Raw genomic sequence first — 57,671 nt, 5'->3', positions numbered from 1 at the left:
TGCAAAGGATATAATAATACATCCTTCATGATAGCCTCCTAATTACTTTCCATTAAATTTATTCATCGATAAATCTATATCTTCTTTAATAATACAATCTATAGCTTTAATAGCTTTTTCTAGACCGTCCTTTAAATCTCCTTCTTCTTCCTTACTAAATCTAGAAAGAACAAAACTTGCTAAATCCCTACCTGGTTCTGGCTTAGACACACCAACTCTAACTCTTGGAAAATCTGTTGTTCCTAAACACTTAACAATAGATCTCATTCCATTATGAGTCCCACCACTACCTTTTTTTCTTATTCTTATTTTACCAACATCTAAATCTATATCATCATATATCACTAAAATGTTACTAGTTTCTACTTTGTAAAAATTATATATCTCAGCTAAGGATTCTCCACTAAGATTCATATAAGTTACAGGCTTTACAAGAACAACCTTCTCTGTCCCCACTCTTCCTTCTCCTATTAAAGCTTTATGCTTCGTTTTAGTTACACTTATACCATATTCATCTGCTAAAATATCTATTACATTAAATCCTACGTTATGTCTTGTATTCTCATATTGTTTACCTGGATTTCCCAGACCTACTATTATATACATTTTTATCCTCCTTTATAGATTTCTGCTTAGAATGTCAAAATATAAATTAATTATATCTTTTTGTGTTAATATTATTAAAATTGTTGCTAAAGATATAAATGGTGTAAAAGGAATTGATGATTTTATAGATTTTTTCTTTCCTAAAAGTATATACCCTCCATAAATACTAGCTAACATAAATGATAAAAATATCATATATAAGCTATATTCTTGACCAAGTACAAAAGCACAAAGTCCATAAAAGCCTATATCACCATCTCCCAATGATTTTGTTGATTTTGCCAAAATATATGATAAGGTAATGCCTATAAATAATCCTTTTATATTACTCATTGAACCTCTAGTTAGCTGATTGTCCAATAAAAAAATAACACTCTGCATAATTATACCACTAAGTATTGTTATATCATATACATAAGTTGTTCTCAAATCAATTATTGAAACCATTGTCAAAAAAGGAATTAATGCCATATAACTTATGCTTTGTATGGTTAACTCATACTTAGTATATATTAAAATAGGTATTATCATGTTTGGTAAAAATATTAATATTTTGTTGGTTAGATTTTTATCCATACAATTATCTAGTCTGTAGATTATTTTCTCTGAAATATAGGATAAAATCATAAAAATTATTATTGTTGTTAAATATATCATAGTTTTATTTTTAAAATAATAGTATGGTCTTATTTCCCCAATATTTATAATTATTAAATACTACTTCATATAATATTTTTCCTTTTATTTTAGAAATATTTAATATTATAATTTTTTATCATTAAATTTATACAATTTAATTCATCGGGATTAAAAAATTATACATTTAGTCTTGAAAATATGTCCCAAATGTCTAGTATCTATCCCCTACTAACCTACTAGCATATTCATAGTCTGTACATCTACTAAGCACACTCTGTCTTGATATTTTACCTTGTCTATATAAGTTAACTAGTTCTTGATCCATCGTTTGCATTCCGTATTTACTTCCTGTTTGTATAATATTTTGAATTTGATAAGTTTTATTTTCTCTTATTAAATTTCTTATAGCTGGATTTGACACCATAACTTCTAAAGCCACTACTCTATTTCTTCCATCTATAGTCTGCAATAACTGTTGAGAAATAACACCTTCACATACAGTGGATAATTGCGTTCTAACCTGGTGTTGTTGCTCTGATGGAAACATATCTACTATTCTATCTATTGTTTTGGCTGCCCCAATCGTATGAAGTGTAGAAAACACTAAATGGCCTGTTTCTGCCGCTGTTAACGCTATAGAAATAGTTTCTAGATCTCTCATTTCTCCCACAAGAATAACATCTGGATCTTGACGAAGTATTGCTCTTAGAGCAGAGTTAAAACTTTCAGTATCTTGTCCTATCTCCCTTTGATTTATTAAGCTTTTCTTGTGTTGATGAACGTATTCTATCGGATCCTCTAAAGTTATAATATGTCTTTGTTGGTTTTTATTTATTATGTCTATAAGACTTGCAAGTGTTGTACTTTTACCGCTTCCTGTTGGTCCTGTAACTAATACTAAACCTTTATGCTTTTCTGTAAACGTTTTAAGTATATTAGGTAATCCAAGAGTCTCGAAGGGAGGAATTTGAGAGGTAATAGCCCTTATTGCAATAGCATAATTTCCCTTTTGCTTATATGCATTTACCCTAAATCTTTCTCCACTTTCTACAGCTACAGAAAAATCACATTCACCATATTTTTCAATTTTTTCAAAATTTTTATCTCCAGCAATTTCTCTTGTCATCTCTTCTGTGTCATGATTTGTTAATATGTTTTCTGTTAATTTTTTAAATCTTCCTTTTACTCTAACTACTGGCATACTGCCTACTGTAATATGTATATCTGACGCTTCAATTTCTATTGATATTCTTAATATATCAAATATATTCATAACCTACTCCTTGTAATTATTTAAATCACTATGTTTATTCCTCCAGGCTCTATGAATTAAGTCGTATAATTAAATTAATTACCAGAACTATATAATTTAATACTCAATTTTCAATCTTTTAATTTCGCATCGTAATCATAAATTTAAATAAAAAAAGAGATATCAATCTATAGATTAATATCTCTTGCATATAAATTACTAATTAGAATAAAACACTTACAGATTCATTAGAGAATATTTTCTTAATAGCTTCTCCAAACATTTCTGCTACTGTTAATACTTTTATTTTATCATTTTCTTTTTCTTTAGGAAGTTTTATAGTATCAAGAACTATTAACTCACTAATTGCAGAGTTTTCTATTCTTTCTATAGCTGGTCCAGATAATACTGCATGAGTACAACCAGCATATATATTTTTAGCTCCAAATTCCTTAAGTGCATTAGCTGCATTTGTTATAGTTCCGGCTGTATCTATCATGTCGTCTAACATGATAACATTTTTACCTTTTACATCCCCTATAAGATTCATTACTTCACAAACATTAGCTTTAGGTCTTCTTTTGTCTATTATCGCTATTGGAACTTCTCCCTCTAACTGATTAGCAAATTTTCTAGATCTAGTAACACTTCCTAGATCCGGTGAAACTACAACTAAATCTTCTATATTTTTCTCATTAAAGTAGCTAGCTAATAAGCTTCCTCCTAATAAATGGTCTAGTGGGATATCGAAGTATCCTTGTATTTGAGAAGCATGTAAGTCCATAGTTAAAACTCTATCTGCTCCTGCTGCTGTTATTAAGTTTGCCACTAATTTAGCTGTGATTGGATCTCTTGCCTTAGCTTTTCTGTCTTGTCTTGCATATCCGTAGTATGGTATAACTGCTGTTACTCTTCCTGCAGATGCTCTTCTTAATGCATCTATCATTATTAATAATTCCATTAAGTTGTTGTTAACTGGGTTGTTAGTAGATTGAACTACGAATACATCGCAACCTCTAACTGTTTCATTGATGTTTACGCTTATTTCTCCATCGCTAAATGTTGTTACTTGGCAATCAGCAACCTTTACTCCTATATATTCTGCGATTTTTTCAGCTAACTCCTTATTCGAATTACCTGCAATAATTTTAATCTCGCTTCCGCTAGTATTCATTACTTATCCTCCTGAAAATTATATAAATATTATTAGGTGTTTTCCTAAAATAATAATTAGCTATTTATTCTCATCTCTTTTTTCTTTTTGGACCACCCAACCTTCTTTTATAACCTGTCTTTGTCTAGCAATAGCTAAAGATCCTTCAGGTACATCATCAGTTATAGTAGACCCTGTTGCAATATATCCTTTTTCTTCAACTGTAACTGGTGCAATCAGGTTCGAATTAGAACCTATGAACGCTCCATCTTTTACTATTGATTTAAATTTATTTTTTCCATCGTAATTTACAAATACTACCCCACATCCTATGTTAACATCTTTACCCACATGGGCATCTCCTATGTATGACAGATGTGATGCTTTTGAGTTATCTTCTATTGTTGCATTTTTAACTTCTACAAAGTCACCTATTTTAACATGGTTTCCTATGTTGCTTTTTGGTCTTAAATATGCATAAGGACCAACTGTAGTATTTTCTCCTACAGTAGAATCTATTATTGTAGAGTTTTTAATCTCTGTGTTATTCCCTATAGTTGAGTTTGTTATAGAAGTATTCATTCCTATAATACACTCATTACCTATTTTAGTTCTACCATGAAGCATAGCTCCTGGATATACTATTGTATCTTGTCCTATTTCCACATCTGTTTCTATATAAGTAGATGCTGTATCTATTATAGTAACTCCATTTAATAAGTGGAATTCATTTATTCTTTTTCTCATAAGAGTTTCTGCCTTAGATAATTCTAGTCTAGAGTTTACACCCATTAATTCCTCAATTGTAGAACCATTGAATGCTCCAACTTTAAATCCTTTATCTCTTAATATTTTTATTGTGTCAGTTAAGTAATACTCTCCTTGAGCATTGTTGTTATCAAGTAAGTCTAGGGATTCTCTTAGCATCTTGCCTTTGAAACAGTAAATTCCAGAGTTAATTTCATTCACTGCTAATTCCTCAGCATTTCCATCTTTTTGCTCAACGATTTTTAGTAAATCACCATTTTCATCTCTTATTACTCTTCCATATCCAGTTGGGTTTTCAACTTTTGTAGTTAAAACTGTAGCTGTATATTCATTTTCTATATGGTAATCAAATAATTTTTTTAGGGTTTCTTCTTTTATAAGAGGTGTGTCTCCACATAAAATAACTATTGTGTCTTCATCATTTATGTATTCTTTTGCCATTTTAACAGCATGACCTGTTCCTAGTTGCTCTGTTTGCATTGCAATCATAGTATCTTCTGGTAATATATTTTTTACGACTTCTGATTCATGACCTAATATTGCTACTACGTCTTTAACACCAGATTTTTTTGATACATCTATAATATGGTTAACCATTTCTTTTCCGCACACTTTATGAACAACTTTTGGATATTTTGACTTCATTCTTGTACCTTTTCCAGCAGCAAGAATTATGGCTTTAAAGTTCATATTTTCACTCCATTTCAATAAAGTTTTTTATAATTGTTACTATTATGGTGTATTATTTGTTGAATAGTATATAATTCAATCGTATTATTGTCATTTATAATATAGCATTTTTTTTATAAAATTACTAGGTTTTTGTATTTCTTTGTATTATCTTAGTATGCACAAAAATAGCAGCAACTATAATTTAGTAGCTACTGCTATTTATTATTTTATTATTTTATTATTTTATAACTACTTTTTGGAACTTTTTCTTTCCACGTTTTATAACCATACCATCACCATTTAAATCATCTTTTGTAAACGTAGCTTTGAAGTCATCAACTTTTTCACCATCTACAGTTACTCCTCCTTGTTCCACATTACGTCTACCTTCTGATCTAGTTGGAGCTAATCCACTTTTAACTAATAATGATATTATATCTATTTTTCCATCAGTTAAATCAGCATCAGTTAATTCTGTTGTAGGCATGTTATCATGTGCTGTTCCTGAGAATAAGGCTCTTGCACTTTCTTGTGATTTTGTAGCTTCTTCTTCACCATGAATTAATTTAGTTAATTCAAATGCTAAAACTTCTTTAGCTTGGTTTATTTTATTATCTTCCCATTTTTCCATAGCTTCTATTTCTTCTAATGGTAAGAATGTTAACATACGCATACATTTGAATACATCAGCATCCCCAACATTTCTCCAGTATTGGTAGAACTCAAATGGAGAAGTTTTGTTTGGATCTAGCCATACTGCACCATTAGCTGTTTTACCCATTTTATTTCCTTCTGAGTTAAGAAGTAAAGTTATAGTTAATGCATAAGCATTTTCTCCTAATTTACGTCTTATTAATTCTGTACCTGCAAGCATATTACTCCATTGGTCATTTCCACCTAATTGCATCTGACATCCGTATTTTTCGTATAAATGATAGAAGTCAAATGCTTGCATTATCATGTAGTTAAATTCTAAGAAACTAAGTCCTCTTTCCATTCTGCTTTTGTAGCATTCAAAGCTAAGCATTCTATTAACACTGAAATGAGTTCCAACTTCTCTTAATAATTCTACATAATTTAAATCTAATAACCAATCTGCATTGTTAACTAATAAAGCTTTGTCTTCACCAAATTCTATAAATTTACTCATTTGTTTTTTGAAGCATTCACAGTTGTAATTAATTTGTTCTGGAGTCATCATTTTTCTCATATCAGTTCTTCCAGATGGGTCCCCTACCATTGTAGTCCCTCCACCAACAAGTGCTATTGGTTTATTTCCTGCCATCTGTAATCTTTTCATTAAGCATAAGGCCATAAAGTGTCCTACATGCAAACTGTCTGCAGTTGCATCAAATCCTATATAGAATACTGCTTTACCTGCATTTATAAGTTCTTTTAATTCTTCTTCATCTGTTACTTGAGCAACTAATCCTCTAGCAACTAATTCATCGTAAGTCGTCATTGACATAGTCTTCTTCTCCTTTATAATTATATTTTAAAAATCAATTTTATAATTTGTTATAATAAAAAAAGCCCTCGTCCTTAAAAAGGACGAGAGCATATCTCGCGTTACCACCTTCATTTATAAACAGTTCACACTGTTTAACTCAGCTAGTATCTAAATAAATACTATGACACTATAACGTGCGTCAAATTCGTCACAGCCTACTCAAAATTTTTTCGGTGTGAAGCTCAAAGATGTATTCATAATTAATTGTATATGCACCTCTCATCAACCGGTAACTTTCTGTTTATCTTTATTAATTATTACTTGTTCTTATCATTGCCTTTATATAAAACTAATTTTCATATTTATATCTTATGATATAATCATAATTTTATTTCATGTTTTTGTCAACATTTCTTCAAATCTAATAATATTTTTTATTTTCTATCATTTTTATTTAGATACTTTTATTATTAACTATAAAATAAAAATAATACATTATTATCTTAATAATTCTATATTTTCCATTAAAAAAGAGCCGATTAAGTCGACTCGTTTATTTATTGCAAATTTTTAAAATATTCCCACTTTATTTAATTATTCTGCAGCAACTTCCAATTGAGCTAATGCTTCTTCATATGCTTTTAAAACTGCATCCTCTAAAACTTGTCTCATTTCTGCATTTATTGGATGAGCGATATCTCTAAAGTTACCTTCTCCAACTTTTCTACTCGGCATAGCTATGAATAGTCCATTTTGACCTTCGATAACTTTTATATCGTGCACTACGAATAAATTATCAAAAGTTATTGAAACTATACATTTCATTTTCCCCTCATCAGTAATTTTTCTTACTCTTACGTCAGTTATGTTCATACCTCAATATCCCCCTTTGTGATTTTGACAAAATACAATTTACCCAATATAATTATAAACTGTTTGGTAAATAATTCTATACTTTTTAACAAATTCCTTTAATTTTTCAGAGTTTTTTTTATTTTTTATCCATAAAAATAATTATACAGTTTGAATTAGTTAGAATTACTCATCAATTTCATCATCAGTCACATTATCTAAAGTATCATCCACAACGTCTTCCGTTCTATATTCATCTTTAAAAGTTTTTAAATTCGGCTTAACAACTATTTCATTTTCTTTTGTATCTATTTCTATTAAAGATATATAATCTTCAACTAATTTATTCTCTGGTGTAGATGTTGTTATGAATACACCCGTTCCTATTACTTCTGCACCGAATTCATTCATAAGTTGAGTCATACCTTTTATTGTTCCTCCACCTCTCATAAAATCATCTATAAGAATAACTTTACTTCCTGGCTTGATAGCTTTTCTTGGTAAACTCATACTTTCTACTTTCGAATTATCTCCTGTAACATAAGTCATGCTTAATGTTGGCCCTTCAGATACCTTTATATCTTTTCTTATTATAACTAATGGTAAATTCATAGCTTTTGCAGTCATAAGAGCCATTGGTATTCCTTTTGTTTCCATAGTCACTACATAATCTGCTTCAGAGTAATCTATGTTTGAAGCAAATATCTTTCCTATTTTAGCTACAACTGTCGGATCATATATTAAATCTATTAGATATAGAAATCTTCCTGATAAAATTCTATCTTGCGAACTTATTTTTTCACATAACTCCATTAGGAAGTTTTGATTTTCTTGTATTGATGTTTTAGGTATGTATTTTACTCCACCAGCCGCTCCAGAAATTGTTATAACTTTACCTAATTGTAGTTTTTCGAATACATTTTTTACAACTAATAAATCTTCACTAATTGTAGACTTGGCAGCGTTAAATGTTTCTGTAAAATAGCTTAATGTATAAATTTTATTTGGGTTGTCAGATAATATCTTGACTATAGCACCAATTCTTTCCGTTCTCTTAAACTTCATTGTTTCAGTAACCTCCTACAATTACAACATTTATGGTATAAAGTAAATAATGCATAAGATTTTATTATATGATATAATATTAGTTATGTTTCATATATTATGGAAAAATAAATAAACTATAATATATGAATTAGTATATGCATATGATACTTAAAATATTGAACATTATTTAATTATACCACAAAAATTGTTCTTATTCATAGAAATAAATTAAATGAAAGGTGGTTTTATTATTATGAAGATACACTTCATCGGCATAGGCGGAATAAGTATGAGTGCTTTAGCTGAAATATGCCTTAATAAGGGCTACGAAGTTTCAGGCTCAGACATGAGCAAATCTTCAATGACAGATAAACTTCAATCACAAGGTGCAAAAATTTATATTGGCCAAAAAAAAGAAAACATTGTTGATGGATTAGACATGGTGGTTTACACTGCTGCTATACACACAGACAATGAAGAGCTTATGGCTGCAAAAGACAAAAATATACTGACAATAAATAGAGCTGCATTTTTAGGCCAAATAATGAGAGAGTATAAAAATTCAATAGCAGTTTCAGGTACTCATGGAAAAACTACTACTACCTCTATGTTATCAACTATATTTGGTTCAACTAACTTAGATCCAACAATCTTAGTTGGTGGTAACTTAAAGTCAATTGGTGGTAATGTAAAAATAGGTAACTCTCAAAACTTCATAACAGAAGCTTGCGAGTATACAGATAGTTTTTTAAACTTTAATCCTAAAATAGCAATCGTTTTAAATATAGAGGAAGATCATCTTGATTATTTTTCTGGAATAGAAGAAATTAAGGCTTCATTTAATAAATTCGGAAAATTACTACCTAAAGATGGTCACTTTGTAATAAATGGTGATAGCCCTAATACGGATGGAATATTACATGATGTTAAGGCTAATATAATCAAGTATGGTAAAGAAGCTTCAAATGACGTTATCATAAAAAATATTCATTTTAATGATAATGGATTTGGATCATTTGATTTAACTTACTTTGGAGAAGATTTAGGAACATTCCAATTATCAGTTCCCGGTGTACACAACATTTACAATGCTGCTTCTGCTATAATAGTTTCTTTAGTTTCTGGAATAAATGCAGAAGATGTGAAAAATAGCATTATAAAGTACACAGGTGTTGGAAGAAGATTTGAAGTTAAAGGTACTTATAACGATGCCTTAATCGTTGATGATTATGCTCATCACCCAACAGAATTAAAAGCAACTTTAGCTGCTGCTAAAAAACTTAAAAAATCTACTTTATGGTGTGTATTCCAACCTCATACTTATAGTAGAACAAAATCCCTTTTCAATGAATTTGGAGAAGCATTCTACTCTGCAGATAAAGTTATAATAACTGATATTTATGCTGCTAGGGAAGATGATCCAGGAGATATTCATTCTAAAGACTTAGTTGAAAAACTATATCACAATAATGTGGATGCTATATATATCAACAAATTCGAAAATATTGTTGATTATCTAAAAACTCATATGCAACCTAACGATTTACTAATAACTGCTGGTGCAGGTCCTGTTTATCGTGTAGGTGAATTATTACTTGAAGAAATTAAATAACAATAAAAAAAGTAGAAAATTTGAATCATCAAATTTTCTACTTTTTTTATTGTTATTTAGATAATTGAAAAACCTCATCCTTAATGTAATCATATAAAGCTGTATGAACTTCGTAATAGGAGTTTAATTCTTTAGATTCTATTTTCACATAGTTAGCTCCCATAACTTCAACCTTGGCTTCATAATTATCTGCTTTGATTTCAATTACAAAATTATAATCACTTCGTTCTTTACTTTTCTCGGGTTGTACTTTACCAACCACTCTCTTCGCAGCCATTGTATTTGCTAAGTCATCATATTTCCACTTGCTTAAGTTCTTTGTTGTGTCTTTATAAGTTATCTTAACTTCTTTCCATGTTTTATATTGCTTTATAAAGTCAAAAGATGTATAGATGCTCTTATCCAATATTTTTTTAAATTCGTCCTTAGATGCTACAGGAATTTTATAATACTCTTCTTCATTGACTGTATAAATTCTTATTACATCTAAATTTGTTGAAAACTTTAGTCCGTCATCTGAATATCCTTCATAAGTAGACTCATAAGATGCTGGTTTTCTTATTTTGCTAATATCCTCAAAAGAGTATCTTAACTCTTCTAATAATTGCTCATCAACTCTAACATCTGATACAGTACCATCAGATAAATATATCTTGTCTTTTTCCTCTAATTGTTTAAGTAAAGATCTATTATCTTCAGGCTCTTCTATTTTCACTGCATTATCTTTACTACTATTGTCTTTATTAGAGAAAAGAGTAAACGATATAATATATACACCAAAAAATAGTATAATAGCTGCAACTAAGAACACTGATTTTTTTATTTTTCTTCTTCTAGCCATGTCTTACCCCCGGTTAAATGTTTTATATAACTATTATATAACGTTTTGTTGTTAATTTTAAGATTAATTTATTTTAAATAGTTCTTTTCCTTACAGCTCAATTACTATTTTATGTGTATTATATCATATAAACCGTTTATTTTATTTAACTATTCGTCTTGCTTTACAATCAACAAAACATAACCAGTAACCTAAAGAATTATTTCTATTATCGCATGCTTGATATCTTGTAAATCCTGTATTTCCCTTATCTGGTTGTTCATTTTTTCTTCCTGGTACTGCATAAATATAATATTGTCTCTTATTATATTCATCATATTGTACTCCAAATAAGTAGTGTCTATATTTATAAGACTGCATTACAGCATCGCTGTACATTGTATAGTTTAAAGAATTTACGTAACCTAAATATGGCATTGTATAACCACATAAAGTTGTTGGATTGATTTCTATTTTCCACCATCTAGTACTATCAATATAATCTGCTACAAAAGGTTTTACTTCTCTAAAATATTTTAACCCTTTTTTAATTTGTCTTGGCATTAATAATGTACCAGCTATTTTAGTTGGCTCTGTTTTTGTTTTTACTGTTTCATAAGCATTTTTTGTGTATTGCTTTTCTAAAACAGATTTGGCTTTGTTTATTTTCTTTTCAATATAGTCATCATCTCTACTTTTAGTGTTTTTCTTTTCTGACACTTTTGATTGTATATTAGTATGAACTTCCTCATATTCCTCATCCTCTACTTCTTCGTATTCATATCCATCTTCTTCAATTTCTTCATAAATAACTTCCTCATACTCATATTCATTATCTCTCATTTCATCTTCTTCAATATATTCTATTTCTTCATATTCCTCGTATTCCTCATACTCGTCATCATCTACTTCTTCTTCTACATCTATATCTTCATAATCAATAGGTTCGTCATCAATAACGTCATCCACCTCAACATATTCTACTTCTTCGTACTCATACTCGTCATCATCTACTTCTTCAAACTCATATTGTGGAGGAAATAATACTTCTTCAAAGTTTTCTATTTTGCTCCCCTTAAAACCTATAAGTGGAACTGCTCTATCTTGTATAACTGCTATTCCTTTTATGTCTATATCCTCATCACCCATATCCAGGCTAAACTCACCTTTTCCTTGACTATTAACATTAAAGTTCCCTAAATCTATGGTTTCGTAGTCACTTCTTATCGCTACTACTGAATAACCTTCACTTACATTTTTCAGATTTTCAGCATACAAAGCTATAACTGATTTCTCATCAGTGACTTCAATTTTTGCAAAAGCCTTTGGCGATACCTTATCTTTAAATCTATAGTTCATGTCTTTAGCTTCTAGCATAATATAATCTCTTTTAAACTTTCTTTTGGTAGCCATCAGTTTCTCACCCCTTAACATAATCTCTCAAGAAATTATATGTAATAACTTATTTATTAAGTACTACCAATATGCCTTAAAATTTTCAATGTAAAAAGTAGAACTAATATTTTATTGATAAAATATTAGTTCTAGTTCAATGTCATATAATTTGTATTATTTAGCTATGTTCTTATAAGCCTTAACTGCACATATTAAAAGAGGAATTGTTAGCCCTATTCCTACGCCTGCCATCATATATAATATTAGTTTTATTAATTCTAAGTCTCCAGAATCATAAGTTAATATATCTTTTATATATATCCATTAGAGATATATCTGTAAACTATAATAATACATATTTATTTTTGTATTAAAAAAGCTAGTCCTAAGACTAGCTTTAATTAACTTATTTATTTTCATTATGAATTCTATTTACTTCATTTGATAATGAAGCAAACTCTTCTATTGATAAAGTTTCCCCTCTTCTTTTTTCATCTATATTGGCTTCTTGTAGAGCTTGTTTTATTTGGTCCTTACTTAAGAATCCAAGTCCACTTAGTGAATTAAGAAGAGTTTTTCTTCTTTGACCAAATGATGCTTTAACAGTTTTGAAAAATACATCTTCATTATCTACATGATATATTTGTTCTTCTCTTACATGAAGTCCTATAACTGTTGAATCAACATTTGGTTGTGGCATGAACATATGTCTCGGAGCTTTTGCAACTATTTCTGTATCACAGTAATATTGAACTGCTACTGATAATGCACCGTAATCCTTAGTGTTAGGCTTAGCATTCATTCTATCAGCAACTTCTTTTTGAACCATAACAACTATATCAGTTACTGGTATATCTTCTTCTAAAAACTTCATAACTATTGGTGTAGTTATGTAGTATGGAAGGTTAGCTATTAATTTTACCGGCCCTCCATTTAATTTTTCTTTTACTAGTTCTTGTACATCAACTTTTAATATATCTTGGTTGATTACTTCTATATTAGGAAAATTAGATAAAGTTTCTTTTAATATTGGTATTAAAGTTTTGTCTATTTCTATTGCAACAACTTTCTCTGCATTTTTTCCCATTTCTTTCGTAAGTGTTCCGATTCCTGGTCCTACTTCTATTACATAATCTCCTTCTTTAACTCTTGCTCCTGCAATAATTTTATCGATTACATTTGTATCTATTAAGAAGTTTTGTCCCAATGATTTTGAGAACTTAAAATTATGTTTTTGAACAACTTCTTTTGTGGCCTGATGTGATGATAATCTATCCATGTTCGTCTCCTTATAAACTTTCTATTGCTTTATTAAATTCTTCTCTTGAAACTCCGTAGTTATTTAATCTATTTAAGAATTGCTTTGCATTTCCGTATCCAATTCCCAGTATCTGGCCTACAGTGTCTCTTCTATAAGAGGCATCTTCATTACCTATAAGTCCGTTTGTTACTAAATCTACTTGTGAAAATTCAGTTCTTTTTTCTATGCTTTCAGTTCTAACCTTATTTAACGCTTTTAGTATATTTTCCGGAGATGCATTTTCTATTCCTATATCTCCATCTTTTTTGGCTTCTTCTCTTGGTAAAAAAGCATGCTTGCATCCTGGTACTTCTGCTGCTATTTTTTTTCTAATTTTTTCTCCTGCAAAATCTGGATCAGTAAAAATTATAACACCTCTTCTTTCTTGGGCTGCTTTAATCCTTTCCATAACTCCTTTAGGGAATCCAAATCCTCCAGTAGTTATTAGTTCACAGTCTAACGCTCTTTTTACAGCTGTAACGTCGTCTCTTCCTTCAACTACTATTATTTCTTTTATCATTTTATATAATCACCTTTTAATCTATTTATTATAATTATTTTAAATTCAATTCTTTAATATCATATCTTTATATTTTACGTTTTTTACTAGATTTAATCAAGGTTTAAAATAACTGGTTGCATATATTAACCTCTTCCTAGCTCATTAATAATTTTATTAATTACGTATCCTCCCAGACCAATTATACTTTCCACATGCATAATATATTGCACTGAAGAATCAAATAAAAGTGTAGCACTTGGCTCAATTTCATCATCACCTTCCCATATTACAACACGACAAAATACCTTTGGAAAAACTTCAAACTCGAAGGCTATGTCACCCATTTTTATTTCTTTTCCACCGAGATTCTCTCCACACTTTCTTAATTTTGATGAATCATAACCAAAAGTATTAATTAAACTAACTATACTACTTTTATAGAAAGCTGGATAGAACATCATCCCTCCATTTGGTATTTCTTTTAGGCTTACCCATTTGTTAGTTTTATCTACATTATTTTCTGTAAAAGATAAATAATTTAATATCATAACGCCAGTTTCCGCACTTGGTATATGATTATCAGCACTTCGTCTTATTGTTTCATCATTACAATTTAAGATATATTCTCTATTAAATACTTTTATAGAAAATTCTTTCTTATCTTCGTCATATATAACATTTCTTATTTCTTCCACATTTTTAAAATCTCTTTTTTGTAGTGTTTTCCACTCATTATAATATGCTACTTTATAATTACTCTCCATTCTTATTCCCCCCAGATATTGACTTTAATATAATTGTACTATTATTTTTTATATTAAAAACATTTTCTATAATTTTTTCATTTTTAAATATACATTTTATGATTTTATCACTACAATATATATTATTAGTAAAATATTTTTTAGTAATAAAATTTTTAAAGGAGAAATCAAATGAACTATCTAGACTTATATTTAAAAAAAAATAATTGTAAAAGATATGATATTCATAAAAAAACAGGAGTAAGCCAACAGCTACTTTCTAATCATACAAAAAGAAGTGTTGAAAAATACTCTGGCAAAGTACTAATAGCAATCGCTAATACAATAAATAAAACACCTGGTGATGTATTGAATGACCTTTTGACTTTGGAAAAAGAGAATCCAGCATTTGAGGCTTATAATCCTGGCGAATTATTATTGGGATTAAACGAACAATGGGATTACATAGTTATTAAAGGGGCTTATGGAAAAGAAATTTATAATATAATGAAAAATCAACTTACTGAAACAGAAACTTTAGGATTTGAATTAGGAAGTGGTGGCAGTATAACTATACTTACTTCTGCCATAGAAGCTGTAAGAGATTTATTTAGTAATTGCGACAAAACTAATAGAGAAATTGAGAAAAAACTTAGACTTTATAAATTAAGTAGTATGTCTGATGATATAGTATTTTTAACTTTGAAGCAATTAGATTACTAATGTTTAAATTTATAAGAAACATCTTTAGTAATCAATCTAAAATAAGTTTTATTTAAGCATAGAAATGCATTTTATAATATTAATAATTTTCAAGGGGGTTAATTATGAATTACTTAGATATGTATTTGAAAAAAAATAATTGTAGTAGAGATAAAGTAAGTTTAAAAACTGGCATTGATAGAGATTTATTATTAAAACACACTAAAAAACAAGCAAAAAAATATTCTGATGAAGTTTTATCAGCTATAGGTAATACACTTGGTAAATCTTCTGAAGATATATTAAATGAAATAAGTTCACTTGAAAAAGAAAATCCTCCATTTGAGGCCTTTACTAAGGATGAGCTCTTAGCTGGATTGTGGGGGAAATGGGACTATATCATGATAAAAGGAGATTTAGTTGAACAAATAAATAATATGATAAGAGGACAACTTTCAGAAACAGAATTGATGGGGTTTGAACTTGGAAGTGCAGGTACTATCACAGTAATCGCTTCTGCTATTGATGCAATTAGAGAACTTTTCTCTGATGAAAAAAAAGAAAAAATCGATAAAGATATTGAGAAGAAATTGAAAATTTATAAAGTAAAACAAAAATCTAATAACTTCATTCTTCTAAGTCTAAAACAATTAGATTATTAATAACATTTATATAAATATAGGGAATGTATCACAAGAAAAAATACTTGTATATATCCCCTTTTTAAATATTTATTTATGATGAAATATAATTTCTAATAAATCATAATTTGATTCATACAAACAGTCATTAAATATATGACTTCCAAACTTCTCATTTTTCATAGCGTTAAAAACAGGCTTTCTAAATTTATAAACTAGTTTCTTAAGCTTAGCACCTTTACGTATACTTTTTGTAATTTCATTAATTTCGTCAATATATTTATCAATTTCATTTTTATCATTTGTTTTTAAAGCATTAATAATCGTCTTGGATGATTTTATTCCTGATAGCATGGCAAAATATATTCCCTCACCTGTAAATGGATCTACTAAACCAGCTGCATCTCCAACTAATAATAAATTTCTTTCCTTATTAATCGGAGTTTTTATGTATTCACCAAAAGGTAGCATTGCACCTTTAAATTCTTTTCTTTCACAAGTTATACCTAAGTTACCTAAAAATTTTTCAAACTCTTTATGATAATCTATTTTCTTATCATAATTTCCACCAAAGCCAATAGTAAAGCTATTTTTCTTTGGAAAAATCCAAGCATATCCTTGTGGAATAATTCCATAATATAAGGACATATTGTTTCCTTCATAACTAAACTTATCTTTGTCTATTTCCACTTGTAGACAAAACCCATTGGCATTAAATTTTTCATCAACCAACTTTCTTGTTATTCCTACAGCTCCATCAGCACCTATTAAATATTTAAACTTGATTTCTTGGTCATCATATAAAGTTATTATATTTTCTTTTATATTAATTTTCTTAACACCAATGCCTTCTAAAAAAATACCATCCTTTTTCTTATACTCTTTAACTAAGTAGTCATCAAACTCAAATCTATCTACTAAATAAGTTAACCCTTTAGTTTTTATATCCGCAATATGATTATACTCTAAATATAAACTACCACCTTCACTTAGTACTGAGTTTTCAGTATTAAATTCATTGTGTAACTTTAAAGTTTTCATTAATTCAAAAGTTTTATAAGTTATTCCACCTGCACAAAGTTTATTTCTCGGAAATTTTTGCTTATCTATTAAGATACAAGATATATTATTGTTTATTAAATTATGAGCAGCAGCTACCCCTCCAGGACCCGCTCCTACGATTACTACATCATAGTTCATTTACTTATTCTCCTTCTAGATTTATACTTTTATAGTTTCCATGTTTTCATTTATTCAAACATTATACTTTTGAAGAATTTTCACAAAATAAAATACCTGCCTAAACATAATCTAGACAGGTATTTATCATATATTAATTTATACTTAAATTATTTTTATTCTTTACATATATCCTAAAGCAAACATCCTCCACTAAAGCATATAAACTGCTTGTTATAAAGTATAACCCTATAGCTACAGGTGTTCTTGCTGTTAACAAAAATCCCATAATAACTGTAGATATAGTCATTTGCTTATTAAACATAACTTGTGAGCTTGTTCTAAAATAAGGTATCATACTTATTAAATTTGTAGCTAACATAATTAAAGTATATATACAAGGTATTATAAATAAATTATCACTTACATTTAAACTACTAATCCACGGTATTAACACACTTGGTAACGTATTTGGCATATTTAAAAATGTCTGATAAAGTGCACATACTATTGGCATTTGTAGTAAAATTGTTGAACATCCCATCATACTTTTCATAGTTTCCATTGAATGTTCCTGCAGATGCTTTTCCATTTCCTTCGCATTATTTTTGTATTTTTCTTTTATGTCATTCATTTTTTCTGCCAAGTCTTGTTGTTTTCTCATCGCAAATTTTTGTTTTAAAGATAGAGGCATTAAAATTAATTTTACCATTAAAGTTATAACTACTATGGCAACCCCTAAATCTCCTGTAAAACTGAATAATATATTTAATAAATCTTGTAACATACCTGAAATGAAATTCATTTTATTCTCTCCTTTGATTTTTAATTTGGTTTATAAAATGTTTCATTTCAATTAGAATAAGCTACGATACCTCCAAATATCATACTTTTGATAACTAAAATATTCTTTTGGTTCTAGTTTCTCAGAGTATTTAAACATATCTAGAAATATATTTTTTATTAAAATAAATTCAATTTGATGAGATATTCTTTTTTTGCAAAAATAAGCTATACAACTTATAATTGATAGAAAAAATGTCATATAGATTAATATGTATAACATATTTTCTAAATCCAACTTCATCTATTCACCTCATTAAATCAAAATATTAATATAAGTATAAGCCATCATCATTACTATGTAAACTTTATTGTTTACAATACTTACAGCTTTTAGCTAGAATTTAATTAATACACAATTTTAATCAAGGGGTGATTAATATGAAATTTGCAAATCCATTAATAGTAGTTTCTGACATGGAAAAGTCTAAACTATTTTATTCAACTGTTTTAGATTTAGATGTTGTTTTAGATTTTGGTGCAAATGTAACTCTAACTGGGGGAATAGCCCTTCAAACAAAGGAGTCTTGGTGTAGTTTTATACATAAGCCAAAAAATGAAGTTTTCTTTGGTGCAAATAATAGTGAGTTATATTTTGAAGAAGATGATTTTGATAATTTCATCCTAAAATTAAATCAAATTCCAGGAATATGTTATGTTCATCCTATTGTTGAACATTCCTGGGGTCAGCGTGTTGTCCGTTTTTATGATCCTGACAAACATATTATTGAAGTTGGCGAAAATATGAATAGGGTAGTTCGACGATTTATAAGTAAAGGAATGTCTGCTGAAAACGTGGCTATTAGAATGGATGTACCTGTTGATTATATAAAATCTTGTCTTTAATAAATAAAAATAGTAGCTTACATAAGCTACTATTTTTTATTGATTGTATAAATTATTACTGCTTAATATATTCTTTAAAATTAATAGGTGCAATATTCGGATAATACCCATCATAATCTAAGTAGGCCCCTATTACCTTATTTTTATCTATAACTAAACATAACATTATTGGTCTATCTTTAAATTTAGATTTTTCCTTTAATTTATACGATACTACTCTCCTATCTTCTGTCATTGAATTAAAATCATCCTTAGAATATCCACCTTCTATGCTAGCTTCTTTTATCAATTTAAATACACCTGCATCTCCTACTAAAATATCAGACTCACTAAGTGTTTGTGATTCTAAAGAGTATCCTTCATTAGCTACTATTCTTTTAGCTTCTTCAAGTGCAATTTGGTCTATATTATTGTTGTTAATATGATTACACCCAGCTATAAATAAAACTATCAATATTATTGTACAATTTATAATATACTTGACTGCTTTCATATTTATACTCCTTTTTAAACTTATTTTTTAATCAACGTATTTTCTATCTCCATATTTATAGGTATCTTATACTTTAGAGTTATTCCTAAATCTAAATCATAACTATCTCTTTTATCTATATCAAATATAAGCCCATGAATTGAATCACTATAATAACCTTCTATTGTACTATCCTTATCTATATAGCTTACACCCATATAAGCAATATCATCATTGTTCAAAACTTCAACTACTAGTCTATTATTTTTATATTTAACTTCTTTAATAGTTACTTTAGTTCCAAAATAATCTATCACTTTAGGATAATCATCATTTAATTCAATCTTTATTTTCTTATTAGCATCAACAAGAACTCCTTCAGCTTTTAAGTTTAATGTTTTGCTTTTATCATAATAAACTGATGGAACTATACTCTGTTTATATCCATTCTTATGTGCCATTCCAGCTAATGCTATATTTTCTTTATATAATTCGCCATCATGAGATATTATCTTGAAATTATATATACCTTGAATATTTCCTATACCTTTTACTTTTCCACTAGTATATAAGTACATCATAGTTGGAGACGCTTCTATTTTTTCTATATTGAAATTTAGATTTTTTTCTTTTATAGATTTATTTATTTCTATGTTTTCACTTATTTTCATTTCCTTCGGTATTTCTATAGTCATTTTTGATTTTCCTAATATCTCATCTTTAGTATTATTATGCTTCACTAGTTTCAGTTCAACTTCTAACTCATTTTTATTTTTTATTATTTTAGCTACGCCATCCCCAACTATTAAAACATTTGCCTTTAATTTTTTGTCCTCTTTATAAAAAACTCCATTGTTTATTGTTATTTCATCACTTTCAAGTCCTTCAACATACATACTACTTCTACCCGGCATATTCTCTACATCATTTTCTATTATTGCATCAAAACTAATTCTTAGATTATCTATATACATATTTTCAATTCTTATATTATAGTCACCTATTTTTATATTTTGTTTTTTCGAACCAACATAGCCAAAGTTCACTGCATTTTCTACACCAATATCTCCAAATATATATTTAAATACTGTATCTCCAAATGTCTTAAAAGAGGGAACTACACTATATGAAACGCTTATTATTAAAAGAGATGCCACTAATACAGATATCCATTTTTTATATTTCTCCTTAGGCTTCAACTCTTTCAACTTCACATTTAATTTTTCATCAAGTTCATAAGGAACGTTTATATTTTCACCATCAAAATCTTCTAATAATTTTTCTATTTCTTTATCATCAATTTTCATACTATCTCACCTCCAGCTCTTTTTTCATATCTTTAAGTGCGCTATACATTTTTCCTTTCACCGTTCCTATAGGCACATCCAAAATTGTTGCTATTTCTTCTAACTTATAACCCATATAATATTTAAGCTTTATCATTTCTCTAGTTTGAGGTTCCACTCTTTGCAAACATATTTCCAAGTCTAGCTTAGACTCTTTATCCTCGTTATTTATTTCTCTTCTTTCTTCTATTTCATCAAAAAAAATAACTTTACTATTTTTAGCAATAATATTTTTTGCTTCATTTATTACAATTTTTAAAAACCATGTTTTAAAATATTGTGATTCTTTTAGATTAGTAATATTTTTTAACCCCTTTTCCACTGCTTGTAAATATGCATCCATACTATCGTGCTCATTTTTTAATATTGTATATGCTAATTTATACCCTTCCTCTTTTAAGCCGTGTACTAAAATACTATAGGCATTAAAGTTTCCTCTAATTGCTTTTTTGACTAGTTTTTCATCCATACTATGCCTCCCTTCACATATTAGACTGATAAAAACAATAAAAAGTTATAAATTTTTCTATTTTATTTTACACTACTTATAGAAACTTAAAAATAGATATAAAAAAGACACTATTTATTTATAAAATAGTGTCTTTTTTATGCAGATATCTGTTAATTCTAAATTCTATATAGCTCTTCTTAGCTCAGTTATATTCATAGTTTGAACCATTTCCTTCATAATAGCTTTATCTCTCATAAAACTATTATAAACTTCATAAGAAGTCTTTTGGTCTCCGTAAATTCTCCAGTTACGTATTTCTACTAATTCATTTTTGCCGTATCCCATAAACCCTAATACATCTTTAAGTGGATATCCTAAAAATACTCCTATTTCATGTGGAAATTCTTCAGATTGAAGTCTAAACACTAGCTCATCCATATACTCATCTAATCTATATTCAGATGAGTACCCAACAAACTTCAAGAAATTTATACATCTTTTGTTTTCTAATACTTTCTCCATAGATTTTTCATTAATGAATAAAACCCTTTTTCCTCCATCGTGTGTAGTAATTATTCTATATGTAACTCTAGAACAATGACTGAAAAAAGATTCTATTTGAGCAAGCTTTGCTTTTTTCTCTTCACTATCGCCTGGTACATTTATAATTTCTGATGGCTTTGATCCCAAAATTACAGCACCTATCATTTCTAGTATTCTTTTTATATATATTGAATTTGATTTATTTTCACAACAATTTTTATTACAATTTAAATTCATAACACAGCCCCCTCTATCGATAATGATTATCACAATTATATGATATCACAATTGATAATTGTTATCAATAAGAAATATGTTAAATTAATATTGTTCACCTAAAGTTATACTGCCTCCCATTTGTCCCGTTCCTAAGAATAAACTAGTTTCACTTGTTCTAAACTTGAAAAAGCTAACATCATAGTCTATTATTATTCTATTTAGATTATAATAATCTTTATCTATTTTAATACCCTTTGGAATTTTAAAAATAATTTCTTCTTCTTTTCCAGGGTCTATACCCATAACTTTATTATCATCCCATGCACCTTTTTCATGCCCTCTTATATAAAATTCACCTAAATTTCCCGCTATATCTCCATAGTTATAATCAAAACTTAGCTTCATTTCTCCTAAGTTAGCTATATTTTTTGAATTATTTTTTACTATAACACTTACAACATGATTATATTTTTCTTCCTTATAATCTTTATATGTTATTTTAATACTATCATCTAATTGATCGAGATAATTAGTACTATTTGATAGCATAGTAAAAGATCCAAGTAATAATATTAGTGGTATACATATTATTAAACTAACTTTTATAAACTTTTTATTCATTTTTATATCCCCCACTTAACTTGCTATTTCTTTTTTTATATATATTTTATTTGAAATACTCATTGAAATTAAATATAAAAACATAGATACCCCAGTCTTTATAATTAAACTATTATCTTTTAAAACTGATACTTTTTCTGTAACATCAGACTCAACGCTATTTCCCATAAAGCTAAACATACTTACAATTATTATTACTGCAATAATTAAATTTATTAATACATAAGATTTTCTATAGCCGTACTTAAACATTATTGGAAATAAAATTGAGATTAAGAAAAGAATCATACTTAAAATAGATAGTGCTGAATCTATACTAAAATTATTAAATCCCCACATATAGCTCATAATTTTTGAATAGAAAAATGTGAGTACGAAAGAAATTATAATTACTATTGTAGAAAGTATATATTTGCTATAAACTATATCTTCTTTTTCTATAGGCAAACTATTGAAGAAATAATCGCATTTATTAAGTTCATCTAGATAAAAACTTCTAAGTATAAATATATAACTTATAAAAAGTGGTATCATTATTGATGCTATAGGAAACAAAATAAACGAAAATATAAGTATACCTACCGTAAGCTTTACTATTGTTTTTATATCTGCTTTAAAGCAAGCAATTAGATCTTTTTTTAGTAAGTTAATCATTTCCTAACTCCTTTCCATAATAGTAAATAATATCTTCTAAACTTGCATTTTGAATATTCTCATCATCCACGACTAATTTATTATCCACAATTAAACCTTCACTATAATAAGGTGTGTCTTTTCTATTTATAAGAACACTATCTAGTCTATCTAATTCTTCTTTGCTACCTTTAATTATTTTATAACCTTCATTTATAGTATCCTTGTCTTGACTAAATACTATTTCTCCATTATTTATAAAAGTTATGTAATCTGCTGCTCTACTTAGGTCTTGAGTAATATGAGTTGAAATAATAACACTCTTATCTCCATTCTCCAACTCTTCCTGAAGTATCTCTATTATTTCTTTTCTAAAAATGGGATCAAGTCCTGATGTTGGTTCATCTAATATCAATAACTTCGCATCATGAGAAATAGCATTAGCCAACATAAGTTTTATATTTTGACCTTTAGATAAATTTTTTATTTTCGTATTTTTATCTATTTTGAATCTTAATAAGTAATTATCAAACTTATCACTATCAAACTTTGAATAAAAAGATGACACAACATTTTTAAAGTCTTTAACTTTTAGATTTTCATAAAAATATAAATTATCATAAACAAAGCCTATATTTTCTTTAAACTCCTTAGAATTTTCTGATATATCCTTTCCTTGAAAATAAATTTTCCCCTCGTCAGCTTGTAATAAACTCATTATTAATTTAATCAAAGTTGTTTTTCCTGATCCATTTGGACCTATAATACCCATGATAAATCCCTCTTCTAAATGAAAAGATATATTTTTTAACTCAAAGTTATCAAATTTCTTACTTACATTTTCTAACCTTAACATTTTACTCCCCCTCATAAAGACTTTCTAAAATTTCAATTAAATCATCCTTTGATAGCCCTAAACTATTGGATAAATTTATAGCTTCTTCTAATTTGTCTTCTATTTCTCTCATTTTAGCTTCATATACTAGTTCCTTATTAAAGTGAGACACAAAACAACCCTTACCTGGTACTGTGTTAATTAAACCCTGTTTTTCTAATTCTTCATAAGATCTTTTAGTAGTTATAAAACTAATACCTAAGTCTTTTGCCAATGATCTCATAGAAGGCAACATCTGATTTTCTTCTATTTTGCCACTTAATATTTGCTCTTTTATTTGATTTACGATTTGCAAATATATTGGCAAGTCTGAATTACTTGAAATAATTACTTTCATAATCCCTCCTTTTATCTGCGTTTAATAAATTTATTCTTTATATTTTTTATAGCTATAAATACCCCCTGAAAGATAAATATTAAAATAATTGGAACAAACATTACTAAAATAATATTAATTAGTTTAAATGAACGTTCTGATAAACCAAACATGAATACTCCCCTTTATATAAATTGTATTAACTGTATAATTATATATTATACAGTTAATACAATTATGTATATATGAAAAATATATTTATATATAAAAAAGACTTATATCCATTTGATTAGATATAAGTCTTTTTATTATTTTATATTAAAGAATCTTTTCGCATTTTCTTTAGTTGATTCACAAACTGTTTCATAAGAAACACCTTTTTCAATAGCTATTGTATCAGCTACAAACTGTACTAATGAAGGGTCATTTCTCTTACCTCTATGTGGTGTTGGTGCCATATATGGTGAGTCAGTTTCTATAAATAATCTATCTAAAGGAATTTCTCTTGCTACTTCTTTAGTCTTTTTATTGTTTTTAAAAGTGACTGTTCCAGATAAAGATATATAACAACCCATCTTCATATATTCTCTAGCTAATTCTACGTTTCCGCTATAACAATGTAATACACAACCTATCTCTGGACTTTTGTACTTTTTAATTATTTCAAAAGTATCTCCATGAGCATCTCTATCGTGAATTATTATAGGTAGCTTTAGTTGGTTAGCTAGTTCAATTTGTTTTATAAACCATTCTTTTTGAACTTCTCTTGGAGAATTATCATAGTAATAATCTAATCCTATTTCTCCTATTGCAACAACTTTTTTATTTTCTGTTGCTAATTTTCTAAGTGTATCAATAGCTGTTTCATCTAGTTCTCCCACATCGTGAGGGTGGACTCCAACTGCTGCATATATAAAATTGTATTTTTTAGCAAGCTCTATACTGCTAATAGATGTTGATATACACGCCCCTGGATTAACTACTAAATCTACACCTTTTTCTTGAAGAGAAGAGATTAACTCTTCTCTGTCTTCATCAAATCTCTCATCATTTAAGTGAGCATGTGAGTCAAATAACATAGTTACATCTCCTTACCTAACTTCACTACCATCATTTGCTCCAGTTGCAACTGGAACTATTAAATCGTCTCCGTCATTTCCTGCAGCTAATATCATACCTTGAGATTCAACACCTCTTAATTTAACTGGTTTTAAGTTACAAACTACTATAACTTCTTTTCCAACCATTTCTTCCGGCTTATACCATTTAGCTATTCCTGATACTATTTGTCTAGTTTCTGGTCCTAATTTAACTTGAGAAACTAAAAGTCTGTCAGCTTTAGGATGTTTTTCACAAGATAATATTTTACCAACTCTTAATTCTACTTTGTCTAATTCTTCTATTCCTATAAATTCTTTGTGCTCTAATGGAGCTACTTCTTCTACTGTTTCTGTTTTTTCTGCAAATAATTCTTCCAATTCTGCTACCTCTTTCTCAATGTCTAGTCTTGGGAATAAAGATTCTCCTTTGTGTATTCTTGTTCCTGGTTTAATTAAACCAAATGTATTAGTACTTTCCCAATTTGTTAATTCTTCTTGCCCTGCTATTCCTATTTGGTCATATATTTTGTTAGCAGTTGTTTTCATTATAGGGTTTATTAATGTAGCTATTATTCTTATAGATTCACATAAGTTGTATAATACTGCATCTAATTTACCTTTGTTAGCTTCGTCTTTCGCTAAAGCCCATGGCATAGTTTCGTCAATGTATTTGTTAGTTCTTCTTACTAACTTCCATGCACCTTCTAATGCTTCATGGAACTGCATTTTGTTCATTTGAGTTTCAAATATTTCTCTTGATAATTTAGCTTGCTCTTTTAAGCTTGCATCAAATTCAGTTTCTTCTACAGCTTCTGGTATTATGCCATCGTTGTATTTTTCCACCATTGATACGGTTCTACTAACTAAGTTTCCTAAATCATTAGCAAGATCTGTATTTATTCTTGTTACAAAGTTTCTATGAGTGTAGCTTCCGTCTTGTCCGAAAGCAAATTCTCTAAGCAAGAAATATTTAAGTGTATCTATTCCGTATCTTTCGATCATTGGCTCTGGATAAACTATATTTCCTTTTGATTTACTCATTTTATCATTACCGAATAATATCCATCCATGACCATATACTTGCTGTGGCACTGGTAAATCTAGTGCCATTAATAATGCTGGCCATATTATTGTATGGAATCTCATGATTTCTTTACCAACAACTTGGATATTTGCCGGCCAGTATTTTTTCATTTCAGAGTCATTTTCTGATAAATATCCTAATGCTGTTATGTAGTTACATAAAGCATCTACCCAAACATATATTACGTGTTTCTCATCAAAAGGAACTTTTATACCCCAGTCAAATGTAGTTCTAGTTACACATAAATCCTCAAGACCTTTGTCTAAGAAGTTAGCAACCATTTCATTTTTTCTTGACTCTGGGAAACAGAAGTTAGGATTTTGGAATAATTCTCTTAATCTATCTTCGTATTTAGATAATTTAAAGAAGTAAGCTTCTTCTTTAGCTAAATATGTTTCTCTACCACAGTCTGGGCATTTATCTCCTTCTAATAATTGAGATTCCGTCCAGAAACTTTCACATGGAGTACAGTATCTTCCTTCATATTCACCTTTATATATATCACCTTGCTCATATAATTTAGTGAATATCTTTTGTATTATAACCTTATGTCTGTCTTCTGTAGTTCTTATAAAATCATCATAAGATATGTCCATAGTCTTCCATAAATCTTTTATTCCAGCTATCATTCCATCTAAGTATTCTATTTCACTTACACCTTGTTCTATAGCTTTCTTTTGAATTTTTTCACCGTGCTCGTCTGTTCCTGTTAAGAATTTTACATCATAACCACAAAATCTTTTAAATCTAGCCATAGCATCAGTTGCCACAGTAGTATAAGTATGGCCTATGTGTAATCTACCACTTGGATAGTATATAGGCGTAGTTATATAAAATGTTGGTTTAGTCATTTTTGTTTCCTCCTCTTGTGCATTATTTTTATAAATAAAAAACTCGCCACTATGGAGTCCATAGGGGCGAGATTATTCGCGGTACCACCCTAATTTATTTATCATGAAAATTTCACGTTGCTTAAAAACACTATTTTCACAATAGATATCTTAGTAGACTGTAACATGTCTAAATGTTTTATCCTAAATTATTTCGGATAAAAAGCTCCAAGGCCATCTTCAGTAATTCTTTTAGCACTAGCTTCCACCTAACCTAGCTCTCTGTAGAAAAAATTCTTACTTACTCTTCTCTTCTCAGCTTTTATTATATTTAATTTTTAAATATGTATTAAATATTATTCTCAAAATCAAAGTTTTGATACAAATATTAATTAATTCTTTTGGTCAACGGATTTATCCGAAGCGATATCAAATATATATCGTTGGACATATGAGCCCTGCAAATTTTTAATACTATGTTTTTAATTTTAGTAAATTTATAATTTATTGTCAACAATTATCCTCTATGTAAGGAAAAAATAACAAATATAAACAGACGCTAGCACACCGGCTATATGACATAACAATGCACAAAACAAAGTATATCCTGTATCTTTTATTTTTAGACTTCCATAATAAATGGCCATCGTGTAAAAAATTGTTTCCGATGCTCCAACCATAGTAGATCCTATTTGTTCTGTAAGAGAATCAATTCCGACTCTTTGAATTAATTCTGCATATACTCCTAAGGCTCCACTTCCAGATAAAGGCTTTACGATTATAATCCCTATTAATTCCTTTGGTATATTTAATAGTTGGGCTACGGGTGAAAATATGTATTCCAAAACTTCTATTCCTCTTCCTGATTTAAAAATTCCAATAGCTAAAAATATTCCTATTATATAGGGCAATATGTTCCATGCAGTTTTTAATCCCTCTATAGCTCCATTTATAAAACTTTCATATATATCTATTTTTTGTTTCTTACCATAGATAACAATAAATAAAATTATTACAGGTATGGCTATATTAGAAAAATAATCTAACATCATCTATACCTCCTTTGTAATAATTTACAACCTACAACTCCAACTATTGTAGATATAATTGTTGCAAATAAAGTAGTTAAAATTATAGAATTAGGATTTGTGCTACCTGCATCTATTCTTATTTTTAACATAGTAAAAGGAATTAACTGTATGGATGAAATATTAATAACTAGAAACATTATCATATCAGGAGAGGCCTTTTTCTTATTTGGATTTAATGTTTGTAGTTCACTCATGGCTTTTAATCCAAAGGCCGTTGCTCCATTTCCTGCCCCCAACATATTTAACACCATGTTCATAATCATATAAGACATGGCTTTGTGATTTTTAGGAACAGTAGGAAATAATTTTTTCATTAAAGGGCTCATTTTATCCGCTATTTTATCTATCAACCCTGAGTCTTTTGCAATATTCATTACTCCCATCCAAAGTGCCATCACACTAGCCAATGTTATGGCAAATTCAATAGCCCTTGTGCCCTCATTTAGTATTGCTTGATTTGTCTCCGGTAAGTTGTTAAAACATATACTCCCAACTATACCTAGGACTATCATATAAAACCATAATTTATTAATATGAATCCCCCTCCTTTAAACCATTTTATGATGTATACTTAAAATAAATGATGTCTTATTTTATAATACTCTACATATACTTTATGCTTGAAAGTTGAGGTATATTATGTTTTAGTATAAGTATAAGGTTTTTTAATTTATTTAAATGTTTAAGGAGAAATACCATGAGAAATTTAACACTTCTTACTGATTTGTATCAATTAACTATGTTAAATGGATACTATGAGAAGAATATTCATGAAGACATAGTAGTATTTGATATGTTCTTCAGAAAGAACGCTTGTAATGGTGGGTATACTATTATTTGCGGTATAGAACAATTAGTAGAATACATAAATAATCTTCATTTTTCAGATGATGACTTAAAATACTTAAAAAGCCTAGGTTTATTTTCTGATAAATTCTTAGACTTTTTAAAAGATTTTAAATTTACTGGGGATATATATGCTGTAGAAGAAGGGACTATAATGTTCCCAAAAGAGCCTGTAATAACAGTTAAAGCACCTTTATATCAAGCTCAATTAATAGAAACTGCTTTACTTACAATAGTGAATTTCCAATCACTAATTGCTACTAAAGCTTCTAGAGTTTGTTATTCTGCTGCTGGCGATCCTGTTTTTGAGTTCGGTCTTAGACGTGCCCAAGGACCAGATGCAGGTACTTATGGAGCAAGGGCTGCCGTAATAGGAGGGTGTACTGGAACTGCTAATGTATTAGCCGGGAAAATGTTTGACATACCTGTTATTGGAACTCAAGCTCATAGCTGGGTTCAAAAATTTGACAATGAATTAGAATCTTTCCGTGCTTATGCGGATGTTTACCCAGACAAATGTTTATTATTGGTTGATACATATGATGTTCTAAAAAGCGGTGTTCCAAACGCTATAAAGGTGTTTGATGAACTAAAAGCTAAGGGTCACAAGCCAATGGGAATTAGAATAGATTCCGGGGATTTACAATACTTATCTGTTGAAGCAAAAAAATTATTTGAAGAAGCTGGTTATACTGATTTATCATATACTGCTTCCAATGATTTAGATGAGTATACTATTGCTAGTTTAAAATCAAGTGGTGCAGCAATAAACTCTTGGGGTGTTGGTACAAAATTAATTACATCGGCTGAATCTCCATCTTTAGGAGGAGTTTATAAACTAGCTGGTTCTTATGATGGTGATACACTAGTTCCTAAGATAAAAGTTTCTGAAGAGCCAGAAAAAATAAATAATCCAGGATTTAAAAAAGTAGTAAGGATATATAATGAAGACAATATGGCTGAGGCTGATTTAATCATGCTTCATGATGAAAAAATCGATACAAGCAAACCATTAACGATTTTTGACCCTACATATACTTGGAAGCGTAAAACCTTCCATAAATACACAATAAAAGAACTTCAAAAACCACTATTTAAAAATGGTGAGTGCAAATACGTTTCTAAAAGCGTTAATGAAGTTAAAAAATATGTTAATAATCAATTTAGTACTCTTTGGGATGCTTATAAAAGATTTTCTAATCCTAAAGAATATAAAGTTGATTTATCGGACAACCTTTGGACACTAAAATCTGACTTGCTAGATTCAAAAAAACGCTTATAATATACATATAATAATAAAAGGGGGGCCTATCAATGGATGTAACAGATTACAGAATCATAGAGATATTACAAAAAGATGGTAGAATTTCTATGAAAGATTTAGGTAAAATAGTAGGATTAACTTCTCCTGCTGTTTCAGAAAGAGTAAAGAGATTAGAAGAATCTGGTGTTATAGAAGGATATAAAGCTATAGTTAATCCAGATGCTTTAGGAAGAGTAATAAAAGCATTTATACATATATCGCTACCTAGCGATAAATATGTTGCATTTTTAGAAGCTGCAAGAAATGACCCTAGAATAGTTGAATGTCACCATGTTACTGGAGACGACTGTTCTCTTCTAAAAGTTATTGTAAAAGATATGTATGAACTAGAAAGTGTTATTGATGGTATTAAGACAATCGGTTCAACAAAAACATCCGTAATACTATCAACTCCAATACAATCAAAAGCAATTTTGTAAAAAAAATGTATCCTTTTAATATTAAAAGGATACATTTTTTTTATATTTATATAGATAAACAGTTAAAATATAATAAATATATGATTTTAAAATTTCTTCATCTTCTTTTGGATCTAGTAATCTTTTAGTTGAAGTAATATCTGCAAATCCTAATAACATTACTCCAATAACATCATCTTGTAATTTATTAAACATTTCTTCAAGGACTTCATGAGATGCATCATTTTTTTTATAAATAGTAAGAAGATACATATGGTATCTAGTATAGTTATAAAGTAATTCTATGGATTTTTTTGATAAATTAAGGTTTTTTCCTACTTTTATGGCAATATCTCCACTAAACTTTTCATGTCCTTTAAAATGTGTTCTTCCATTCTCATCTATAGTTTTTGCTTTTGATTTTCCTATATCATGTAAAAAAACACCTAGTTTTAACAAATCTAAAACCTTTATATCATCTTCTACTATTGTATTTAGATATTTCCATATATCTTCATTTAGGTGAGTTGGAAATTTGTTTCCTTCTATAAGTTTTTCAAATTCTTCCAATGCATAAATAGTATGACTAAAGCAATCTACCTTATGATACTTACACTGTCCTACTTCTTTCATACTACTAACTTCTGGTATTATATCTTCTAAAACTCCACTTTCATCTAGCTCCCATATTTTTTCGCAGGCATTATTACTTTTTATCCCATTAATTATCTTAAATTCGTTCTCCATAAAATCACCCCGTCTCTTCTTTATAAGTCTAGTACTTGCTTGTAAACAACATCCTTTTTTAGTTTTCTTTCTTTACAAACTACTTTTATAGCATCCTTTTTACTCATACCATCCTCTAAAAGAGATTCTACATATTCTCTTTCACTTAAGTTGCTATAATCATTGACTAAAGTCTTTTCGCCCTTAAATCCATCAACAATTAAAACAAATTCACCTTTAACGTCTTTTTCATTAAATATATTTATAACTGTTTCAATATCTTGTCTTATTACTTCTTGATACTTTTTAGTAAGCTCTCTATTTACTGATATTTCTCTATTTCCTAAAATTTTAAGCATGTCTTTTAAAGTATCTTTAAGTCTATGAGGCGATTCATAAAAAATCATAGTTCTTTCTTCTTCTTTTACTTCTTCCAATCTACTTCTTCTTATCTTCTTGTCTCTATCTAAGAAACCTTCAAAAGCAAATTTATGAGTATTCATTCCAGATCCAACTAATGCAACAACAAATGCTGTCGCTCCTGGTAATACATCTATTTCTATATTATGCTCTATTGCTAACTTAATTAAATCCTCTCCTGGGTCAGAAATTCCTGGCATTCCTGCATCACTTATCAATGCTATATTTTCACCTTCAAGTAATTTATTTATTAAATATATTCCTTTTGAATCTTTGTTGTGCTCAAAATAGCTTGTAAGCGGCTTTGATATTTCAAAATGATTTAATAGTTTTACACTATGTCTTGTATCTTCTGCTGCTATTAAATCAACTTCATTTAAAACTCTTAAAGTTCTATATGTTATATCTTCAAGATTTCCTATAGGTGTTGGACATATATATAATTTTCCACTCATTATTATTCTCCTATATTTTCATTTGCATATATTTCTTCTATTTCTTGTGTATAATTTCCATCTTCATCGTAAACATATAAAGGATCTAAAATTTTTAATTCTGGTCTACCATCCTTTGTAAACTCAACTAAAACTAAATTAGGTGCTTTATTTGCTCTTGGATGAACAAATTGTATTACTTTAGGTTCTAGATTATACTTTCTGCCCAAAGTTACTATATCAACAAGTCTTATAGGTCTGTGTATCATAAAGAACTTTCCTCTAGGCATTACAAGTCTTGAAGCTGATCTTATTACATCCTCTAAATCACAAAGTACCTCGTGTCTCGATATAGCCTTTTTGTCATTTGGATTTTGTATTCCATTCATATGCATATATGGTGGGTTAGAAGTTGCCACATGATATCCATGGACTTCTAATTGCTTGTCTATAGTTTTTATATCACCTTTTACTATTTCAACTCTGTCTTGTAAGTCATTTAATTTAACTGTTCTGTTGGCCATTTCCCATACTTCTTCCTGGATTTCCACACCAACTATTTTTTCAGCTTCACTTTTTCCAGCTATAAGCACTGGTATTATTCCTGTTCCTGTTCCTAAATCCACAACTTTTGCTCTCTTTTTTACTTTGGCAAAATTAGCTAAAAGAACTGCATCTATACCAAAACAAAATCCATTTATATCTTGTATAACTTTTAATCCTTTTAATTGCAAGTCATCTATTCTTTCAGTGTCCTTTATTTTTACTTCCATGTATTTCTCCTTTACAATAATAGTAGGGGAATTAAATAATCCCCCTATACTTTAGTCCTCTAATTTTTTAAGCTCTTTTAACGTAGCCATATCAATATCTAAATCTTTTCCTTTTCCACAACCTTCACATTTCTTAGGTGCTTGAAGTACTTTTATTTCTTCTTTCATGCATATTCTTATAGTTTTATCATTAAATTCTATCTTAGCTTGTTCTAATAAAGGATTTGTTTCTATAACTTTACCTTTATTCCCATCTACTTTTACTATAGATCCAACTGGTGGAACTTTTTCTATAGCTTCCACATAAACATCGTGCTCGTATTTTAAGCAACAGAAAAGCCTTCCGCATATTCCTGATATTTTAGTTGGATTCAATGATAAACTTTGATCTTTTGCCATTTTGATTGATACTGGTTGGAAATCTCCAAGCCATGAAGAACAACAAAGGCTTCTTCCGCAAGGCCCAAGTCCACCTATTGATTTTGCTTCATCTCTAACTCCAATTTGTCTAAGTTCTATTCTTGTCTTAAATATTGCAGCCAAATCTTTAACTAGTTCTCTAAAATCTATTCTTCCTTCTGCCGTGAAGTAGAAAATTAGTTTATTTCTATCAAAAGTATATTCACAATCTATCAAATACATTGTAAGCTCATGTTCTTTAATTTTTTGTAAGCATAATTCAAAAGTCTCTTTAGCTTTCTCTTTATTTTCTTTATATATCTTAGTATCTTCTTCTGTAGCAATTCTTATGATAGGTTTTAATGGTGAAACTAAACTTTCTTCATCTATTTCTTTCTTACCAACAACAACAGTTCCGTATTCCAATCCTCTTGCAGTCTCAACTACAACATCCATATCTTTTTCTATTGCAAAATCAACTGGATCAAAGTAGTATATTTTCCCTGCATTTTTAAATCTTACTCCTACAATATTTATCATTTAATCACCTCATATATATTTAAAGACATCACTTGTATACTTACATTAAAGTTACAATTACCTTTTATTTTTATTTTAGTATCTTCTATTATATCAATAATTTTAGATACCTGAGAATATGTAATTTTAGTGCTCATATTTTGTATAAATACTATTTTATCAGCATTTATTATCATATTTTTATCTACATGTTCTTTGCAAATCATTATATCTCTAAAATAATTAATCATCATATCAAGTACAGTTATGATTTCACTCTTATACTTTTCCATTTGACTAGGTATATCAAGAATTTCAACCATATTCTTACTTAATATTGTTTCTATATAATTTTGGACACTTTCTTTCATTTCATAAAAATCATTAGAGCTAGATAATTCTAAAGCTTTTTTCATACTCCCTCTAGAAAATGCTGATAAAAGATTTGCTCTGTTTTCTTCTACTCCTTGACTAATTAAATAGTTTTTTACTTCAACAAAAGGAATTGGTGTAAATTTTATTACTTCACATCTGGATCTTATAGTTGGTAACAAACTTTCTTTATTATTAGTAACAAGAATAATTATAGCATATTCAGGTGGTTCTTCTAATGTTTTTAACAATGCATTTTGAGCCTCTACAGTCATTTTTTCAGCTTTATCTATTATATAGATTTTGTATTTCTTATGTGGCTTAATAACAATGTCTGATTGTAAATTTCTTATTTGAGCTATTTTTATACTATTACCATCAGGTTTTACTCTTATACAGTCTGGGGCATTTTCAAGATGAGTAGTTTCAAGAAGTATTTCTGCTAATTCATTAGCAAAAGTTTCTTTTCCTATTCCCTCTATACCTTCAAACATATATGCATGATTTATTTTGCCCTTTTTTATAGAGTTATTCATATATTTTTTAGCAAACTCTTGTCCTTTTATATTTTCAAAATACATATCTATTTTCTCCACAGAGTAATTTTTTATTTTTGTAGTAATTATCTTATATTATAACAAATAATCAACTTATTTCTATATTTATTCTAGACACTTTTTGTCATTTATATAAAAAACAATTAATTTATAATTTTACTAATAAAAAAAGAGATATTATTATATCCCTTTCTATTAATTATTGCATCAAATTTAAGATATCTTTTTTTATATCATTAATACAATTTTCTAAGTTTTCATTTATATAGAATTTATTAATACCTAGGTTTGATAAATTTTCTGTACTAAAATCTTTATTATCTGCTAAAAATCTTCTGCATAACTCATCATAATTAGGCTTATCCTGCTTTCTTTCTCTCTCTAATGCTCTTTCCAATCTAATTCCATCTTCTATATCAATATAAAACGGATATACCTTCTCATATCCAAAGTAATCTCTTAAGCTCTTATAAGCCTCTAATGTTGTTATTAATAAATAGTTGTTTTTGTTTAAATCTACCTGTCCATCATTTATAGTTCCATAAAACCAATCACCATGTACTGTATGATATACTCTTTTTTCTATTACTTTATTTTCTTTTTCAAATTTATTTAGTTCATCTGTATTAATAAAGAAATATTCTACACCATTAGTCTCATTTATACGCTTAGGTCTTGTTGTATAAGATATAATTGGTTTTAAATCTAAATCTTTATCATCATTTATTTCTTTAAATATTGTATCTTTACCTGAACTACTTTTTCCAATTAAACAAAAAATTTTGCCCATGTTTTCCTCCCGTTCTTTCAATAGCTAAAAATAGTTTTAATTTATGTCAATAACATCAATATATTCTAAATTAACATCTTTAATGCCACTTACTATCATACCACTTTTAACCCCCTTCTGAATATAAGTAATAATTTCTTGCGTTATTATTTCTCCTGGTGAAATTAAACTTATTCCTGGTGGATATGGTATTATATATTCCCCGCTTATTTTTCCAACAGCATCTTCTAACTTTATGCTTTTTTTATCACTATAAAATGCTTGTCTTGGATTTAGAACTTTCTCAGGAATACTTTCTGGATAATTTGTATCATCCAATAATTTCTTATCATTTATATTTAAAATCAAATCATCCAATGCTCTTTTTAACCTAACAAAATCTTCTTTATCGTTACCAATAGTGCATATTAATAAAACCCCATAATAGTTTGATAATTCAACTTGAATTTTATATTTTTTTCTTAATATACTATCTAGCTCATACCCTGTAATACCTAATTTCTTTAAAGATATAAAAATTTTTGTTTTATCCATATTATTATCAATTATAATATTTTCATTATTTTCAAATTTACTTTTAAAATTATCTATGTTACTAAGTAAATCTTCCATTAACTTTATTCCATATTTATCATATATATCTACTGCTAATTCAAGAGAAGTTAAAAGTACGTATGAAGGACTTGAAGATTCTAGAAATCTTAATATATCCTCTATTTTATTTCTATCAACTCTGTTTCCTTTTATATGTATCATAGAAGATTGTGTAAATGATGGTAAGGTCTTATGGGTACTCTGAATTATTATATCTGCCCCTTCTTCTATTGCTGATTTAGGTAGATTATCGCTTAATTGTAAATGAGATCCATGCGCTTCATCAATAATTACAATTATATTTTTGCTATGAGCATAATCGCATACTGATTTTAAATCAAAGGTTTTTCCATAATAAGTAGGATAAGTAAGAACTAAGGCTTTTGCATCCAGATTGTTATCTATTACTAACTTTGTATTTTCTAAATCTACACCCATTATTATATTTGTTTTCTTACACACCTTAGACTCTATATATACTGGCTCTATATCTCCTAATATACATGCATTTATAACTGATTGATGACAATTTCGATTTACAATTATTTTTGATTTATCACTACATACCGCCATAATAGATGCTTCTATACCACAAGTAGTTCCATTAACTAAATAAATTGTTTTATCACTATTAAAAATTCTTGCTGCTCTATCTTGAGATTCTTTTATAATTTCTTTTGCATTATGTAAATTATCTGTTCCATCTATCTCAGTTGTATCTAAAGTATATATTTTTTCTAAAATATTTTTATATCCTAGTTTTTGAAAAATTTTACCCATTTTATGGCCTGGTACATGAAAAGATGTCAAATTATCATCTTTTAACTCTTTTAATTTATTCAAAATATAATTTTCCATGAATTCTCCTTTTTGCATACTTTTCAAATTTATCTATAAAAATAAGACCGATGGATTATTGATCAAAATCCTCGGTCTCATTTATATCTTCCAATAAAAAAGATTACGTGGCTACGTGCTACTCTCCCAGGGGGTCGCCCCCCAAGTACCATCGCCGCTCAAGAGCTTAACTTCTGTGTTCGGAATGGGAACAGGTGTATCCTCTTTGCTATAATAACCACATAATCTTTATATAAAGTATTAACTTTTATTAGTACTTTCAAAACTGCTAACATTTAATGTTTTCATTAACTATTTTTAGCAACTGAAATCTTCCTTATAATTATATAATCAAAGATTTAGTTGGCGATATAAACCTTTAGGTTTATTTTGGTCAAGTCCTCGACCTATTAGTATCAGTAAGCTACATATGTTACCACACTTCCACCTCTGACCTATCAACCATGTAGTCTTCATGGGGTCTTAACCTTACGGTGGGAAATCTTATCTTGAAGTAGGCTTCGCGCTTAGATGCTTTCAGCGCTTATCCTTTCCGTACTTAGCTACCCAGCTATGCCCTTGGCAGAACAACTGGTACACCAGCGGTACGTCCATCCCGGTCCTCTCGTACTAAGGACAGGTCTCCTCAAATTTCCTACGCCTGCGACGGATAGGGACCGAACTGTCTCACGACGTTCTGAACCCAGCTCGCGTACCACTTTAATGGGCGAACAGCCCAACCCTTGGGACCTACTACAGCCCCAGGATGTGATGAGCCGACATCGAGGTGCCAAACCTCCCCGTCGATGTGGACTCTTGGGGGAGATCAGCCTGTTATCCCCAGGGTAGCTTTTATCCGTTGAGCGATGGCCCTTCCATGCGGTACCACCGGATCACTAAGTCCGACTTTCGTCCTTGCTCGACCTGTATGTCTTGCAATCAAGCTCTCTTCTGCCTTTACACTCTACGTACGATTTCCGACCGTACTGAGAGAACCTTTGAGCGCCTCCGTTACTCTTTAGGAGGCGACCGCCCCAGTCAAACTGTCCACCTGACAGTGTCCCACTACCTGATTCAAGGCAGCTGGTTAGAATCCCAGTACTACAAGGGTGGTATCCCAAGGATGGCTCCACACAGACTGACGTCCATGCTTCATAGCCTCCCACCTATCCTGTACATGTAGCACCGAGACTCAATGTCAAGCTACAGTAAAGCTCCATGGGGTCTTTCCGTCCTGTCGCAGGTAACCGGCATCTTCACCGGTATTACAATTTCACCCAGTCTGTTGTTGAGACAGTGCCCAAATCGTTACGCCTTTCGTGCGGGTCGGAACTTACCCGACAAGGAATTTCGCTACCTTAGGACCGTTATAGTTACGGCCGCCGTTTACTGGGGCTTAAGTTCACTGCTTCGGTTACCCTAACAGATCCCCTTAACCTTCCAGCACCGGGCAGGCGTCAGCTCCTATACATCGTCTTGCGACTTAGCAGAAACCTATGTTTTTGGTAAACAGTCGCTTGGGCCTATTCTCTGCGGCCATGTTTCCATGGCACCCCTTCTCCCTAAGTTACGGGGTCATTTTGCCGAGTTCCTTAACAACAGTTCTCTGGCTGGCCTTAGGATACTCTCCTCACCCACCTGTGTCGGTTTGCGGTACAGGCACCTTTAACCTCGATAGAGACTTTTCTCGACAGTGTGAAATCAGCTACTTCGCTACTAAATTTCGCTCCGCATCGTACTCCAGCATTATTCAGGCGGATTTGCCTACCTGAACTGCCTCAATACTTGCCCGCACATAACCAACAGTGCGGTTAGCTTATCCTACTGTGTCATCCCATTTCTCAAACGGTTATTGGTGGTACAGGAATATCAACCTGTTGTCCATCACCTACGCCTTTCGGCCTCGGCTTAGGTCCTGACTAACCCAGGGCGGACGAACCTTCCCCTGGAAACCTTGGGTTTACGGCCTGTGGGATTCTCACCCACATCTCGCTACTCATGCCAACATTCTCACTTCTATACAGTCCACATCTCCTTACGGTAATGCTTCAATCCATATAGAAAGCTCTCCTACCCATCATAAATGATGCCGTAGCTTCGGTAGTACGTTTTAGCCCCGGAAATTTTCGGCGCAGGATCACTCGACCAGTGAGCTATTACGCACTCTTTAAATGAGTGGCTGCTTCTAAGCCAACATCCTGGTTGTCTGTGCAATCCCACATCCTTTACCACTTAACGTACATTTAGGGACCTTAGCTGACGATCTGGGCTGTTGCCCTTTTGACTATGAATCTTATCACCCACAGTCTGACTCCCAAGCATAAGAATACGGTATTCGGAGTTTGATAGTCTTCGGTAAGTGCAATACCCCCTAGGACATTCAGTGCTCTACCCCCGTTTCTCTAAATCTTGAGGCTAGCCCTAAAGCTATTTCGGAGAGAACCAGCTATCTCCGGGCTCGATTGGAATTTCACCGCTATCCACAGGTCATCCCCGAGCTTTTCAACGCTCGTGGGTTCGGTCCTCCACGAAATTTTACTTTCGCTTCAACCTGCCCATGGATAGGTCGCCCGGTTTCGGGTCTACGTCAACTAACTATACGCCCAGTTAAGACTCGCTTTCGCTGCGGCTCCACACCTTAAGTGCTTAACCTTGCTAGGTAACGTAACTCGTTGGCCCGTTCTACAAAAAGTACGCAGTCACACAAATAATGTGCTCCTACAGCTTGTAAGTGTAGGGTTTCAGGTTCTCTTTCACTCCCCTCCCGGGGTTCTTTTCACCTTTCCCTCACGGTACTATACGCTATCGGTCACTAGGTAGTATTTAGGCTTGGAGGATGGTCCCTCCTGCTTCCCACAGGGTTTCACGTGTCCCGTGGTACTCTGGATCATATCTGAAGTCTTCTTGTTTTGACTACGTGGCTTTTACACTTTATAGCGGAGCTTTCCAACTCTCTTCGTCTACAATAGCCTCTTCGTTATGATATGTCCGCAACCCCAGTGAAGAAAACTTCACTGGTTTGGCCTGTTCCGCGTTCGCTCGCCGCTACTTACGGAATCGAATTTCTTTCTCTTCCTCCGGGTACTTAGATGTTTCAGTTCCCCGGGTTCCCCTCGCATAGCTATGTATTCACTATACGATACTTAGACATTACTCTAAGTGAGTTTCCTCATTCGGAAATCTTGGGATCACAGTTTACGTGCAACTCCCCCAAGCTTATCGCAGCTTATCGCGTCCTTCATCGGCTCCTAGTGCCAAGGCATTCGCCCTACACCCTTAATAACTTGACCAGTTATTAAAAATTAGCGCCAAAGTCTTTGTCTTCATATACATTCAGACAAATCCCTTTGCTTAAAGTTGATATTTTTAAAAGTTATCTTCTTTATATGATATATTTTTTAAGAAGTTTATCTTCTTCTTTATATAATGTCATATCACTAAATGTTATGCAGTTTTCAAAGTACTAAAATGCTTACTTAATAAGCACTAATTTTGAGTTTTCATAAAGAACCCTCAAAATTAAACAGTAGGTTAATTCTCCCTAGAAAGGAGGTGATCCAGCCGCACCTTCCGATACGGCTACCTTGTTACGACTTCACCCCAGTTATTGATTTCACCTTCGACACTCGCTTCCCAAAAGGGTTAGCTAAGTGGCTTCGGGCGCCCCCAACTTCCGTGGTGTGACGGGCGGTGTGTACAAGACCCGGGAACGCATTCACCGCAGCATTCTGATCTGCGATTACTAGTAACTCCAGCTTCATGTAGGCGAGTTTCAGCCTACAATCCGAACTGAGAATGGCTTTAAGGGATTAGCTCGGCCTCACGACTTGGCTGCCCTCTGTACCACCCATTGTAGCACGTGTGTAGCCCTAAGCATAAGGGGCATGATGATTTGACGTCATCCCCACCTTCCTCCAGGTTATCCCTGGCAGTCCCTCTAGAGTGCCCAACTTAATGCTGGCAACTAAAGGCAAGGGTTGCGCTCGTTGCGGGACTTAACCCAACATCTCACGACACGAGCTGACGACAACCATGCACCACCTGTCACTTCTGTCCCCGAAGGGAAAAATGCGATTAGGCATCGGTCAAAAGGATGTCAAGCTTAGGTAAGGTTCTTCGCGTTGCTTCGAATTAAACCACATGCTCCGCTACTTGTGCGGGTCCCCGTCAATTCCTTTGAGTTTCACTCTTGCGAGCGTACTCCCCAGGCGGAGTACTTAATGCGTTAGCTGCGGCACCGAGGGGGGTAACCCCCGACACCTAGTACTCATCGTTTACGGCGTGGACTACCAGGGTATCTAATCCTGTTCGCTCCCCACGCTTTCGTGCCTCAGTGTCAGTTACAGTCCAGAAAGCCGCCTTCGCTACTGGTGTTCCTCCTAATATCTACGCATTTCACCGCTACACTAGGAATTCCACTTTCCTCTCCTGCACTCAAGTCTCCCAGTTTCAAGAGCTTACTACGGTTGAGCCGTAGCCTTTCACTCCTGACTTAAGAAACCACCTACGCACCCTTTACGCCCAGTAAATCCGGATAACGCTAGCCCCCTACGTATTACCGCGGCTGCTGGCACGTAGTTAGCCGGGGCTTCCTCCTCAAGTACCGTCATTATCTTCCTTGAGGACAGAGTTTTACGACCCGAAGGCCTTCATCACTCACGCGGCGTTGCTGCATCAGGCTTTCGCCCATTGTGCAATATTCCCCACTGCTGCCTCCCGTAGGAGTTTGGACCGTGTCTCAGTTCCAATGTGGCCGATCACCCTCTCAGGTCGGCTACTGATCGTCGCCTTGGTAAGCCGTTACCTTACCAACTAGCTAATCAGACGCGGGTCCATCTCATACCGCCGGAGCTTTGATAAGAAATACATGTGAATTTCTTATGTTATCCTGTATTAGCATACCTTTCGGTATGTTATCCATGTGTATGAGGCAGGTTACCCACGCGTTACTCACCCGTCCGCCGCTCTTCACCGAAGTGAATCGCTCGACTTGCATGTGTTAGGCACGCCGCCAGCGTTCATCCTGAGCCAGGATCAAACTCTCATAAAAAAGTTGTCCATCGCTCAGACTAATCATTATCTGAATATCTGGCTTGGTTTGTTTGTTGTTTCAGTTTAATTCTTAAAGAATTAATTTATTGTTAACCTACTGTTTAATTTTCAAAGTTCTTTGCTTGTTTCAGCTTCTTTATTCTACCAAAGCTGTTTTTCTTTGTCAACTACTTTTTTAAGAAGTTTTTGTTGACCTTTTGTCCCTGTCTCAAGGACAAGTAATACTATATCATTCTATTAATTGATGGTCAATAGTTTTTTAAAACTTTTTTTATACTCTAATTTTATAAAAAACTTATTAACATACTATTTATATTTTATCCACATTATAAACAGTCTTAAATGAGCTTATATTATCAATCAGTAGTTTTTATTAACAACTACCGGTTAATAATGTGAATAACTTTTTTTATATTTTTTTACTAAAATAATAACTATTTGTCATTTTATATTTTATTCGCATCTATTAATATACTCAAAATAAAAACAATTATTCCTAATTTTTCATAGTTATTTAATTATAATCACTTAGTCCCTTAACTTCTGTTTTTCATAAATAAATCAATATTTTTTTAATACTATATGCAACTAAAATGATTTTTTCATTATTTATATCAATTACACCTGCTAAATACTTTAATTAAATAACTTATATCATTAACAACCTTACAAAAATAATAAGACTATCTTCATTACCAATCGTAGTTTGTATTCATTCTATATTACTATAAAGAATAACTCTTTTCCTATATTAATTAATTTTAAATATCTAAGTTCCATTTTTATAAACTCAAAATATTTTATATTGTTATTCATTTTTATCCTTCGTAAAATCTATTGTTACTTACTTTTTCATTAATTTTGTTTTTTTAATAATAGTTTAAAATATTTTAATCATTATACCTAATAAATGTGATATAAATAGCATAAAACACAGTAGTAAAATTTATGTTTTTCATATAGTAAACATGATAAAGTTAAATAAAAAAGCATACCAAATAGGCATGCTAAAATATTTTAAACAATAAAAAAGATTACGTGGCTACGTGCTACTCTCCCAGAGGGTCGCCCCCCAAGTACCATCGCCGCTCAAGAGCTTAACTTCTGTGTTCGGAATGGGAACAGGTGTATCCTCTTTGCTATAATAACCACATAATCTTTATATAAAGTATTAACTTTTGTTAGTACTTTCAAAACTGCTAACATTTAATGTTTCCATCATATTTATTGGTCAAGTCCTCGACCTATTAGTATCAGTAAGCTACATATGTTACCACACTTCCACCTCTGACCTATCAACCATGTAGTCTTCATGGGGTCTTAACCTTACGGTGGGAAATCTTATCTTGAAGTAGGCTTCGCGCTTAGATGCTTTCAGCGCTTATCCTTTCCGTACTTAGCTACCCAGCTATGCCCTTGGCAGAACAACTGGTACACCAGCGGTACGTCCATCCCGGTCCTCTCGTACTAAGGACAGGTCTCCTCAAATTTCCTACGCCTGCGACGGATAGGGACCGAACTGTCTCACGACGTTCTGAACCCAGCTCGCGTACCACTTTAATGGGCGAACAGCCCAACCCTTGGGACCTACTACAGCCCCAGGATGTGATGAGCCGACATCGAGGTGCCAAACCTCCCCGTCGATGTGGACTCTTGGGGGAGATCAGCCTGTTATCCCCAGGGTAGCTTTTATCCGTTGAGCGATGGCCCTTCCATGCGGTACCACCGGATCACTAAGTCCGACTTTCGTCCTTGCTCGACCTGTATGTCTTGCAATCAAGCTCTCTTCTGCCTTTACACTCTACGTACGATTTCCGACCGTACTGAGAGAACCTTTGAGCGCCTCCGTTACTCTTTAGGAGGCGACCGCCCCAGTCAAACTGTCCACCTGACAGTGTCCCACTACCTGATTCAAGGCAGCTGGTTAGAATCCCAGTACTACAAGGGTGGTATCCCAAGGATGGCTCCACACAGACTGACGTCCATGCTTCATAGCCTCCCACCTATCCTGTACATGTAGCACCGAGACTCAATGTCAAGCTACAGTAAAGCTCCATGGGGTCTTTCCGTCCTGTCGCAGGTAACCGGCATCTTCACCGGTATTACAATTTCACCCAGTCTGTTGTTGAGACAGTGCCCAAATCGTTACGCCTTTCGTGCGGGTCGGAACTTACCCGACAAGGAATTTCGCTACCTTAGGACCGTTATAGTTACGGCCGCCGTTTACTGGGGCTTAAGTTCACTGCTTCGGTTACCCTAACAGATCCCCTTAACCTTCCAGCACCGGGCAGGCGTCAGCTCCTATACATCGTCTTGCGACTTAGCAGAAACCTATGTTTTTGGTAAACAGTCGCTTGGGCCTATTCTCTGCGGCCATGTTTCCATGGCACCCCTTCTCCCTAAGTTACGGGGTCATTTTGCCGAGTTCCTTAACAACAGTTCTCTGGCTGGCCTTAGGATACTCTCCTCACCCACCTGTGTCGGTTTGCGGTACAGGCACCTTTAACCTCGATAGAGACTTTTCTCGACAGTGTGAAATCAGCTACTTCGCTACTAAATTTCGCTCCGCATCGTACCCCAGCATTATTCAGGCGGATTTGCCTACCTGAACTGCCTCAATACTTGCCCGCACATAACCAACAGTGCGGTTAGCTTATCCTACTGTGTCATCCCATTTCTCAAACGGTTATTGGTGGTACAGGAATATCAACCTGTTGTCCATCACCTACGCCTTTCGGCCTCGGCTTAGGTCCTGACTAACCCAGGGCGGACGAACCTTCCCCTGGAAACCTTGGGTTTACGGCCTGTGGGATTCTCACCCACATCTCGCTACTCATGCCAACATTCTCACTTCTATACAGTCCACATCTCCTTACGGTAATGCTTCAATCCATATAGAAAGCTCTCCTACCCATCATAAATGATGCCGTAGCTTCGGTAGTACGTTTTAGCCCCGGAAATTTTCGGCGCAGGATCACTCGACCAGTGAGCTATTACGCACTCTTTAAATGAGTGGCTGCTTCTAAGCCAACATCCTGGTTGTCTGTGCAATCCCACATCCTTTACCACTTAACGTACATTTAGGGACCTTAGCTGACGATCTGGGCTGTTGCCCTTTTGACTATGAATCTTATCACCCACAGTCTGACTCCCAAGCATAAGAATACGGTATTCGGAGTTTGATAGTCTTCGGTAAGTGCAATACCCCCTAGGACATTCAGTGCTCTACCCCCGTTTCTCTAAATCTTGAGGCTAGCCCTAAAGCTATTTCGGAGAGAACCAGCTATCTCCGGGCTCGATTGGAATTTCACCGCTATCCACAGGTCATCCCCGAGCTTTTCAACGCTCGTGGGTTCGGTCCTCCACGAAATTTTACTTTCGCTTCAACCTGCCCATGGATAGGTCGCCCGGTTTCGGGTCTACGTCAACTAACTATACGCCCAGTTAAGACTCGCTTTCGCTGCGGCTCCACACCTTAAGTGCTTAACCTTGCTAGGTAACGTAACTCGTTGGCCCGTTCTACAAAAAGTACGCAGTCACACAAATAATGTGCTCCTACAGCTTGTAAGTGTAGGGTTTCAGGTTCTCTTTCACTCCCCTCCCGGGGTTCTTTTCACCTTTCCCTCACGGTACTATACGCTATCGGTCACTAGGTAGTATTTAGGCTTGGAGGATGGTCCCTCCTGCTTCCCACAGGGTTTCACGTGTCCCGTGGTACTCTGGATCATATCTGAAGTCTTCTTGTTTTGACTACGTGGCTTTTACACTTTATAGCGGAGCTTTCCAACTCTCTTCGTCTACAATAGCCTCTCCGTTATGATATGTCCGCAACCCCAGTGAAGAAAACTTCACTGGTTTGGCCTGTTCCGCGTTCGCTCGCCGCTACTTACGGAATCGAATTTCTTTCTCTTCCTCCGGGTACTTAGATGTTTCAGTTCCCCGGGTTCCCCTCGCATAGCTATGTATTCACTATACGATACTTAGACATTACTCTAAGTGAGTTTCCTCATTCGGAAATCTTGGGATCACAGTTTACGTGCAACTCCCCCAAGCTTATCGCAGCTTATCGCGTCCTTCATCGGCTCCTAGTGCCAAGGCATTCGCCCTACACCCTTAATAACTTGACCAGTTATTAAATTTGATATTTTTAAAAGTTATCTTCTTTATATGATATATTTTTTAAGAAGTTTATCTTCTTCTTTATATAATGTCATATCACTAAATGTTATGCAGTTTTCAAAGTACTAAAATGCTTACTTAATAAGCACTAATTTTGAGTTTTCATAAAGAACCCTCAAAATTAAACAGTAGGTTAATTCTCCCTAGAAAGGAGGTGATCCAGCCGCACCTTCCGATACGGCTACCTTGTTACGACTTCACCCCAGTTATTGATTTCACCTTCGACACTCGCTTCCCAAAAGGGTTAGCTAAGTGGCTTCGGGCGCCCCCAACTTCCGTGGTGTGACGGGCGGTGTGTACAAGACCCGGGAACGCATTCACCGCAGCATTCTGATCTGCGATTACTAGTAACTCCAGCTTCATGTAGGCGAGTTTCAGCCTACAATCCGAACTGAGAATGGCTTTAAGGGATTAGCTCGGCCTCACGACTTGGCTGCCCTCTGTACCACCCATTGTAGCACGTGTGTAGCCCTAAGCATAAGGGGCATGATGATTTGACGTCATCCCCACCTTCCTCCAGGTTATCCCTGGCAGTCCCTCTAGAGTGCCCAACTTAATGCTGGCAACTAAAGGCAAGGGTTGCGCTCGTTGCGGGACTTAACCCAACATCTCACGACACGAGCTGACGACAACCATGCACCACCTGTCACTTCTGTCCCCGAAGGGAAAAATGCGATTAGGCATCGGTCAAAAGGATGTCAAGCTTAGGTAAGGTTCTTCGCGTTGCTTCGAATTAAACCACATGCTCCGCTACTTGTGCGGGTCCCCGTCAATTCCTTTGAGTTTCACTCTTGCGAGCGTACTCCCCAGGCGGAGTACTTAATGCGTTAGCTGCGGCACCGAGGGGGGTAACCCCCGACACCTAGTACTCATCGTTTACGGCGTGGACTACCAGGGTATCTAATCCTGTTCGCTCCCCACGCTTTCGTGCCTCAGTGTCAGTTACAGTCCAGAAAGCCGCCTTCGCTACTGGTGTTCCTCCTAATATCTACGCATTTCACCGCTACACTAGGAATTCCACTTTCCTCTCCTGCACTCAAGTCTCCCAGTTTCAAGAGCTTACTACGGTTGAGCCGTAGCCTTTCACTCCTGACTTAAGAAACCACCTACGCACCCTTTACGCCCAGTAAATCCGGATAACGCTAGCCCCCTACGTATTACCGCGGCTGCTGGCACGTAGTTAGCCGGGGCTTCCTCCTCAAGTACCGTCATTATCTTCCTTGAGGACAGAGTTTTACGACCCGAAGGCCTTCATCACTCACGCGGCGTTGCTGCATCAGGCTTTCGCCCATTGTGCAATATTCCCCACTGCTGCCTCCCGTAGGAGTTTGGACCGTGTCTCAGTTCCAATGTGGCCGATCACCCTCTCAGGTCGGCTACTGATCGTCGCCTTGGTAAGCCGTTACCTTACCAACTAGCTAATCAGACGCGGGTCCATCTCATACCGCCGGAGCTTTGATAAGAAATACATGTGAATTTCTTATGTTATCCTGTATTAGCATACCTTTCGGTATGTTATCCATGTGTATGAGGCAGGTTACCCACGCGTTACTCACCCGTCCGCCGCTCTTCACCGAAGTGAATCGCTCGACTTGCATGTGTTAGGCACGCCGCCAGCGTTCATCCTGAGCCAGGATCAAACTCTCATAAAAAAGTTGTCCATCGCTCAGACTAATCATTATCTGAATATCTGGCTTGGTTTGTTTGTTGTTTCAGTTTAATTCTTAAAGAATTAATTTATTGTTAACCTACTGTTTAATTTTCAAAGTTCTTTGCTTGTTTCAGCTTCTTTATTCTACCAAAGCTGTTTTTCTTTGTCAACTACTTTTTTAAGAAGTTTTTGTTGACCTTTTGTCCCTGTCTCAAGGACAAGTAATACTATATCATTCTATTAATTGATGGTCAATAGTTTTTTAAAACTTTTTTTATACTCTAATTTTATAAAAAACTTATTAACATACTATTTATATTTTATCCACATTATAAACAGTCTTAAATGAGCTTATATTATCAATCAGTAGTTTTTATTAACAACTACCGGTTAATAATGTGAATAACTTTTTTTATATTTTTTTACTAAAATAATAACTATTTGTCATTTTATATTTTATTCGCATCTATTAATATACTCAAAATAAAAACAATTATTCCTAATTTTTCATAGTTATTTAATTATAATCACTTAGTCCCTTAACTTCTGTTTTTCATAAATAAATCAATATTTTTTTAATACTATATGCAACTAAAATGATTTTTTCATTATTTATATCAATTACACCTGCTAAATACTTTAATTAAATAACTTATATCATTAACAACCTTACAAAAATAATAAGACTATCTTCATTACCAATCGTAGTTTGTATTCATTCTATATTACTATAAAGAATAACTCTTTTCCTATATTAATTAATTTTAAATATCTAAGTTCCATTTTTATAAACTCAAAATATTTTATATTGTTATTCATTTTTATCCTTCGTAAAATCTATTGTTACTTACTTTTTCATTAATTTTGTTTTTTTAATAATAGTTTAAAATATTTTAATCATTATACCTAATAAATGTGATATAAATAGCATAAAACACAGTAGTAAAATTTATGTTTTTCATATAGTAAACATGATAAAGTTAAATAAAAAAGCATACCAAATAGGCATGCTAAAATATTTTAAACAATAAAAAAGATTACGTGGCTACGTGCTACTCTCCCAGAGGGTCGCCCCCCAAGTACCATCGCCGCTCAAGAGCTTAACTTCTGTGTTCGGAATGGGAACAGGTGTATCCTCTTTGCTATAATAACCACATAATCTTTATATAAAGTATTAACTTTTGTTAGTACTTTCAAAACTGCTAACATTTAATGTTTACATCATATTTATTGGTCAAGTCCTCGACCTATTAGTATCAGTAAGCTACATATGTTACCACACTTCCACCTCTGACCTATCAACCATGTAGTCTTCATGGGGTCTTAACCTTACGGTGGGAAATCTTATCTTGAAGTAGGCTTCGCGCTTAGATGCTTTCAGCGCTTATCCTTTCCGTACTTAGCTACCCAGCTATGCCCTTGGCAGAACAACTGGTACACCAGCGGTACGTCCATCCCGGTCCTCTCGTACTAAGGACAGGTCTCCTCAAATTTCCTACGCCTGCGACGGATAGGGACCGAACTGTCTCACGACGTTCTGAACCCAGCTCGCGTACCACTTTAATGGGCGAACAGCCCAACCCTTGGGACCTACTACAGCCCCAGGATGTGATGAGCCGACATCGAGGTGCCAAACCTCCCCGTCGATGTGGACTCTTGGGGGAGATCAGCCTGTTATCCCCAGGGTAGCTTTTATCCGTTGAGCGATGGCCCTTCCATGCGGTACCACCGGATCACTAAGTCCGACTTTCGTCCTTGCTCGACCTGTATGTCTTGCAATCAAGCTCTCTTCTGCCTTTACACTCTACGTACGATTTCCGACCGTACTGAGAGAACCTTTGAGCGCCTCCGTTACTCTTTAGGAGGCGACCGCCCCAGTCAAACTGTCCACCTGACAGTGTCCCACTACCTGATTCAAGGCAGCTGGTTAGAATCCCAGTACTACAAGGGTGGTATCCCAAGGATGGCTCCACACAGACTGACGTCCATGCTTCATAGCCTCCCACCTATCCTGTACATGTAGCACCGAGACTCAATGTCAAGCTACAGTAAAGCTCCATGGGGTCTTTCCGTCCTGTCGCAGGTAACCGGCATCTTCACCGGTATTACAATTTCACCCAGTCTGTTGTTGAGACAGTGCCCAAATCGTTACGCCTTTCGTGCGGGTCGGAACTTACCCGACAAGGAATTTCGCTACCTTAGGACCGTTATAGTTACGGCCGCCGTTTACTGGGGCTTAAGTTCACTGCTTCGGTTACCCTAACAGATCCCCTTAACCTTCCAGCACCGGGCAGGCGTCAGCTCCTATACATCGTCTTGCGACTTAGCAGAAACCTATGTTTTTGGTAAACAGTCGCTTGGGCCTATTCTCTGCGGCCATGTTTCCATGGCACCCCTTCTCCCTAAGTTACGGGGTCATTTTGCCGAGTTCCTTAACAACAGTTCTCTGGCTGGCCTTAGGATACTCTCCTCACCCACCTGTGTCGGTTTGCGGTACAGGCACCTTTAACCTCGATAGAGACTTTTCTCGACAGTGTGAAATCAGCTACTTCGCTACTAAATTTCGCTCCGCATCGTACTCCAGCATTATTCAGGCGGATTTGCCTACCTGAACTGCCTCAATACTTGCCCGCACATAACCAACAGTGCGGTTAGCTTATCCTACTGTGTCATCCCATTTCTCAAACGGTTATTGGTGGTACAGGAATATCAACCTGTTGTCCATCACCTACGCCTTTCGGCCTCGGCTTAGGTCCTGACTAACCCAGGGCGGACGAACCTTCCCCTGGAAACCTTGGGTTTACGGCCTGTGGGATTCTCACCCACATCTCGCTACTCATGCCAACATTCTCACTTCTATACAGTCCACATCTCCTTACGGTAATGCTTCAATCCATATAGAAAGCTCTCCTACCCATCATAAATGATGCCGTAGCTTCGGTAGTACGTTTTAGCCCCGGAAATTTTCGGCGCAGGATCACTCGACCAGTGAGCTATTACGCACTCTTTAAATGAGTGGCTGCTTCTAAGCCAACATCCTGGTTGTCTGTGCAATCCCACATCCTTTACCACTTAACGTACATTTAGGGACCTTAGCTGACGATCTGGGCTGTTGCCCTTTTGACTATGAATCTTATCACCCACAGTCTGACTCCCAAGCATAAGAATACGGTATTCGGAGTTTGATAGTCTTCGGTAAGTGCAATACCCCCTAGGACATTCAGTGCTCTACCCCCGTTTCTCTAAATCTTGAGGCTAGCCCTAAAGCTATTTCGGAGAGAACCAGCTATCTCCGGGCTCGATTGGAATTTCACCGCTATCCACAGGTCATCCCCGAGCTTTTCAACGCTCGTGGGTTCGGTCCTCCACGAAATTTTACTTTCGCTTCAACCTGCCCATGGATAGGTCGCCCGGTTTCGGGTCTACGTCAACTAACTATACGCCCAGTTAAGACTCGCTTTCGCTGCGGCTCCACACCTTAAGTGCTTAACCTTGCTAGGTAACGTAACTCGTTGGCCCGTTCTACAAAAAGTACGCAGTCACACAAATAATGTGCTCCTACAGCTTGTAAGTGTAGGGTTTCAGGTTCTCTTTCACTCCCCTCCCGGGGTTCTTTTCACCTTTCCCTCACGGTACTATACGCTATCGGTCACTAGGTAGTATTTAGGCTTGGAGGATGGTCCCTCCTGCTTCCCACAGGGTTTCACGTGTCCCGTGGTACTCTGGATCATATCTGAAGTCTTCTTGTTTTGACTACGTGGCTTTTACACTTTATAGCGGAGCTTTCCAACTCTCTTCGTCTACAATAGCCTCTCCGTTATGATATGTCCGCAACCCCAGTGAAGAAAACTTCACTGGTTTGGCCTGTTCCGCGTTCGCTCGCCGCTACTTACGGAATCGAATTTCTTTCTCTTCCTCCGGGTACTTAGATGTTTCAGTTCCCCGGGTTCCCCTCGCATAGCTATGTATTCACTATACGATACTTAGACATTACTCTAAGTGAGTTTCCTCATTCGGAAATCTTGGGATCACAGTTTACGTGCAACTCCCCCAAGCTTATCGCAGCTTATCGCGTCCTTCATCGGCTCCTAGTGCCAAGGCATTCGCCCTACACCCTTAATAACTTGACCAGTTATTAAATTTGATATTTTTAAAAGTTATCTTCTTTATATGATATATTTTTTAAGAAGTTTATCTTCTTCTTTATATAATGTCATATCACTAAATGTTATGCAGTTTTCAAAGTACTAAAATGCTTACTTAATAAGCACTAATTTTGAGTTTTCATAAAGAACCCTCAAAATTAAACAGTAGGTTAATTCTCCCTAGAAAGGAGGTGATCCAGCCGCACCTTCCGATACGGCTACCTTGTTACGACTTCACCCCAGTTATTGATTTCACCTTCGACACTCGCTTCCCAAAAGGGTTAGCTAAGTGGCTTCGGGCGCCCCCAACTTCCGTGGTGTGACGGGCGGTGTGTACAAGACCCGGGAACGCATTCACCGCAGCATTCTGATCTGCGATTACTAGTAACTCCAGCTTCATGTAGGCGAGTTTCAGCCTACAATCCGAACTGAGAATGGCTTTAAGGGATTAGCTCGGCCTCACGACTTGGCTGCCCTCTGTACCACCCATTGTAGCACGTGTGTAGCCCTAAGCATAAGGGGCATGATGATTTGACGTCATCCCCACCTTCCTCCAGGTTATCCCTGGCAGTCCCTCTAGAGTGCCCAACTTAATGCTGGCAACTAAAGGCAAGGGTTGCGCTCGTTGCGGGACTTAACCCAACATCTCACGACACGAGCTGACGACAACCATGCACCACCTGTCACTTCTGTCCCCGAAGGGAAAAATGCGATTAGGCATCGGTCAAAAGGATGTCAAGCTTAGGTAAGGTTCTTCGCGTTGCTTCGAATTAAACCACATGCTCCGCTACTTGTGCGGGTCCCCGTCAATTCCTTTGAGTTTCACTCTTGCGAGCGTACTCCCCAGGCGGAGTACTTAATGCGTTAGCTGCGGCACCGAGGGGGGTAACCCCCGACACCTAGTACTCATCGTTTACGGCGTGGACTACCAGGGTATCTAATCCTGTTCGCTCCCCACGCTTTCGTGCCTCAGTGTCAGTTACAGTCCAGAAAGCCGCCTTCGCTACTGGTGTTCCTCCTAATATCTACGCATTTCACCGCTACACTAGGAATTCCACTTTCCTCTCCTGCACTCAAGTCTCCCAGTTTCAAGAGCTTACTACGGTTGAGCCGTAGCCTTTCACTCCTGACTTAAGAAACCACCTACGCACCCTTTACGCCCAGTAAATCCGGATAACGCTAGCCCCCTACGTATTACCGCGGCTGCTGGCACGTAGTTAGCCGGGGCTTCCTCCTCAAGTACCGTCATTATCTTCCTTGAGGACAGAGTTTTACGACCCGAAGGCCTTCATCACTCACGCGGCGTTGCTGCATCAGGCTTTCGCCCATTGTGCAATATTCCCCACTGCTGCCTCCCGTAGGAGTTTGGACCGTGTCTCAGTTCCAATGTGGCCGATCACCCTCTCAGGTCGGCTACTGATCGTCGCCTTGGTAAGCCGTTACCTTACCAACTAGCTAATCAGACGCGGGTCCATCTCATACCGCCGGAGCTTTGATAAGAAATACATGTGAATCTCTTATATTATCCTGTATTAGCATACCTTTCGGTATGTTATCCATGTGTATGAGGCAGGTTACCCACGCGTTACTCACCCGTCCGCCGCTCTTCACCGAAGTGAATCGCTCGACTTGCATGTGTTAGGCACGCCGCCAGCGTTCATCCTGAGCCAGGATCAAACTCTCATAAAAAAGTTGTCCATTGCTCAGACTAATCATTATCTGAATATCTGGCTTGGTTTGTTTGTTGTTTCAGTTTAATTCTTAAAGAATTAATTTATTGTTAACCTACTGTTTAATTTTCAAAGTTCTTTGCTTGTTTCAGCTTCTTTATTCTACCAAAGCTGTTTTTCTTTGTCAACTACTTTTTTAACAAGTTTTTGTTGACCTTTTGTCCCTGTTTCAAGGACAAGTATTACTTTACCATTTTAAATAAAATACGTCAACACTTTTTACAAAAGTTTTTATACATTTTAATTTTATAAATGTTATAGTATACTCTTAACCTAGTAATATACCAATTTTTTAACAATTTTACCATTTATATTTTTAATAATTATATAGCATTAAATATAAAAAGTTATAAAACCTGTTTGGTTTTATAACTTTTTATATAAAAAATATGTATTCTAATTTTAATTATTTTCACTAAAATATTTTTGTATACCAACATAAATAGCCCATGCTATTTGATCTTGATATTCTTCATCATTTAATAACTTAGCCTCTTTATCATTTGAAAGAAATCCACATTCTATTAATGTGGAAGGTATCTGATTATCTTTTATTAAGTAAATATCGTTTCTAGGTTTTATTTCTCTATTATTGGTCTTATCAACTACCCTTTTTAGTTCGCTTTGAATATAAGTCGCTAGTTCCTTATCATCTTCTTTACCTTCACAATAAAACGTTTGAGCCCCATAATATTTTGATTGTTGAAATTTATTAAGATGTATAGATACAAACATATCTGCTGAAGACTCATCAATTATTTTTTTTCTATTTTTCAGATTTTCATTATATTTTTGTCTAATAGTTTTTCCTGCTTCTTCAGTATATAAGCTTGTATCATCATTTCTTGTCAATATTACAGTTGCACCGCTAGCTTCTATTAATTCTTTTACTTTCTTCGCTATTTTTAGATTAATGTCTTTTTCTTTTATTGATTGGTCATCTGTCATTGCACCTGGATCTATTCCTCCATGTCCTGCATCTACAATTATTGTTTTACTGGTTATTGGCATCAGTTTAATTACATCTTCCGATGCGGTTTTTATTTCTATTATTGATACTATTATCAATGCCAATGATATTATTCCAAATATTATTTTTTTACTTAATTTGCTCATATTATCACCCCATATATTTATATTGAGGTTTGTCTTGATTTATTACTTTATTTCAATTAAAAAGGGACATACTATAAAAGTATCTCCCTATACATTTAAACTTATCTTATTATATCAAACTCAACTATAGACTTAAATAAATCTCCATCTATATCTATAGAGAAAGTTCCTCCTTGTAAGTTGACTAAATCTCTTGCTATAGCAAGACCCAATCCACTACCCTCGGTATTCCTAGAATCATCAGCTCTTTTAAACCTTTCCATTATTTCTTCTGGATCAAAATTCAATTCATATGAAGATATATTTTTCATTGTCAATTTAACCTTGTTATCTTCTTCAATTATATCTATATATACTCTTGTATTTGGTAAAGAATACTTAGATATATTAATTAATAAATTTTCAAGAACTCTATATAATCTTCGTCCATCCGCTCTTACATAAGTTTTCTCTTCTGGCATATTTATTTTTAAATCTAAACTAGCTTCTGATAATTTTTCTTCCATTTCTCCAATGGATTGTCTTAGTAATTGAGTAAGATCTATTTTCTCCATATTTAATTCTATATTACCACTACTAGCTTTACTAGCTTCAAATAAATCTTCTATTAGTATCTTTAATCTTTTTGATTTTGAATCCAGCACATTTACGTAGTCTTTTAAATACCCCGGACTAATATTTTCTTCTTTTTTTATTAATTCCACATAGTTTATTATAGAAGTTAACGGAGTTTTTAAATCATGAGATACATTTGTAATAAGTTCTGATTTCATTCTTTCACTTTTAAGTTGATTATCTATAGCTTTATCTAACCCATCTCTTATGTTATTTATATTATCTGCTAAAGTTGTAAAATTATCTTCACCTATTAGCTTTAGCTTATGATGAATATCTCCATTTTTTATTCTCTGAGTACCATCCATTATATAAGACAGGTACCATAGTTTTTTTAATATATAATAAGATAGTCCACCTATCGTTAAACCAGATGATATAATTGCAATAAAAGGATTATAGCTACCTATTGCAATTATCATTAAAAATAAATTAACTGCTATGCATATTATAGTTAGCCCTACTATTCTCTTTGATAAAGGCATGCTTCTTGTAAGTTTTGATGTCTTTACTAATGATTTTTTTAAAAATTTAAATACTCTATAAACAAAAGTTGTTTTGAAGAACTCTAACTTGTTATCATAACTGTTAATTTGCTTGTTAAATATATAAAACACAGTACAAATAAAACCTATCCCTAAAAAACTAAATGTAAAACTACTAACCAAGTCATAATAATAATCAACACTTTGTATTACAAATACTACTGCACATATTAACCCTACTATATATAATTCTAAAGGTATAAATTTGCTAAGTTTCAACCAAAAACTATCTTTATCAAATAGTTCTGCTTTACTTTTTTTATATAAAAATGTGGATATTGTTCCTAATATCAATGAAAAGCCTAAAGTTGCTGATATTATTTGAACAAACACTATATCTCTATTAAAATTACTTTTTGCTTCATATATTCTGTCATATATACCAGAAGCATGTTCAAAATTTTCAGGTATGGACATGTATATATCACCATTTTTTAGTTGCATAACAGAGCCTAATTCATCATTTACATTTGAATCTTTATATTCATTGTTATTGAATGATTTAGAATAGCTAACATTATGATCTTTAGATGATATTCTTACATCACATTCTCCTTTGTATTTATTTAGAAATTCTTTTGATGTCTTAATGCCTGTATTTGTATAAATTTCATCTGTATCTTTATTTATAATAAAATAATTAAGGTTTGAGATTTGTTTCAATTCCTCTCTTGAATATGTTCTTCGTTCTTTTATATTGTTTGCATCTCCATCAGAGGATTTTTTATCTGTTCCTTCTACACTTCCACTTGTAATTGATGTTAAATAGCTTATTAAGTTATTATCAAAAGCTCTACTTTTATAAAACTCATTTTCTATAGCAAATTGTCCTTTATGCATATAACTTGTAAATACTCCCGCACCTTTAACGAATAAATTAATTGTTGTAGGTATCATTGCTAAAAATGCTGATATACATATAAACATGATTACTAAGTTAATAAACTTAAATCCTTTGTTTCCTTTCATATAATCTCCTTTTTTGTTTAAAATCTTAATGCTTTATATAATATATAGTTTAAAATA

General features: G+C 33.2%; 44 protein-coding genes, 9 rRNA genes and 2 other annotated features (2 of these 55 cut by a window edge). Of the genes, 6 read left to right on the top strand and 47 right to left on the bottom strand.

Annotated elements, in window-relative coordinates; translation table 11 throughout:
- From mfd to purR, 9 genes are all read right to left on the bottom strand, one after another.
- Window positions 1-29: the start of a transcription-repair coupling factor gene (gene mfd / locus TEGL_RS01065; RefSeq protein ID WP_018591959.1), read on the bottom strand. The gene continues 3,364 nt to the left of window position 1, outside the view; 29 of the gene's 3,393 nt are visible here — the first part of the coding sequence; the start codon lies at window positions 27-29; its stop codon lies beyond the left edge, outside the window.
- Window positions 30-42: 13 nt separating this feature from the next.
- Complete coding sequence (pth, locus tag TEGL_RS01060) at window positions 43-606, bottom strand: aminoacyl-tRNA hydrolase (RefSeq protein WP_018591960.1); 564 nt, start codon at window positions 604-606, stop codon at window positions 43-45.
- Between the two features lie 12 nt (window positions 607-618).
- A complete protein-coding gene (locus TEGL_RS01055) occupies window positions 619-1,263 on the bottom strand; it encodes a prepilin peptidase (protein ID WP_018591961.1) in 645 nt (214 codons plus the stop codon).
- Window positions 1,264-1,456: 193 nt separating this feature from the next.
- Window positions 1,457-2,518, bottom strand: coding sequence for a type IV pilus twitching motility protein PilT (locus TEGL_RS01050; RefSeq protein WP_018591962.1), 1,062 nt, complete (start codon window positions 2,516-2,518; stop codon window positions 1,457-1,459).
- A gap of 202 nt (window positions 2,519-2,720) precedes the next feature.
- Window positions 2,721-3,671 (bottom strand): ribose-phosphate diphosphokinase, encoded by a 951-nt coding sequence (locus TEGL_RS01045; RefSeq protein WP_018591963.1) that lies wholly within the window; start codon window positions 3,669-3,671, stop codon window positions 2,721-2,723.
- A 60-nt stretch (window positions 3,672-3,731) separates the two neighbouring features.
- A complete protein-coding gene (glmU, locus tag TEGL_RS01040; RefSeq protein ID WP_018591964.1) occupies window positions 3,732-5,108 on the bottom strand; it encodes a bifunctional UDP-N-acetylglucosamine diphosphorylase/glucosamine-1-phosphate N-acetyltransferase GlmU in 1,377 nt (458 codons plus the stop codon).
- Between the two features lie 220 nt (window positions 5,109-5,328).
- Window positions 5,329-6,552, bottom strand: a complete 1,224-nt coding sequence (gene tyrS / locus TEGL_RS01035; RefSeq protein ID WP_026255176.1) for a tyrosine--tRNA ligase — start codon at window positions 6,550-6,552, stop codon at window positions 5,329-5,331.
- An 82-nt stretch (window positions 6,553-6,634) separates the two neighbouring features.
- Window positions 6,635-6,883, bottom strand: a binding site (T-box leader).
- A gap of 251 nt (window positions 6,884-7,134) precedes the next feature.
- Window positions 7,135-7,413: a septation regulator SpoVG gene (spoVG, locus tag TEGL_RS01030; protein ID WP_018591966.1), complete on the bottom strand. Its 279-nt coding sequence runs from the start codon at window positions 7,411-7,413 to the stop codon at window positions 7,135-7,137.
- A gap of 165 nt (window positions 7,414-7,578) precedes the next feature.
- Window positions 7,579-8,457, bottom strand: coding sequence for a pur operon repressor (purR, locus tag TEGL_RS01025; protein WP_018591967.1), 879 nt, complete (start codon window positions 8,455-8,457; stop codon window positions 7,579-7,581).
- Between the two features lie 235 nt (window positions 8,458-8,692).
- Here purR and murC point away from each other — a divergent pair, with 235 nt between their 5' ends.
- Complete coding sequence (gene murC / locus TEGL_RS01020) at window positions 8,693-10,051, top strand: UDP-N-acetylmuramate--L-alanine ligase (RefSeq protein WP_018591968.1); 1,359 nt, start codon at window positions 8,693-8,695, stop codon at window positions 10,049-10,051.
- 52 nt (window positions 10,052-10,103) lie between these two features.
- Here the strand turns inward: murC and TEGL_RS01015 are convergent, their stop codons facing one another.
- The 5 genes from TEGL_RS01015 to TEGL_RS00995 all read right to left on the bottom strand — a co-directional run bounded on the left by TEGL_RS01015 (window position 10,104) and on the right by TEGL_RS00995 (window position 14,832).
- Window positions 10,104-10,892 carry a hypothetical protein gene (locus TEGL_RS01015; RefSeq protein ID WP_018591969.1) on the bottom strand — a complete coding sequence of 263 codons (789 nt, stop codon included), beginning with the start codon at window positions 10,890-10,892 and terminating at the stop codon, window positions 10,104-10,106.
- 141 nt (window positions 10,893-11,033) lie between these two features.
- On the bottom strand, window positions 11,034-12,284 hold the full coding sequence (locus TEGL_RS01010; protein WP_018591970.1) for a hypothetical protein: 1,251 nt from the start codon (window positions 12,282-12,284) through the stop codon (window positions 11,034-11,036).
- Between the two features lie 388 nt (window positions 12,285-12,672).
- Entirely contained in the window at window positions 12,673-13,545 is an 873-nt protein-coding gene (gene rsmA, locus TEGL_RS01005) for a 16S rRNA (adenine(1518)-N(6)/adenine(1519)-N(6))-dimethyltransferase RsmA (protein WP_018591971.1), read from the bottom strand.
- A gap of 10 nt (window positions 13,546-13,555) precedes the next feature.
- Entirely contained in the window at window positions 13,556-14,086 is a 531-nt protein-coding gene (rnmV, locus tag TEGL_RS01000; protein ID WP_018591972.1) for a ribonuclease M5, read from the bottom strand.
- A gap of 125 nt (window positions 14,087-14,211) precedes the next feature.
- The gene (locus TEGL_RS00995; protein WP_018591973.1) at window positions 14,212-14,832 is read right to left on the bottom strand and encodes a DUF3786 domain-containing protein; all 621 of its coding nucleotides are present in this window, start codon (window positions 14,830-14,832) and stop codon (window positions 14,212-14,214) included.
- 171 nt (window positions 14,833-15,003) lie between these two features.
- Between TEGL_RS00995 and TEGL_RS00990 the strand changes: the two genes are divergently transcribed.
- Both TEGL_RS00990 and TEGL_RS00985 read left to right on the top strand, forming a co-directional pair.
- Window positions 15,004-15,534 (top strand): helix-turn-helix domain-containing protein, encoded by a 531-nt coding sequence (locus tag TEGL_RS00990; RefSeq protein WP_018591974.1) that lies wholly within the window; start codon window positions 15,004-15,006, stop codon window positions 15,532-15,534.
- A gap of 104 nt (window positions 15,535-15,638) precedes the next feature.
- Window positions 15,639-16,175 carry a helix-turn-helix domain-containing protein gene (locus TEGL_RS00985; RefSeq protein WP_018591975.1) on the top strand — a complete coding sequence of 179 codons (537 nt, stop codon included), beginning with the start codon at window positions 15,639-15,641 and terminating at the stop codon, window positions 16,173-16,175.
- Window positions 16,176-16,244: 69 nt separating this feature from the next.
- On the opposite strand, the gene TEGL_RS00980 is transcribed toward TEGL_RS00985, so the two are convergent.
- Both TEGL_RS00980 and TEGL_RS00975 read right to left on the bottom strand, forming a co-directional pair.
- Complete coding sequence (locus tag TEGL_RS00980) at window positions 16,245-17,354, bottom strand: geranylgeranyl reductase family protein (protein ID WP_018591976.1); 1,110 nt, start codon at window positions 17,352-17,354, stop codon at window positions 16,245-16,247.
- 133 nt (window positions 17,355-17,487) lie between these two features.
- Window positions 17,488-18,138: a YidC/Oxa1 family membrane protein insertase gene (locus TEGL_RS00975; RefSeq protein WP_018591977.1), complete on the bottom strand. Its 651-nt coding sequence runs from the start codon at window positions 18,136-18,138 to the stop codon at window positions 17,488-17,490.
- Between the two features lie 419 nt (window positions 18,139-18,557).
- On the opposite strand from TEGL_RS00975, the gene TEGL_RS00970 reads away from it, so the two are divergent.
- The gene (locus TEGL_RS00970) at window positions 18,558-19,022 is read left to right on the top strand and encodes a VOC family protein (RefSeq protein WP_018591979.1); all 465 of its coding nucleotides are present in this window, start codon (window positions 18,558-18,560) and stop codon (window positions 19,020-19,022) included.
- Window positions 19,023-19,077: 55 nt separating this feature from the next.
- Here TEGL_RS00970 and TEGL_RS00965 read toward each other — a convergent pair whose 3' ends face one another.
- From TEGL_RS00965 to TEGL_RS00910, 12 genes are all read right to left on the bottom strand, one after another.
- Window positions 19,078-19,515, bottom strand: a complete 438-nt coding sequence (locus TEGL_RS00965; protein ID WP_018591980.1) for a hypothetical protein — start codon at window positions 19,513-19,515, stop codon at window positions 19,078-19,080.
- A gap of 20 nt (window positions 19,516-19,535) precedes the next feature.
- Window positions 19,536-20,801 carry a hypothetical protein gene (locus TEGL_RS00960; RefSeq protein ID WP_018591981.1) on the bottom strand — a complete coding sequence of 422 codons (1,266 nt, stop codon included), beginning with the start codon at window positions 20,799-20,801 and terminating at the stop codon, window positions 19,536-19,538.
- A 1-nt stretch (window position 20,802) separates the two neighbouring features.
- Window positions 20,803-21,309 carry a sigma-70 family RNA polymerase sigma factor gene (locus tag TEGL_RS00955; RefSeq protein WP_018591982.1) on the bottom strand — a complete coding sequence of 169 codons (507 nt, stop codon included), beginning with the start codon at window positions 21,307-21,309 and terminating at the stop codon, window positions 20,803-20,805.
- Window positions 21,310-21,474: 165 nt separating this feature from the next.
- Entirely contained in the window at window positions 21,475-22,071 is a 597-nt protein-coding gene (locus TEGL_RS00950) for a DUF3793 family protein (protein ID WP_018591983.1), read from the bottom strand.
- Window positions 22,072-22,155: 84 nt separating this feature from the next.
- The gene (locus TEGL_RS00945) at window positions 22,156-22,674 is read right to left on the bottom strand and encodes a hypothetical protein (RefSeq protein ID WP_018591984.1); all 519 of its coding nucleotides are present in this window, start codon (window positions 22,672-22,674) and stop codon (window positions 22,156-22,158) included.
- A 15-nt stretch (window positions 22,675-22,689) separates the two neighbouring features.
- Window positions 22,690-23,328 (bottom strand): ABC-2 transporter permease, encoded by a 639-nt coding sequence (locus tag TEGL_RS00940; RefSeq protein ID WP_018591985.1) that lies wholly within the window; start codon window positions 23,326-23,328, stop codon window positions 22,690-22,692.
- A complete protein-coding gene (locus TEGL_RS00935; RefSeq protein WP_018591986.1) occupies window positions 23,321-24,163 on the bottom strand; it encodes an ABC transporter ATP-binding protein in 843 nt (280 codons plus the stop codon). Before TEGL_RS00935 ends, TEGL_RS00940 begins: the two co-directional genes overlap by 8 nt.
- A 1-nt stretch (window position 24,164) precedes the next feature.
- Window positions 24,165-24,539 (bottom strand): GntR family transcriptional regulator, encoded by a 375-nt coding sequence (locus tag TEGL_RS00930; protein WP_018591987.1) that lies wholly within the window; start codon window positions 24,537-24,539, stop codon window positions 24,165-24,167.
- 287 nt (window positions 24,540-24,826) lie between these two features.
- Window positions 24,827-25,597 (bottom strand): TatD family hydrolase, encoded by a 771-nt coding sequence (locus TEGL_RS00925; RefSeq protein ID WP_018591989.1) that lies wholly within the window; start codon window positions 25,595-25,597, stop codon window positions 24,827-24,829.
- 12 nt (window positions 25,598-25,609) lie between these two features.
- Window positions 25,610-27,589 carry a methionine--tRNA ligase gene (metG, locus tag TEGL_RS00920; protein ID WP_278244921.1) on the bottom strand — a complete coding sequence of 660 codons (1,980 nt, stop codon included), beginning with the start codon at window positions 27,587-27,589 and terminating at the stop codon, window positions 25,610-25,612.
- Between the two features lie 23 nt (window positions 27,590-27,612).
- Window positions 27,613-27,858 (bottom strand) — a binding site (T-box leader).
- Window positions 27,859-28,056: 198 nt separating this feature from the next.
- The gene (locus TEGL_RS00915; protein ID WP_242827339.1) at window positions 28,057-28,584 is read right to left on the bottom strand and encodes a spore maturation protein; all 528 of its coding nucleotides are present in this window, start codon (window positions 28,582-28,584) and stop codon (window positions 28,057-28,059) included.
- Complete coding sequence (locus tag TEGL_RS00910) at window positions 28,581-29,135, bottom strand: nucleoside recognition domain-containing protein (protein WP_018591992.1); 555 nt, start codon at window positions 29,133-29,135, stop codon at window positions 28,581-28,583. Before TEGL_RS00910 ends, TEGL_RS00915 begins: the two co-directional genes overlap by 4 nt.
- Window positions 29,136-29,320: 185 nt before the next feature.
- Between TEGL_RS00910 and TEGL_RS00905 the strand changes: the two genes are divergently transcribed.
- Both TEGL_RS00905 and TEGL_RS00900 read left to right on the top strand, forming a co-directional pair.
- Window positions 29,321-30,751 carry a nicotinate phosphoribosyltransferase gene (locus TEGL_RS00905; protein ID WP_018591993.1) on the top strand — a complete coding sequence of 477 codons (1,431 nt, stop codon included), beginning with the start codon at window positions 29,321-29,323 and terminating at the stop codon, window positions 30,749-30,751.
- Window positions 30,752-30,783: 32 nt separating this feature from the next.
- Entirely contained in the window at window positions 30,784-31,212 is a 429-nt protein-coding gene (locus TEGL_RS00900) for an Lrp/AsnC family transcriptional regulator (RefSeq protein ID WP_018591994.1), read from the top strand.
- Between the two features lie 21 nt (window positions 31,213-31,233).
- Here the strand turns inward: TEGL_RS00900 and TEGL_RS00895 are convergent, their stop codons facing one another.
- The 19 genes from TEGL_RS00895 to TEGL_RS00805 form a co-directional block, all read right to left on the bottom strand.
- Window positions 31,234-31,938 carry an HD domain-containing protein gene (locus TEGL_RS00895; RefSeq protein ID WP_018591995.1) on the bottom strand — a complete coding sequence of 235 codons (705 nt, stop codon included), beginning with the start codon at window positions 31,936-31,938 and terminating at the stop codon, window positions 31,234-31,236.
- A 20-nt stretch (window positions 31,939-31,958) separates the two neighbouring features.
- Complete coding sequence (rsmI, locus tag TEGL_RS00890) at window positions 31,959-32,792, bottom strand: 16S rRNA (cytidine(1402)-2'-O)-methyltransferase (protein WP_018591996.1); 834 nt, start codon at window positions 32,790-32,792, stop codon at window positions 31,959-31,961.
- A 2-nt stretch (window positions 32,793-32,794) separates the two neighbouring features.
- Window positions 32,795-33,544 carry a tRNA1(Val) (adenine(37)-N6)-methyltransferase gene (locus TEGL_RS00885; RefSeq protein WP_018591997.1) on the bottom strand — a complete coding sequence of 250 codons (750 nt, stop codon included), beginning with the start codon at window positions 33,542-33,544 and terminating at the stop codon, window positions 32,795-32,797.
- Window positions 33,545-33,595: 51 nt separating this feature from the next.
- Window positions 33,596-34,483 (bottom strand): PSP1 domain-containing protein, encoded by an 888-nt coding sequence (locus TEGL_RS00880; protein ID WP_018591998.1) that lies wholly within the window; start codon window positions 34,481-34,483, stop codon window positions 33,596-33,598.
- Window positions 34,480-35,415: an ATP-binding protein gene (locus tag TEGL_RS00875; protein ID WP_018591999.1), complete on the bottom strand. Its 936-nt coding sequence runs from the start codon at window positions 35,413-35,415 to the stop codon at window positions 34,480-34,482. The genes TEGL_RS00880 and TEGL_RS00875 overlap by 4 nt, the downstream gene beginning before the upstream one ends.
- A 175-nt stretch (window positions 35,416-35,590) precedes the next feature.
- Entirely contained in the window at window positions 35,591-36,181 is a 591-nt protein-coding gene (locus tag TEGL_RS00870) for a guanylate kinase (protein WP_018592000.1), read from the bottom strand.
- 36 nt (window positions 36,182-36,217) lie between these two features.
- Complete coding sequence (locus tag TEGL_RS00865; protein WP_018592001.1) at window positions 36,218-37,633, bottom strand: aminotransferase class I/II-fold pyridoxal phosphate-dependent enzyme; 1,416 nt, start codon at window positions 37,631-37,633, stop codon at window positions 36,218-36,220.
- 105 nt (window positions 37,634-37,738) lie between these two features.
- Window positions 37,739-37,855, bottom strand: a 5S ribosomal RNA gene (rrf, locus tag TEGL_RS00860).
- Between the two features lie 147 nt (window positions 37,856-38,002).
- Window positions 38,003-40,902 (bottom strand): 23S ribosomal RNA (locus TEGL_RS00855).
- Between the two features lie 255 nt (window positions 40,903-41,157).
- Window positions 41,158-42,662 (bottom strand): 16S ribosomal RNA (locus tag TEGL_RS00850).
- A gap of 1,038 nt (window positions 42,663-43,700) precedes the next feature.
- Window positions 43,701-43,817 (bottom strand): 5S ribosomal RNA (gene rrf / locus TEGL_RS00845).
- Between the two features lie 74 nt (window positions 43,818-43,891).
- A 23S ribosomal RNA gene (locus TEGL_RS00840) occupies window positions 43,892-46,791 on the bottom strand.
- Between the two features lie 199 nt (window positions 46,792-46,990).
- Window positions 46,991-48,495: ribosomal RNA gene (locus TEGL_RS00835) — 16S ribosomal RNA — on the bottom strand.
- Between the two features lie 1,038 nt (window positions 48,496-49,533).
- Window positions 49,534-49,650: ribosomal RNA gene (gene rrf, locus TEGL_RS00830) — 5S ribosomal RNA — on the bottom strand.
- Window positions 49,651-49,724: 74 nt separating this feature from the next.
- A 23S ribosomal RNA gene (locus TEGL_RS00825) occupies window positions 49,725-52,624 on the bottom strand.
- A gap of 199 nt (window positions 52,625-52,823) precedes the next feature.
- Window positions 52,824-54,328: ribosomal RNA gene (locus TEGL_RS00820) — 16S ribosomal RNA — on the bottom strand.
- Together the 16S, 23S and 5S rRNA genes form the textbook arrangement of a ribosomal RNA operon.
- A gap of 443 nt (window positions 54,329-54,771) precedes the next feature.
- Window positions 54,772-55,485 (bottom strand): N-acetylmuramoyl-L-alanine amidase CwlD, encoded by a 714-nt coding sequence (cwlD, locus tag TEGL_RS00815; protein WP_018590411.1) that lies wholly within the window; start codon window positions 55,483-55,485, stop codon window positions 54,772-54,774.
- A 101-nt stretch (window positions 55,486-55,586) separates the two neighbouring features.
- Complete coding sequence (locus TEGL_RS00810; RefSeq protein ID WP_018590410.1) at window positions 55,587-57,614, bottom strand: sensor histidine kinase; 2,028 nt, start codon at window positions 57,612-57,614, stop codon at window positions 55,587-55,589.
- Between the two features lie 17 nt (window positions 57,615-57,631).
- Window positions 57,632-57,671 carry the 3' end of a hypothetical protein gene (locus tag TEGL_RS00805; RefSeq protein WP_154650624.1) on the bottom strand. 113 nt of this gene lie beyond the right edge of the window, so only the last 40 of its 153 coding nucleotides appear in the window; its start codon lies off the right edge, out of view; its stop codon occupies window positions 57,632-57,634.

The sequence above is a fragment of the Terrisporobacter glycolicus ATCC 14880 = DSM 1288 genome, from assembly GCF_036812735.1.
Classification (GTDB): domain Bacteria; phylum Bacillota; class Clostridia; order Peptostreptococcales; family Peptostreptococcaceae; genus Terrisporobacter; species Terrisporobacter glycolicus.
Note: the sequence above shows the minus strand (reverse complement) of the source record. Positions and strands in the feature narration are given on the sequence as shown.

What these genes read in the sequence shown, in the direction of transcription:
- TEGL_RS00915 (WP_242827339.1), bottom strand. Translation starts at nt 28,584, where the DNA reads ATGATGTTAGATTATTTTTCTAATATAGCCATACCTGTAATAATTTTA.
- rsmA (WP_018591971.1), bottom strand. Translation starts at nt 13,545, where the DNA reads ATGGATAGATTATCATCACATCAGGCCACAAAAGAAGTTGTTCAAAAA.
- TEGL_RS00900 (WP_018591994.1), top strand. Translation starts at nt 30,784, where the DNA reads ATGGATGTAACAGATTACAGAATCATAGAGATATTACAAAAAGATGGT.
- TEGL_RS00880 (WP_018591998.1), bottom strand. Translation starts at nt 34,483, where the DNA reads ATGATAAATATTGTAGGAGTAAGATTTAAAAATGCAGGGAAAATATAC.
- TEGL_RS01045 (WP_018591963.1), bottom strand. Translation starts at nt 3,671, where the DNA reads ATGAATACTAGCGGAAGCGAGATTAAAATTATTGCAGGTAATTCGAAT.
- TEGL_RS00870 (WP_018592000.1), bottom strand. Translation starts at nt 36,181, where the DNA reads ATGGGCAAAATTTTTTGTTTAATTGGAAAAAGTAGTTCAGGTAAAGAT.
- TEGL_RS01055 (WP_018591961.1), bottom strand. Translation starts at nt 1,263, where the DNA reads ATGATATATTTAACAACAATAATAATTTTTATGATTTTATCCTATATT.
- TEGL_RS00895 (WP_018591995.1), bottom strand. Translation starts at nt 31,938, where the DNA reads ATGGAGAACGAATTTAAGATAATTAATGGGATAAAAAGTAATAATGCC.
- glmU (WP_018591964.1), bottom strand. Translation starts at nt 5,108, where the DNA reads ATGAACTTTAAAGCCATAATTCTTGCTGCTGGAAAAGGTACAAGAATG.
- TEGL_RS00875 (WP_018591999.1), bottom strand. Translation starts at nt 35,415, where the DNA reads ATGTATTTTGAAAATATAAAAGGACAAGAGTTTGCTAAAAAATATATG.
- TEGL_RS00930 (WP_018591987.1), bottom strand. Translation starts at nt 24,539, where the DNA reads ATGAAAGTAATTATTTCAAGTAATTCAGACTTGCCAATATATTTGCAA.
- TEGL_RS00985 (WP_018591975.1), top strand. Translation starts at nt 15,639, where the DNA reads ATGAATTACTTAGATATGTATTTGAAAAAAAATAATTGTAGTAGAGAT.
- TEGL_RS01050 (WP_018591962.1), bottom strand. Translation starts at nt 2,518, where the DNA reads ATGAATATATTTGATATATTAAGAATATCAATAGAAATTGAAGCGTCA.
- cwlD (WP_018590411.1), bottom strand. Translation starts at nt 55,485, where the DNA reads ATGAGCAAATTAAGTAAAAAAATAATATTTGGAATAATATCATTGGCA.
- spoVG (WP_018591966.1), bottom strand. Translation starts at nt 7,413, where the DNA reads ATGAACATAACTGACGTAAGAGTAAGAAAAATTACTGATGAGGGGAAA.
- TEGL_RS00865 (WP_018592001.1), bottom strand. Translation starts at nt 37,633, where the DNA reads ATGGAAAATTATATTTTGAATAAATTAAAAGAGTTAAAAGATGATAAT.
- TEGL_RS00990 (WP_018591974.1), top strand. Translation starts at nt 15,004, where the DNA reads ATGAACTATCTAGACTTATATTTAAAAAAAAATAATTGTAAAAGATAT.
- TEGL_RS00975 (WP_018591977.1), bottom strand. Translation starts at nt 18,138, where the DNA reads ATGAATTTCATTTCAGGTATGTTACAAGATTTATTAAATATATTATTC.
- pth (WP_018591960.1), bottom strand. Translation starts at nt 606, where the DNA reads ATGTATATAATAGTAGGTCTGGGAAATCCAGGTAAACAATATGAGAAT.
- TEGL_RS00940 (WP_018591985.1), bottom strand. Translation starts at nt 23,328, where the DNA reads ATGATTAACTTACTAAAAAAAGATCTAATTGCTTGCTTTAAAGCAGAT.
- TEGL_RS00965 (WP_018591980.1), bottom strand. Translation starts at nt 19,515, where the DNA reads ATGAAAGCAGTCAAGTATATTATAAATTGTACAATAATATTGATAGTT.
- TEGL_RS01010 (WP_018591970.1), bottom strand. Translation starts at nt 12,284, where the DNA reads ATGGCTACCAAAAGAAAGTTTAAAAGAGATTATATTATGCTAGAAGCT.
- TEGL_RS01015 (WP_018591969.1), bottom strand. Translation starts at nt 10,892, where the DNA reads ATGGCTAGAAGAAGAAAAATAAAAAAATCAGTGTTCTTAGTTGCAGCT.
- tyrS (WP_026255176.1), bottom strand. Translation starts at nt 6,552, where the DNA reads ATGACGACTTACGATGAATTAGTTGCTAGAGGATTAGTTGCTCAAGTA.
- TEGL_RS00910 (WP_018591992.1), bottom strand. Translation starts at nt 29,135, where the DNA reads ATGATAGTCCTAGGTATAGTTGGGAGTATATGTTTTAACAACTTACCG.
- TEGL_RS00995 (WP_018591973.1), bottom strand. Translation starts at nt 14,832, where the DNA reads ATGGAGAGTAATTATAAAGTAGCATATTATAATGAGTGGAAAACACTA.
- TEGL_RS00945 (WP_018591984.1), bottom strand. Translation starts at nt 22,674, where the DNA reads ATGAATAAAAAGTTTATAAAAGTTAGTTTAATAATATGTATACCACTA.
- rnmV (WP_018591972.1), bottom strand. Translation starts at nt 14,086, where the DNA reads ATGATAAAAGAAATAATAGTAGTTGAAGGAAGAGACGACGTTACAGCT.
- TEGL_RS00980 (WP_018591976.1), bottom strand. Translation starts at nt 17,354, where the DNA reads ATGAACTATGATGTAGTAATCGTAGGAGCGGGTCCTGGAGGGGTAGCT.
- murC (WP_018591968.1), top strand. Translation starts at nt 8,693, where the DNA reads ATGAAGATACACTTCATCGGCATAGGCGGAATAAGTATGAGTGCTTTA.
- purR (WP_018591967.1), bottom strand. Translation starts at nt 8,457, where the DNA reads ATGAAGTTTAAGAGAACGGAAAGAATTGGTGCTATAGTCAAGATATTA.
- TEGL_RS00925 (WP_018591989.1), bottom strand. Translation starts at nt 25,597, where the DNA reads ATGTTATTTGACTCACATGCTCACTTAAATGATGAGAGATTTGATGAA.
- TEGL_RS00950 (WP_018591983.1), bottom strand. Translation starts at nt 22,071, where the DNA reads ATGAATTTAAATTGTAATAAAAATTGTTGTGAAAATAAATCAAATTCA.
- TEGL_RS00905 (WP_018591993.1), top strand. Translation starts at nt 29,321, where the DNA reads ATGAGAAATTTAACACTTCTTACTGATTTGTATCAATTAACTATGTTA.
- TEGL_RS00960 (WP_018591981.1), bottom strand. Translation starts at nt 20,801, where the DNA reads ATGAAAATTGATGATAAAGAAATAGAAAAATTATTAGAAGATTTTGAT.
- TEGL_RS00885 (WP_018591997.1), bottom strand. Translation starts at nt 33,544, where the DNA reads ATGGAAGTAAAAATAAAGGACACTGAAAGAATAGATGACTTGCAATTA.
- TEGL_RS00935 (WP_018591986.1), bottom strand. Translation starts at nt 24,163, where the DNA reads ATGTTAAGGTTAGAAAATGTAAGTAAGAAATTTGATAACTTTGAGTTA.
- TEGL_RS00810 (WP_018590410.1), bottom strand. Translation starts at nt 57,614, where the DNA reads ATGAAAGGAAACAAAGGATTTAAGTTTATTAACTTAGTAATCATGTTT.
- TEGL_RS00955 (WP_018591982.1), bottom strand. Translation starts at nt 21,309, where the DNA reads ATGGATGAAAAACTAGTCAAAAAAGCAATTAGAGGAAACTTTAATGCC.
- rsmI (WP_018591996.1), bottom strand. Translation starts at nt 32,792, where the DNA reads ATGAGTGGAAAATTATATATATGTCCAACACCTATAGGAAATCTTGAA.
- TEGL_RS00970 (WP_018591979.1), top strand. Translation starts at nt 18,558, where the DNA reads ATGAAATTTGCAAATCCATTAATAGTAGTTTCTGACATGGAAAAGTCT.